At 38.3% G+C, this 57671-nt stretch carries 55 protein-coding genes and 1 pseudogene (2 of these 56 running past the window's edge); 27 read left to right on the top strand and 29 right to left on the bottom strand.

The genetic code is table 11. From position 1 onward, the window contains the following. The 9 genes from MS6x_RS11140 to MS6x_RS11180 all read right to left on the bottom strand — a co-directional run. Positions 1–532, bottom strand: the 5' portion of a protein-coding gene (locus MS6x_RS11140) for a carbonic anhydrase (protein ID WP_482601999.1). 101 nt of this gene lie to the left of the window's left edge; 532 of the gene's 633 nt are visible here — the first part of the coding sequence; it begins with the start codon at positions 530–532; its stop codon lies beyond the left edge, outside the window. A 65-nt stretch (positions 533–597) separates the two neighbouring features. Further along, on the bottom strand, positions 598–1356 hold the full coding sequence (locus tag MS6x_RS11145) for an SH3 domain-containing protein (protein WP_482602001.1): 759 nt from the start codon (positions 1354–1356) through the stop codon (positions 598–600). 4 nt (positions 1357–1360) lie between these two features. Further along, positions 1361–3139, bottom strand: coding sequence for a BatD family protein (locus MS6x_RS11150; protein ID WP_482602003.1), 1779 nt, complete (start codon positions 3137–3139; stop codon positions 1361–1363). Positions 3140–3147: 8 nt separating this feature from the next. Beyond that, positions 3148–4005, bottom strand: coding sequence for a tetratricopeptide repeat protein (locus tag MS6x_RS11155; protein ID WP_482602005.1), 858 nt, complete (start codon positions 4003–4005; stop codon positions 3148–3150). Positions 4006–4011: 6 nt separating this feature from the next. Then, complete coding sequence (locus MS6x_RS11160; protein ID WP_482602007.1) at positions 4012–5052, bottom strand: VWA domain-containing protein; 1041 nt, start codon at positions 5050–5052, stop codon at positions 4012–4014. 3 nt (positions 5053–5055) lie between these two features. After that, entirely contained in the window at positions 5056–6054 is a 999-nt protein-coding gene (locus tag MS6x_RS11165; protein WP_482602009.1) for a vWA domain-containing protein, read from the bottom strand. After that, positions 6055–7680, bottom strand: a complete 1626-nt coding sequence (locus tag MS6x_RS11170) for a hypothetical protein (RefSeq protein ID WP_482602011.1) — start codon at positions 7678–7680, stop codon at positions 6055–6057. A gap of 56 nt (positions 7681–7736) precedes the next feature. Then, entirely contained in the window at positions 7737–8600 is an 864-nt protein-coding gene (locus tag MS6x_RS11175) for a DUF58 domain-containing protein (protein WP_482602013.1), read from the bottom strand. A gap of 89 nt (positions 8601–8689) precedes the next feature. Continuing rightward, a complete protein-coding gene (locus tag MS6x_RS11180; protein ID WP_482602015.1) occupies positions 8690–9691 on the bottom strand; it encodes an AAA family ATPase in 1002 nt (333 codons plus the stop codon). Between the two features lie 250 nt (positions 9692–9941). On the opposite strand from MS6x_RS11180, the gene MS6x_RS11185 reads away from it, so the two are divergent. The 4 genes from MS6x_RS11185 (at position 9942) to MS6x_RS11200 (ending at position 13575) form a co-directional block, all read left to right on the top strand. Continuing rightward, complete coding sequence (locus tag MS6x_RS11185; RefSeq protein ID WP_482602017.1) at positions 9942–10817, top strand: aldo/keto reductase; 876 nt, start codon at positions 9942–9944, stop codon at positions 10815–10817. A gap of 20 nt (positions 10818–10837) precedes the next feature. After that, positions 10838–11638, top strand: a complete 801-nt coding sequence (locus tag MS6x_RS11190) for an SDR family NAD(P)-dependent oxidoreductase (RefSeq protein WP_482602019.1) — start codon at positions 10838–10840, stop codon at positions 11636–11638. Further along, the gene (locus MS6x_RS11195) at positions 11635–12771 is read left to right on the top strand and encodes a DUF5929 domain-containing protein (protein WP_482602021.1); all 1137 of its coding nucleotides are present in this window, start codon (positions 11635–11637) and stop codon (positions 12769–12771) included. Before MS6x_RS11190 ends, MS6x_RS11195 begins: the two co-directional genes overlap by 4 nt. 336 nt (positions 12772–13107) lie before the next feature. Beyond that, entirely contained in the window at positions 13108–13575 is a 468-nt protein-coding gene (locus MS6x_RS11200) for a Fur family transcriptional regulator (RefSeq protein ID WP_482602023.1), read from the top strand. A gap of 24 nt (positions 13576–13599) precedes the next feature. Here MS6x_RS11200 and MS6x_RS11205 read toward each other — a convergent pair whose 3' ends face one another. Together MS6x_RS11205 and MS6x_RS11210 are read right to left on the bottom strand one after the other, a co-directional pair. Next, positions 13600–15534 (bottom strand): alpha-amylase family protein, encoded by a 1935-nt coding sequence (locus MS6x_RS11205; protein WP_482602025.1) that lies wholly within the window; start codon positions 15532–15534, stop codon positions 13600–13602. A gap of 4 nt (positions 15535–15538) precedes the next feature. Then, positions 15539–16480 carry a carbohydrate kinase family protein gene (locus MS6x_RS11210; RefSeq protein ID WP_482602027.1) on the bottom strand — a complete coding sequence of 314 codons (942 nt, stop codon included), beginning with the start codon at positions 16478–16480 and terminating at the stop codon, positions 15539–15541. Positions 16481–16700: 220 nt separating this feature from the next. On the opposite strand from MS6x_RS11210, the gene MS6x_RS11215 reads away from it, so the two are divergent. The 4 genes from MS6x_RS11215 to MS6x_RS11230 all read left to right on the top strand — a co-directional run bounded on the left by MS6x_RS11215 (position 16701) and on the right by MS6x_RS11230 (position 20779). Next, positions 16701–17840: an SPFH domain-containing protein gene (locus MS6x_RS11215; RefSeq protein WP_482602029.1), complete on the top strand. Its 1140-nt coding sequence runs from the start codon at positions 16701–16703 to the stop codon at positions 17838–17840. Between the two features lie 63 nt (positions 17841–17903). Continuing rightward, positions 17904–18986, top strand: a complete 1083-nt coding sequence (locus MS6x_RS11220) for a TFIIB-type zinc ribbon-containing protein (RefSeq protein ID WP_482602031.1) — start codon at positions 17904–17906, stop codon at positions 18984–18986. Continuing rightward, on the top strand, positions 18983–19717 hold the full coding sequence (locus MS6x_RS11225; RefSeq protein WP_482602033.1) for a metallophosphoesterase family protein: 735 nt from the start codon (positions 18983–18985) through the stop codon (positions 19715–19717). The genes MS6x_RS11220 and MS6x_RS11225 overlap by 4 nt, the downstream gene beginning before the upstream one ends. A 63-nt stretch (positions 19718–19780) precedes the next feature. Further along, positions 19781–20779 carry an acyl-ACP desaturase gene (locus MS6x_RS11230; protein ID WP_482602035.1) on the top strand — a complete coding sequence of 333 codons (999 nt, stop codon included), beginning with the start codon at positions 19781–19783 and terminating at the stop codon, positions 20777–20779. A gap of 74 nt (positions 20780–20853) precedes the next feature. Here the strand turns inward: MS6x_RS11230 and MS6x_RS11235 are convergent, their stop codons facing one another. Beyond that, positions 20854–21408 (bottom strand): hypothetical protein, encoded by a 555-nt coding sequence (locus MS6x_RS11235; RefSeq protein WP_482602037.1) that lies wholly within the window; start codon positions 21406–21408, stop codon positions 20854–20856. A gap of 30 nt (positions 21409–21438) precedes the next feature. Next, positions 21439–22344, bottom strand: a complete 906-nt coding sequence (locus tag MS6x_RS11240) for an OmpA family protein (RefSeq protein ID WP_482602039.1) — start codon at positions 22342–22344, stop codon at positions 21439–21441. Between the two features lie 424 nt (positions 22345–22768). Here MS6x_RS11240 and MS6x_RS11245 point away from each other — a divergent pair, with 424 nt between their 5' ends. Further along, positions 22769–22894: a hypothetical protein gene (locus MS6x_RS11245; RefSeq protein ID WP_482602041.1), complete on the top strand. Its 126-nt coding sequence runs from the start codon at positions 22769–22771 to the stop codon at positions 22892–22894. 24 nt (positions 22895–22918) lie between these two features. On the opposite strand, the pseudogene amaB reads toward MS6x_RS11245, so the two are convergent. The 6 genes and pseudogenes from amaB to MS6x_RS11275 all read right to left on the bottom strand — a co-directional run bounded on the left by amaB (position 22919) and on the right by MS6x_RS11275 (position 27186). Further along, a pseudogene (gene amaB / locus MS6x_RS11250) lies at positions 22919–24471 on the bottom strand (L-piperidine-6-carboxylate dehydrogenase). Positions 24472–24537: 66 nt separating this feature from the next. Further along, on the bottom strand, positions 24538–24954 hold the full coding sequence (locus tag MS6x_RS11255) for a nuclear transport factor 2 family protein (RefSeq protein WP_482602043.1): 417 nt from the start codon (positions 24952–24954) through the stop codon (positions 24538–24540). Continuing rightward, positions 24951–25313: a DUF1304 domain-containing protein gene (locus MS6x_RS11260; RefSeq protein WP_482602045.1), complete on the bottom strand. Its 363-nt coding sequence runs from the start codon at positions 25311–25313 to the stop codon at positions 24951–24953. Before MS6x_RS11260 ends, MS6x_RS11255 begins: the two co-directional genes overlap by 4 nt. Continuing rightward, positions 25314–25853 carry a 3-hydroxyanthranilate 3,4-dioxygenase gene (locus MS6x_RS11265; protein WP_482602047.1) on the bottom strand — a complete coding sequence of 180 codons (540 nt, stop codon included), beginning with the start codon at positions 25851–25853 and terminating at the stop codon, positions 25314–25316. 134 nt (positions 25854–25987) lie between these two features. Beyond that, complete coding sequence (locus MS6x_RS11270; protein WP_482602049.1) at positions 25988–26467, bottom strand: CAP domain-containing protein; 480 nt, start codon at positions 26465–26467, stop codon at positions 25988–25990. Positions 26468–26676: 209 nt separating this feature from the next. Beyond that, complete coding sequence (locus MS6x_RS11275) at positions 26677–27186, bottom strand: CvpA family protein (RefSeq protein ID WP_482602051.1); 510 nt, start codon at positions 27184–27186, stop codon at positions 26677–26679. A gap of 81 nt (positions 27187–27267) precedes the next feature. On the opposite strand from MS6x_RS11275, the gene MS6x_RS11280 reads away from it, so the two are divergent. The 4 genes from MS6x_RS11280 (at position 27268) to MS6x_RS11295 (ending at position 31256) form a co-directional block, all read left to right on the top strand. Continuing rightward, a complete protein-coding gene (locus MS6x_RS11280; protein ID WP_482602053.1) occupies positions 27268–27624 on the top strand; it encodes a hypothetical protein in 357 nt (118 codons plus the stop codon). Between the two features lie 4 nt (positions 27625–27628). Beyond that, positions 27629–27934: an antibiotic biosynthesis monooxygenase family protein gene (locus MS6x_RS11285; RefSeq protein ID WP_482602055.1), complete on the top strand. Its 306-nt coding sequence runs from the start codon at positions 27629–27631 to the stop codon at positions 27932–27934. Positions 27935–28032: 98 nt separating this feature from the next. Next, positions 28033–29520 carry a glycerol kinase GlpK gene (gene glpK / locus MS6x_RS11290; RefSeq protein WP_482602057.1) on the top strand — a complete coding sequence of 496 codons (1488 nt, stop codon included), beginning with the start codon at positions 28033–28035 and terminating at the stop codon, positions 29518–29520. 71 nt (positions 29521–29591) lie between these two features. Beyond that, complete coding sequence (locus MS6x_RS11295) at positions 29592–31256, top strand: glycerol-3-phosphate dehydrogenase/oxidase (RefSeq protein WP_482602059.1); 1665 nt, start codon at positions 29592–29594, stop codon at positions 31254–31256. Here the strand turns inward: MS6x_RS11295 and MS6x_RS11300 are convergent. After that, positions 31253–32254 (bottom strand): NAD(P)H-dependent glycerol-3-phosphate dehydrogenase, encoded by a 1002-nt coding sequence (locus MS6x_RS11300; protein ID WP_482602061.1) that lies wholly within the window; start codon positions 32252–32254, stop codon positions 31253–31255. The genes MS6x_RS11295 and MS6x_RS11300 overlap by 4 nt on opposite strands. A gap of 125 nt (positions 32255–32379) precedes the next feature. Between MS6x_RS11300 and MS6x_RS11305 the strand changes: the two genes are divergently transcribed. Continuing rightward, complete coding sequence (locus tag MS6x_RS11305; protein ID WP_482602063.1) at positions 32380–33291, top strand: nicotinic acid mononucleotide adenyltransferase; 912 nt, start codon at positions 32380–32382, stop codon at positions 33289–33291. Between the two features lie 70 nt (positions 33292–33361). On the opposite strand, the gene MS6x_RS11310 is transcribed toward MS6x_RS11305, so the two are convergent. Further along, complete coding sequence (locus MS6x_RS11310) at positions 33362–33880, bottom strand: hypothetical protein (RefSeq protein ID WP_482602065.1); 519 nt, start codon at positions 33878–33880, stop codon at positions 33362–33364. 256 nt (positions 33881–34136) lie between these two features. On the opposite strand from MS6x_RS11310, the gene MS6x_RS11315 reads away from it, so the two are divergent. After that, positions 34137–35207: a hypothetical protein gene (locus MS6x_RS11315; RefSeq protein WP_482602067.1), complete on the top strand. Its 1071-nt coding sequence runs from the start codon at positions 34137–34139 to the stop codon at positions 35205–35207. 6 nt (positions 35208–35213) lie between these two features. Here MS6x_RS11315 and pafA read toward each other — a convergent pair whose 3' ends face one another. Then, a complete protein-coding gene (gene pafA, locus MS6x_RS11320) occupies positions 35214–36842 on the bottom strand; it encodes an alkaline phosphatase PafA (RefSeq protein WP_482602069.1) in 1629 nt (542 codons plus the stop codon). 308 nt (positions 36843–37150) lie between these two features. Between pafA and MS6x_RS11325 the strand changes: the two genes are divergently transcribed. Further along, a complete protein-coding gene (locus MS6x_RS11325) occupies positions 37151–37507 on the top strand; it encodes a DUF7079 family protein (RefSeq protein WP_482602071.1) in 357 nt (118 codons plus the stop codon). A 91-nt stretch (positions 37508–37598) separates the two neighbouring features. On the opposite strand, the gene MS6x_RS11330 is transcribed toward MS6x_RS11325, so the two are convergent. Next, positions 37599–38450, bottom strand: coding sequence for a helix-turn-helix transcriptional regulator (locus MS6x_RS11330; RefSeq protein ID WP_482602073.1), 852 nt, complete (start codon positions 38448–38450; stop codon positions 37599–37601). Positions 38451–38635: 185 nt separating this feature from the next. Between MS6x_RS11330 and MS6x_RS11335 the strand changes: the two genes are divergently transcribed. From MS6x_RS11335 to MS6x_RS11345, 3 genes are all read left to right on the top strand, one after another. Continuing rightward, positions 38636–39610 carry a phytanoyl-CoA dioxygenase family protein gene (locus MS6x_RS11335; RefSeq protein ID WP_482602075.1) on the top strand — a complete coding sequence of 325 codons (975 nt, stop codon included), beginning with the start codon at positions 38636–38638 and terminating at the stop codon, positions 39608–39610. An 82-nt stretch (positions 39611–39692) separates the two neighbouring features. After that, positions 39693–41270, top strand: coding sequence for a SulP family inorganic anion transporter (locus MS6x_RS11340; RefSeq protein WP_482602077.1), 1578 nt, complete (start codon positions 39693–39695; stop codon positions 41268–41270). Positions 41271–41424: 154 nt separating this feature from the next. Further along, positions 41425–42534, top strand: coding sequence for a lactonase family protein (locus MS6x_RS11345; RefSeq protein ID WP_482602079.1), 1110 nt, complete (start codon positions 41425–41427; stop codon positions 42532–42534). A gap of 43 nt (positions 42535–42577) precedes the next feature. On the opposite strand, the gene MS6x_RS11350 is transcribed toward MS6x_RS11345, so the two are convergent. Together MS6x_RS11350 and MS6x_RS11355 are read right to left on the bottom strand one after the other, a co-directional pair. Then, positions 42578–43540, bottom strand: a complete 963-nt coding sequence (locus tag MS6x_RS11350; RefSeq protein WP_482602081.1) for a YheT family hydrolase — start codon at positions 43538–43540, stop codon at positions 42578–42580. A 94-nt stretch (positions 43541–43634) separates the two neighbouring features. Next, positions 43635–44612, bottom strand: coding sequence for an NAD(P)H-dependent flavin oxidoreductase (locus MS6x_RS11355; RefSeq protein ID WP_482602083.1), 978 nt, complete (start codon positions 44610–44612; stop codon positions 43635–43637). A gap of 117 nt (positions 44613–44729) precedes the next feature. Between MS6x_RS11355 and MS6x_RS11360 the strand changes: the two genes are divergently transcribed. Both MS6x_RS11360 and MS6x_RS11365 read left to right on the top strand, forming a co-directional pair. Next, a complete protein-coding gene (locus tag MS6x_RS11360; RefSeq protein ID WP_482602085.1) occupies positions 44730–45203 on the top strand; it encodes an acyl-CoA thioesterase in 474 nt (157 codons plus the stop codon). A 39-nt stretch (positions 45204–45242) separates the two neighbouring features. Beyond that, positions 45243–45863, top strand: a complete 621-nt coding sequence (locus MS6x_RS11365; protein WP_482602087.1) for a GntR family transcriptional regulator — start codon at positions 45243–45245, stop codon at positions 45861–45863. Between the two features lies 1 nt (position 45864). Here the strand turns inward: MS6x_RS11365 and MS6x_RS11370 are convergent, their stop codons facing one another. Next, positions 45865–46761, bottom strand: coding sequence for a DMT family transporter (locus MS6x_RS11370; protein ID WP_482602089.1), 897 nt, complete (start codon positions 46759–46761; stop codon positions 45865–45867). After that, positions 46758–47111, bottom strand: coding sequence for an arsenate reductase family protein (locus tag MS6x_RS11375; protein WP_482602091.1), 354 nt, complete (start codon positions 47109–47111; stop codon positions 46758–46760). Before MS6x_RS11375 ends, MS6x_RS11370 begins: the two co-directional genes overlap by 4 nt. An 86-nt stretch (positions 47112–47197) precedes the next feature. On the opposite strand from MS6x_RS11375, the gene MS6x_RS11380 reads away from it, so the two are divergent. Then, positions 47198–47653: a DinB family protein gene (locus MS6x_RS11380; protein WP_482602093.1), complete on the top strand. Its 456-nt coding sequence runs from the start codon at positions 47198–47200 to the stop codon at positions 47651–47653. Positions 47654–47655: 2 nt separating this feature from the next. On the opposite strand, the gene MS6x_RS11385 is transcribed toward MS6x_RS11380, so the two are convergent. Next, entirely contained in the window at positions 47656–48402 is a 747-nt protein-coding gene (locus tag MS6x_RS11385) for a DUF3298 and DUF4163 domain-containing protein (RefSeq protein WP_482602095.1), read from the bottom strand. An 82-nt stretch (positions 48403–48484) separates the two neighbouring features. Here MS6x_RS11385 and MS6x_RS11390 point away from each other — a divergent pair, with 82 nt between their 5' ends. The 4 genes from MS6x_RS11390 to MS6x_RS11405 all read left to right on the top strand — a co-directional run bounded on the left by MS6x_RS11390 (position 48485) and on the right by MS6x_RS11405 (position 54548). After that, positions 48485–49639: a cystathionine gamma-synthase gene (locus tag MS6x_RS11390; RefSeq protein WP_482607163.1), complete on the top strand. Its 1155-nt coding sequence runs from the start codon at positions 48485–48487 to the stop codon at positions 49637–49639. 187 nt (positions 49640–49826) lie between these two features. Then, positions 49827–51170 carry an NADP-specific glutamate dehydrogenase gene (gene gdhA / locus MS6x_RS11395; RefSeq protein WP_482602097.1) on the top strand — a complete coding sequence of 448 codons (1344 nt, stop codon included), beginning with the start codon at positions 49827–49829 and terminating at the stop codon, positions 51168–51170. 245 nt (positions 51171–51415) lie between these two features. Next, entirely contained in the window at positions 51416–52135 is a 720-nt protein-coding gene (gene recO, locus MS6x_RS11400) for a DNA repair protein RecO (RefSeq protein ID WP_482602099.1), read from the top strand. Between the two features lies 1 nt (position 52136). Next, on the top strand, positions 52137–54548 hold the full coding sequence (locus MS6x_RS11405) for a TonB-dependent receptor (RefSeq protein ID WP_482602101.1): 2412 nt from the start codon (positions 52137–52139) through the stop codon (positions 54546–54548). Positions 54549–54600: 52 nt separating this feature from the next. Here the strand turns inward: MS6x_RS11405 and MS6x_RS11410 are convergent, their stop codons facing one another. Then, positions 54601–54987, bottom strand: coding sequence for a hypothetical protein (locus tag MS6x_RS11410; protein WP_482602103.1), 387 nt, complete (start codon positions 54985–54987; stop codon positions 54601–54603). Positions 54988–55464: 477 nt separating this feature from the next. Between MS6x_RS11410 and ileS the strand changes: the two genes are divergently transcribed. After that, a protein-coding gene (gene ileS / locus MS6x_RS11415; protein ID WP_482602105.1) for an isoleucine--tRNA ligase crosses the window boundary here: on the top strand, positions 55465–57671 show its 5' portion. It continues 1192 nt past the right edge of the window; 2207 of the gene's 3399 nt are visible here — the first part of the coding sequence; the start codon lies at positions 55465–55467; the stop codon falls past the right edge of the window.

Genomic DNA, 57671 nt, shown 5'->3' on the forward strand with positions numbered 1-57671 from the left:
GTATGTGCAGGAATTGGCCTTCTTCCCAAGCGCTTTGCACAATGGAGGTTTTTGCTAAATCGGCAACTTGTTCCTGAACGTTTAATTCCACCAACCTGTCCCATTTATCATTTTCATCGGTTATGGTGTCCAGTTGATTTTTATACTTGCTGTATATGTCCTTGATGTGTCTAATCCATTTTCCAACAAATCCCACGGTGCTATGACCCATTGCTGCTTTAACCCCCCCACAACCATAATGACCACAAACAATAATATGTCTAACTTTTAAAGCATCTACTGCATACTCTAATACACTTAACATGTTTATGTCCGTATGAATAGCCATATTTGCGATATTTCGATGTGTAAAAACCTCACCAGGTTCTGCCCCAATTATTTCAGAGGCAGGCACCCGACTATCTGCACAGCCTAGCCATAATAAAGGAGGGTGTTGCCCTTTGGCCATTTCGTCAAAATAGGCCGGATTCTGCTTTAATTTTTTGGAAGCCCATTGTTTATTCTTCTCAAGAATATCTTTGTAGTATAGCATCGTTGAAGTATTAAGACTTGAAGTTAGGTATAAAAGTAACACTATTAAAAGAAAAGTGTAATATACTAAAATTCTTTAACCGACTTTAAATGTTTAGATGCTATCCAACCGGTTTTGCCATCAGGGAGTTGTATTTTTTTCCAGTCATTAAGCTTTTCCAGCTCTTGAACTTTTGTGCCTGCATGAAGTATAAATACTTCAGTACTGCCCGCGTTGGGCTCGGATTGTATTCCGATTTCGTCTGCAAAAATAATCGCAGGTCGGTTGGCTTTATAAGCGCTATATTGAATATAAGCAAATAGTACAGCAATAACTGCTATGGCTAAGGAAACAAGACTTCCTATAAATGCCCATCTTTTTTTGGAGGAATACTGTGCGTAATAAAATACGATATAAAGAAGTACAAATAGCATCATGAAGGCAACTCCTAAGTATGCCCATTGGTCAAACGTAAGTACACTCGTAACGTTCTTGTATAGTTTGGACAACCCCGTTTCTGGTAGTACGTCAATAGCATCTAGCGTCATTTTTTGTGCATAACCTAAATTGTTTTGTATTTCTAGGTCGTTTGGCGCCAAGAGAAGTGCTTTCTCGTAGAAATAGATACTATTTGCTACATCGTTTAATTTGTAATAGGAGTTTCCTAAATTATAATAAAGTTCCGCCGAGTGCTGGCCATTGTCTAAGATAGTTTTATAAAGAGCAATACACTTTTCATACGACCCCTCGTTGTAGGCAACCGTGGCTTGATCAAAAATAGATTCGTTTTGAGCCGTTCCCGTGATACCTAACAAAAGTAAAACTATAATGATACTGTTTCTCACGATATTATAATTGCTTGTCTATTAATGAAATAACTTCGCTTGCTTTCTCATAATCCTGTTGCATCTGTACATTGGAAAAAGGACTATATCTTGCTGCCTCACAATTTTTTAGTAATGCTAAAAAGCCATCCACGGTTTCTTCGTTTATCTGTTTTTTTAGTAGTAGTTCTGAAATTTTGTCTTTACTAAATTCTGAGGTCTCTATTTTTAATTTGGCTTTTAAATAATTATGTAATGCTTTTTCCAATGCTACATAAAAAGATTCCTTGTTGCCCAATTCTTTTTTGGCCTTAGAAAGGTATTTTCTTGCAAGTCTATTGGCTTTTTTTACCTTGTTACCAACTACGTCGTTGGCTATCTCATCTCTTTTTTTGCGGAACAGAATAGCAATCGGAATCAGTAATAACGGTGCAAAAAATAAAAGATAAAAACGATTGGATGTAAAGAAATAGGTAGTACCAACCCTTTTTAAGTTGGCGTTCAACTTTATGAAATTAAATTGATTGTTAGCGGCAACTACACTTTGTTTGTTTGGGGCGTTGGGGTTAGCCGCCATATTGGACCCGCTATTAGGCCCTTCTAAAACATTAATGACGATTTCTTCTGAATTTAGGGTGGTATAGGTCTCGGTCTTGGGGTTAAAAAAGCTAAACGAGACAGAAGGCATAGGGTATTTGCCCCTGAACGCTGGCACCACTGTATAACTATTACTTACTTTACCCTGCATGCCACCAAGTGTTGTGCGCACGCTTTCGGTAAATTCTGGCTCGTAGACTTCTAAGGAGCTCGGAAGGTCTAGTTCTGGAAGCTTAAATAGTTTTAGGTTTCCTTTTCCCGTAACCTCAACGATGGCCTGTAAGGATTCGGAAGCGTTTAGGCTTGTTTTACTTGTTGTGACCGAAAAATCAAAATCGCCAACAGCACCATTAAAATTTTCAGGTTGGTTTGTAACCGGCAGTGGCTTCACATTAATTGTTCTGTTTCCTGCAGAAACGGTTTTATTGGTCTGTGCATAAACCCTGCCCCCAAAAAAATCTCGTTTGTTTGTGGGAACATCTACAGTAACATCTAACGAAAGTGGTTCTATTTCCAACTTGCCCGATTTCTGAGGATAAAGAACGACTCGCTTTAAAATTACATAACGGTATGGTTTTCCTTTATAGGTTCCGTTTTTCGCATTTAGGCTGGTAACCTTAATATCCTGACTCCAAAAATTATTGTATTTGGGATTATCCAAAGGCTGATAGTTGGACACACTGATAGATGGACTCACATACAATTTGTAAACAACCGTAATGGCTTCGTTCATGTAGGGATTGCCCTTTGAGACCTCCGCAACCAAATGAAGGTTTTCATCTGCAATATCGTCGGCGGTCATTTGGTCGCTGGGCTTATCTACAGCAGCTGTAACTTCAACAATTTCAGGGAGCGACTTATATGTCTGTCCAGCGATGACTATGGTGGCCTGTTTTATAGTGAACTTGCCCTTGGCCGTTGGAGCCAAGGTATAAGAGTAGGACTTGGAATAACTACGTACTCCATTTATCCAAGAAGAACTTATAGACTGTGATGGGCCCATGAGCACCTTGAAACCAACGAAGTCTGGCGGGTTAAAATTATCCCCATCCTTGTTCATGGTAAAATCTACGCGTAAACGTTCGTTGAGTCCGAGCTTGGATTTGCTCAATTTCATTTCAAACGTAACGGCATCGGCATCCTGTGCCTGTAAGCAAAAGGTAAACAGGAATACGCTAAAAAATATAATACCTTTCTTAAAATCCATCTTTGCTATTACCAGTCCTTTTCTGTTTTTACTTTCGCTCCCTGTACTTTCTTTGCATCAATTTTTTCTTGTACTTTCTTTTCTGCATTTTGCATGGCGCGCAACAGATTTTCTATTTGTTGCTTGGACAGTTGATTTGGTCTAGGTGCGGGTTGTTCTTTTGGATTGTCTCCTTGTTCTGGTTTTTTGTTTTGTTCTTTTTTCTCGTCGCCATCTCCTTCTTTATTTTCATCTTCCTTTTGGTCTCCCTTATCCTCTTTGTCACCCTCATCACCTTTATCGCCATCGTCTTTTTGATCTTTGTCCTGCTCTTTGTCGTTCTCTCCCTCTTTATCTTGGTCCTTTTTGTCGTCCTTGTTTTCCTCGTCTTTATTATCCTCGTTTTGGTCTTTGTTTTCCTCGTCGTTTTTTAGGAGTTCCTTTGCAAGTGCCAGATTATAGCGCGTTTCCTCGTCAGTAGGATCGTTTCTTAATGCCTCTTTGTATGCTTCAACTGCTTTGGCATAATCTTTACGTTTCATAAATACATTACCCATATTATGGTAAGCGTTGTGCTTTTCTGTTTTGGCCGTCGCAGTTTCGCCAGCTTCCTTAAATCTTCCAAAAGCTTCGCTGTACGTTTCATTGTTATAATAGGCGTTGCCCAGGTTAAATGGGGCTGCTGCGTTTTCAGGACTTTCAGAAATAGCTACCCTATAGTCTGCCTCTGCAGCTATGAAATTATCCTCGGATAGTTTTTTGTTTCCTTCCCAGGTATAGTTTTTGGATTCTCTTAGGCTTTTTTCTTTTGCCTTTAGGTCATCGTCTTGCGCAGCTAATGGTATTGCCGCAAAAAACACTAGAAGTAGACACACTATTTTTCTCATCTTAATCTATCTATTTTCGTTGAACAAATTCAATTTTTTCAACCATTTGGTTTTTCGGTCCAGAACAAAAATTTCTAAGAAAAGAAATAAAAGTCCAGCACCAAGAAACCATTGAAATTGGTCTTTATATTCAGCAAATTGTTTGGCCTCAAATTCTTTTTTGTCCATTTGAAGCAATTCTTCTTTAATTACTTCCACGGCAGCTTCGGTATTGGAACCATCAATATATTTACCATTGCCTTCATCTGAAATATCAACAAGTATTTCTTCGTTTAATTTGGTAATGACAACTTCTCCTTGTGAATCTTTTTTTAAGCTCTCTACAACTCCCCGTCGTTTTAGCGGTATTGGAGCTCCTTTTGATTTGCCTACTCCTATAGTGTAAATGCGTATTCCTTCGTCAACAGCGTCTTCTACCGAGTTTAGGGTTGTACCTTCCGAATGGTCTTCCCCGTCCGAAATAATAAAAAGCACCCTATTGGTCTGTTCCTCATCATCATAAAAGGTGGTCGCTAACTCAATAGCCTCATTTATGGCCGTGCCTTGGGAACTCAGCATATCCGTGTTCATGCTCTGTAAGAACATTTTCGCTGCCCCATAATCGGTGGTAATCGGTAATTGCGGAAATGCCTGTCCTGCGTATGCAATAATTCCAATCCGGTCACTTGCTAATTGATTAATGATTTCCGATACTAGGCGTTTTGCCTTTTCGATTCTGTTGGGTGCAATGTCTTCCGCGAGCATACTTTTAGACACGTCTATGGCAAAAACGATATCGACGCCCTCTCTTTTTACCGTTTCTAGCTTGGTTCCGATTTTGGGATTTACAAGGCCTATTATTAATCCGCTTAGCCCTAAGGTAAAAAGGACAAGTTTTAATGTGCCTTTGTACATAGAACGGTTTGGCGTTAGCCTTTTTAATAGTAAGGAATCTGCGAATTTTCTTTGTGTCTTTTTTTTCCAGACAAGTAAAAGTAAAAACAACACGATGATCACCGGGATGATGAACAGTAAATAAAAATATATTTTCTCGTCTAACTGTATCATGTCTTATACAAAACTTCTAAAAATAGTGTTTCTTAAAAACCATTCAAAAAGAAGTAAAATACCAGCAATCCATATCCAAGGTCTAAATTTTTCCTCGTAACGGTAGTATTTGAATTCTTCTATTTCCGTTTTTTCCAATTTGTTTATTTCCTCATAAATTGCTTCTAAGGTTTCGTTATTGGTAGCCCTAAAATAGGTGCCCCCCGTAGCGCTTGCTATATCTTTTAATAATTCCTCATCAATTTCTACCTGTCGCATACCATATCTAAACGAACCGTCCGCATTATAGCTAACGGGCGTAAGGGCATTGCCATTAGTACCTAAGCCTATAGTATAGGTCTTAATTCCGAATTCTACGGCTAAATCTGCAGCGGTCTGTGGTTCAATAAAGCCAGAATTATTGACACCGTCCGTTAAAAGAATTATAATTTTACTTTTCGCCTTACTTTCTTTTAGCCTATTTACTGAGGTTGCCAGTCCCATTCCTATGGCAGTGCCGTCTTCTAACTGGCCGTAGGTAATATCTTTTAATGAATTAAGTACAATAGACTTGTCTGTGGTAATCGGTGTTTTGGTATATGCCTCTGCGGCGTAGGCCACCAATCCAATACGATCGTTGGGTCTTTGTTTAATAAAATCTGCCGCTACTTCTTTAAGTGCTACCAACCTATTTGGTTTAAGGTCTCTGGCCAACATACTTGAGGAGACATCTATGGCCATTATAATATCGATTCCTTTCGTGGTTTTTGTTCTGGTAGAAATATCCTCTGTCTGAGGTCTTGCCATAGCTATGATAATAGCGCTCAACGCTAAGAGCCGAAAAACAAAAAGTAAAGGTTTAAGTTTTGGCAACCAACTATTGTAACTGAAACCTTCTAGACTGGATATGCGAACCGCTGCGGTTTCTTCTTTCCGCTTAAAGAAATACCATGCAATTGCGAATGGCAGTAACAGAAAAAGCCAAAAGAAATCTGGATTTGCGAATGTGATATTCTCTAACATCTAAATTTCTGTTTTTACCTCAACAGTGGTTAATATTCTTTCTACCATTTCTTCGGCATATGAATCATCATCCAACCAAGTTAGAATAACATATTGCTGAAATCCTTTTCCCCCAAATAGTAACACCGCATACTTTCCTTTCGTTAATTCCTGGGATTCCGGCACGGAAAACTTACCGCTCCCATATACTTTTAAGCCTTTTACGCCGCTAACGGTATTAAATTCTTCCTGCTTCGTAATGATGTTTTTTGCACCTTGGTCTTCAAAATTCTTTAAGATCTGTTCTATGGTTTGATTAAAATCCGGTTCTACCTGTTCGGTAAATGTAATCGAAGTCGTGCCTATCGTAAAAAGACCCGCCGTGTTTCTATAGGCAAAGGATTGCATCTCGTTAATCGCAGCTTTCGCCTCTGGCGGAAGTTTAACTTCTTGTCGTATCAAAACCTTAGGCGATTCTACCAGTATTGGAGGAAATCCATATTGGCTAGATACCCAATCTCCCTCTAGCAATTCCATAGTAGGATTGCCAAACAAGGAATCTTTAAGGTAGGTGAAACCATATTTGAATCCAGCACTAGTAACACCAATAATCAATAAAGCTGCAAGGGACACTGCACCTAATATCAATTTTTTCTTTTGATTCTTACGTTCTAGTTCCTCTTGGTATTCCGCTAACTGCATCAACTCTTCCTCAGTAGGTTCCGGGATTGCTTCATGCGTTTTTTCTACAATTTGTGCTACCACTTTACGGTCTTGCTCCGCTACAGACATAGAGGGTTTAGACTTTGCAAACTTTACTAAATCTGCCGTCTGTAGAATATTCTTAAACTGATCAATTGTATCTTTTTCTAACTCTAAAGCTCCAGAATCACTTAAGAGCTCTAGTTTTTCTATCAATTGCCCTGTAGTGCTTTCCATTGCAGAAATCTTGGCGTCTTCTTCTAAATAAGAACGCACAATATCAGTTAGTTCGGAGTAGTATTCCTTAAATTCATCCTGAATTAAATATTTGGAGTTCTCCAGTTTTTTTAATTCCAAAAGGGCCCGGTCATAAGGCGGTAAAAGGGCTACTTTTTCTTCTTCGGTCATCGGTTTCTTACGCAGTACGAACCAATAAAATAGTCCGCCCAAGATTACCAAGATTAATATTCCGCCAAGAAGATACTTCCACCAATCGGAATTTGTTTTTTCAACCGCAATTAAAGGTTTTATATCGTACATCTTCTGAGCCAATGTATCCACTGGAATTGTTTCTACATCGATTCGTAGCGAATCGGTAAAATAACCTATGCCGTTTATTTCTATTCGCTGCGTGGGAAGTTTATAGGAGCCAGAATCAAATTGTGTGAGGGCATAAATTTTTTGTAACGTAATTCGGTCTTTTTTTCTGGTAGTGTCCGTAGCATAGGCTTCTACCGTTTCTAAAGGTGAAAAGGTCTGCCCTTCTGGAAAAATGACTTGATCAGTAGAATCTACCTCCACGGATATCTTCCATTGTACCTGTTCGCCAATTCGAATATAGGTGGTATCAATTTGGGTGGTAATATTTGGCTTAGATTGCGAAAACCCTTGAAAACCAAACATTAGAAGTGCAATAAGAATACCAACCGATAATTTTATGGTCATCGGCACGTAACTAAGGCCAACTAGCCTTATGTATGTATGGTTTTTGCGCTCTAGCATCATCTTCGTTTAAAATACCCCAATAGTTTTTTAACGTAACTCTCGTCTACACGACAATCTAGCACGCCACAACCAGATTTTTTAAACGTCTCTTTAAAATAGGCAATGCTTTCTCTGTGGGATTCTGCGTAGGCATTTCGTACTTTTTTGGAACCAGTATCTACTAATTTTAAAGCACCGGTTTCTGCATCCATCATTTGTACCATTCCTAAATTCGGAATACTTTCTTCTCGTTCATCATAAACACGTATACCTGTTACATCATGCTTATTTCCGGTAATCTTTAGACTGCGTTCGTAATCGGAATCTATAAAATCTGAAAGCACAAAAACTATGGCCTTCTTCTTCATTACATTGGTCAAGTATTTTAAGGCCTGGGCTATATCTGTTTTGTTACTTTTTGGTTTAAACTCCAGTAATTCGCGAATGATGCGCAGCACGTGGGTCTTTCCTTTTTTTGGGGGAATGAAAAGTTCTACTTGATCGGAAAACAGAATAAGACCTACTTTGTCGTTGTTTTGAAGTGCACTAAATGCCAACGTAGCTGAGATTTCCGTAATTATTTCATTTTTAAATTGATTAGCCGTTCCAAAAACTTCGGAACCACTAATATCTGCCACCAGCATCATGGTAAGTTCACGTTCTTCCTCAAAGATTTTAACATAGGGCTCGTTGTACCTTGCAGTAACATTCCAGTCTATGCTGCGTACATCGTCTCCAAATTGGTACTGCCTAACTTCACTAAAGGTCATACCCCTGCCCTTGAACGTAGAGTGATATTCCCCACCAAAAATATGGTCGGAAAGACGCCTTGTCTTTATCTCTATTTTACGAACTTTTTTGAGTAATTCTTTAGTATCCATGCTATTAGTTGGCGGTATTCAGTATCGGTTGGCAGAAGTTATAAACAGTACGATACTGCTTACTGCTTTTGCCAAATGAGAGCTGATCTCTAGGGTACTTCGATTTCGTTTACGATTTTATTAATGATTTCCTCCGAAGTAATATTTTCTGCCTCGGCTTCATACGTAATCCCTACTCTATGTCTAAGCACATCGAGGACTACGGCCCTGACATCCTCTGGCACAACATATCCTCTTCGTTTTATAAAGGCATAGCATTTTGCCGCTACCCCAAGATTGATGCTTCCTCTTGGGGAAGCTCCAAAGCTAATCAGGGGTTTTAGATTTTCGAGATTGTATTTCTCAGGATATCGCGTGGCAAAAACGATATCCAAAATGTATTTTTCTATTTTTTCGTCCATGTACACTTCTCGAACTGCTTGTTGAGCACTTAGGATTTGCTTTACGGACACCACTGGGTTGACGGTTTCATATTTGCCCAGAAGATTCTGGCGCATCACCATTTGTTCCTCGTTCATCTTTGGGTAATCTATTACCGTTTTTAACATAAAACGATCCACCTGTGCTTCCGGTAAGGGATAGGTTCCTTCCTGTTCTACAGGGTTTTGTGTGGCCATAACCAAGAAAGGTTTGTCCAAAACAAAGGTTTCATCGCCTATAGTGACCTGTTTTTCTTGCATCGCCTCCAAAAGTGCGGATTGTACCTTAGCGGGAGCCCGATTAATTTCATCTGCTAATACGAAATTTGCAAAAATCGGACCTTTTTTAATAGAGAAATCATTTTCCTTCATGTTGTAGATCATGGTACCTACAACATCGGCAGGTAAAAGATCCGGAGTAAATTGTATTCTACTAAAACTCCCTTTTACCGCTTTTGATAAGGTGTTGATGGCCAAGGTTTTTGCCAATCCGGGAACACCTTCCAATAAAATATGTCCTTGCCCCAGTAATCCAATAAGCAACCTTTCGACCATGTGTTTTTGACCTACGATTACTTTGTTCATTTCAAGGATAAGCAAATCTATAAAAGCGCTCTCCTGAGCTATTTTCTCATTTACGGCACTAATGTCTACTGGTGTATTTTCTTCCATGTACGGGCTTGTGTTTTTTGGTAATGACAGGTTACTATTTTAACAGTTGTGCAAATTGAAAATTTATTAGCTGAGTAGCTGTTAACGATTGGTTAAAAAATCTGAAAAGCCCCTATTTTTATGAAGTATTTAAGGGATTTCTTTTTAATTTCACTTGCCTATAAAATTCAGTGCCGGCAATATAGGTAACAATCACCTTTCCTGCACTCATAATGATAGAAATATTAATGGTAAGTCAAATTTTATTAAGATGAAAAACGCCATCGATTATTCTAGAATAATAGCAGGAACCATGACTTGGGGCAATTGGGGCAAACAGCTTTCCGAAAAGGGAATGCAGCAACTTATGTACGATTGCTTGGAGCAAAATATCAGCACTTTTGACCATGCGGATATTTACGGGGGGTACACCAATGAGGAAAAGTTCGGTGCGGCTTTTGCCAATAGTGGCATCAAACGGGAAGACATACAGCTGATAAGTAAATGTGGGATACAGTTCAATGCAAAAGGCAGAAACAATAAAGTAAAACACTATGCCTACGGAAAAGACTATATCATCTGGTCCGTGGAGCGTTCCCTTACTGCATTGCAGACCGGATATTTAGATTTACTATTGTTGCATAGACCTAGTCCGCTCATGGATGCTAATGAAATTGCCGAGGCAATTTTACAGTTAAAAAAAGAGGGTAAAATAAGGCAATTTGGGGTTTCTAATTTCAATTCTTCCCAGGTTGAACTCATAGAAACGAAAATACATGTAGAGGCCAACCAAGTAGAATTTTCGCTTACTTCCAATAAGGCAATGGAAGACGGTACGTTTGATGATTGTATAATAAATAGTAGAATGGCCATGTCTTGGAGTCCCTTGGGCACTTATTTTAAAGAAAACACAGTACAGACCCAACGAATCCAAAAGGTGATGAAATCACTGTGTAGAAAGTATGCAGTTACACAGGATCAGGTACTATTAAGTTGGGTGTTGAAACATCCTGCCAAGATACATCCTGTTCTGGGCACTACAACACCGGAGAGGCTGGCATTGGCAATGAAAGCGTTGGAGGTAGAAATGGAATTGGAAGATTGGTTTCTGCTTTTAGAAGCCAGTAAAGGACATGAAGTGGCATAGTAATTAAAAAGATAATAGTTATGACAAAAGATACAAGTAAATCTTCTCTCCAAGGGGGAGACCGAGAGCAGCCTACAGTATTTATAACTGGAGCTACAAGTGGAATCGGAAAAGCAACTGCAGAACTTTTTGCAAAACATAGGTATGGTTTGGTACTCTGCGGACGCAGGCAGGAACGGTTAGACGAACTGAAGAAGAATTTAGAAACCAACACCAAGGTACACTTACTTAATTTTGACGTTAGGGATAAATCTGCGGTGCAAAACGCAATTACCTCGCTTCCCGAAGCTTTTTCAGATATTTCTATTTTAGTCAATAATGCGGGTAACGCGCATGGGATGGATACCATCCAAGAAGGTAGCATTGAGGATTGGGACGCCATGTTGGATATTAACGTTAAAGGTTTGCTTTATGTATCCAAGGCCATTTTACCCGGTATGATTGCAAATAAAAACGGCCACATCATTAACATAGGATCCACTGCGGGCAAGGAAGTATATCCTAAAGGAAACGTATACTGCGCCAGTAAACATGCCGTAGATGCCATAAACCAAGGCATGCGGATGGATTTGAACCAACATGGTATCCGAGTGGGCGCGGTTAACCCAGGATTGGTAGAAACCGAGTTTAGTAACGTACGTTTTAAAGGCGATGAGCAACGAGCAGAAAATGTGTACAAAGGCTACCAGGCATTAAAGCCCGAAGATATTGCGGAAATCATCCATTTTGTGGTTACAAGGCCTTATCATGTAAATATTGCCGATTTGGTGGTAATGCCAACGGCACAGGCTTCATCAACCATCATCAATAAGAATTTATGATCAATAAACGCTTGTTGGTCAAAAACTTGCTCGCCCATAACGACGAGAACAGTTTCTATGACAAAAAGCGATTTATTGCCATTAACCATAAAGAAGGAAAGGCAAAATTCTTAAAACATGTCTGTGCCTTGGCGAACAGTAATCCCAAGAACAATTCCTTTATTGTTGTTGGCGTTGAGGATGAAGACAATAAAATCGTTGGCGTCGATTTTTTTGACGATAGCAAAATCCAAAACCTAGTTAATGCCTATTTAGACAATCCGCCCTTAATTGCGTATGAAAACATTCCTTTTCCGCACCTGCCAGAAGGCAAAGTAGTAGGGTTGGTTACTATAACATCCAATGGTAAGGTTTGTTCCCTTCGTAAGAATATATGGAAGTACTACGGAGGCTCCGTTTTTTTTAGGGACGGGAGCATCAGTATGCCAAAGGCTTATGGGGTTGAGCTCCAAGATATCAATTCCCAAACGGTAGCTACCATAAAACAACACGCCCGTAATAATATAGAATTGACTTTAGATGGGGTTATCGATTTTATAAACCATCGTCATAAAGACTTGGAAAGCGACTATAAAGTATTTAAAGAACAGTTTGTAGTTTGCTGGGCCGGTAATAAAAAGGTAGTAAAAGGACAAACCTATTACAATAGGGTAGATATTGAATTGATCAATGAGCAGGTAAAGCTGTTCTATTCTAATTTAGATGAGGTAACGATACAGTACAGCAATGATTCTTTTACCACTATGGAATATGTAAAATTGGGGCTGATCGGGAAACAGCGCTTTTATCCATTGGAAGAATTAACCATCACTTTTCAAGAAAACGGCACTTACCAAATACAGACCAACCTTGTTTTTAATCCGCCACAATACGATAAAAAGGTATTGCACCATACCTATAATAGCAACAATAGTATATTAGCGAAAGTTAAAAGTAGGATTGGTTTAAACACCAATGAGAAAGAGGATTTAAAATATTTGCCGGATACATATTTGATATGCTACCTCAACGGATTTGAGGAGGCAAGGGAACAAATGGAACTTGCCCGAGCACTCGTAAAAGAGGATTTTCCCAAGGTATACTTAGCGCTTAAAGCGGCTTTACGTATTTTGAGGAAGGTAGATTATAATTGAATTTTCAAGTCTTAAATTTATTGACAGCAAGGTGGTTTTTATATTTCAAATGAAGCATTTGAAAGTGAAAAAACGTATGATTTTATGTTAAAGGGTAACCAACGAAAATTTTATCTTGTTTCTGAAATATTCCTAGTGAAGGTTTTATAATACAGAAACAAAAAGATAATTGTGTATTATTGTGATGCGTAATCCTTGCTTTTAAAGCTAAACGGTATTATTAGTAAGTACTAATAATAAGGCTTAAAATTGCATCGAATATAATTTTTGTTCGTGTTTTTACTTTCTTTATCTTATATGCGTACATAAATATTATACTTAAAAAAACAGAATATCATGGCTTGCGAGAGTAGTTATAGTATAATAAAAGGCGTGTTTACTGCTTTTTTAGAAAATAATGGACATCGGAAAACACCCGAACGCTATGCTATTCTAGAGGAAATGTACAGTTTAGATGAGCACATGGATGTAGATTCGCTTTATGTGCACATGAAGAACAAAGGCTTTAGGGTCAGTAGGGCTACATTGTACAACACCATGGAACTTTTATTGGAGGCGGGTCTTGCTCGAAAACATCAATTTGGCGATAAGCAGGCACATTACGAAAAATCTTTTTTTGATGGAGGACACGACCATATTATTTTGACCGATACGAACGAAGTGGTAGAGTTTTCTGACCCTCGCATACAAGCTATCAAAAAAAGCATAGAAGAAATCTTCGATATCAAAATCGAGAAGCACTCCCTTTATTTTTATGGAACTCGTAACACTAAAAACCTGGTAACGAACGAATCGGTGAAATAAGCCTTTTTTTGATTTCAGCAATACTTAACTGGCAGTTATCCATAAATGCTGATATGCACCCAATTTCAAACGATTATTCTGTATCACTACGTTCTTATCAGCGATAAGATCTACTAGGTCATTTTCAACTGTCATTCCTATAGAAAATAACCAAGAACTATCTAAAAACTGAGTGTTTTCATCAAAATTAGAAAGTACCCAAAGTTTAGTTTTACCGTTATTTCGTTCAAAAACGAATAAATGAGTATTTGGACTTGGATGTATAACAATCGAGTGGCTATCGGCAAAAATTGGCAGCTTTTTACGCAGTTGAATCATGTGTTTTAATCCATTAAAAATTGCCGTGCTATGGTTGGAGGTTTTGTGGAGTTTGGCAACGGTTTTCCAATCTTGCATAGGCCTGTTCACCCAACGGTTGTCGTTTTTGTGATCTATGTGTTTCGTAAACGAATAGTCGTTTAATGTACCAATTTCGTCTCCAGCATAAATCAAGGGTATTCCGCCATAGCTAAAAATAACTCCGTGCATTAACAGAATTTTGTCAACGGCTTTGTCAATTTGTTGTTGGTTGCCTTGTTTTAAAGCACTTTCTAGCCCCAGTAAAGACGCTGCACTCCCTGTTATTCTACCGTCCCCATTTTTTGGATTGTACATAAACAATAGTCCCTTGGCAGGTGACCATTCCAAACCTCTTGCATAATAGTCCAGTAGAAAGTTTCGATGATCTCTAGGAGACCAACCTATTTCCCTGATAAAATCGTCATCGTACCCAAGACCAATATCATCATGGCATCTAATGTAATTTATCCAGGTACCGTCTTCAGGTTTAGGCGGAATTTCTAGCAAGCTCTTGTGAAGTAAAGCGGTCTGCTTAGTGGCAATAGAGTTCCACAGTAAGGCCATTAGTGACGCATTATAAGCAATTTCACATTCGTTTCCCTCCAAAATTCCCTCACCAAAATATTTTATAATATTTCTTGGGGCCACTATCGCTTCGGCCAATAGAATTACACCAGGAGCAATAACTTGTAAGCACATTCGGAACAAAGCAATTAATTGATGCGCTTCTGGAAGATTTTGTGATATAGTACCAATTTTTTTCCATAAAAATGCTAGGGCATCAAAACGGATAACATCTACGCCCATGTTGGCTAATTTTACCAGATGGTCCAACATTTCTATGAATACTTCTGGATTTGTATAGTTTAAATCCCATTGGTAGGTGTTAAAGCAGGTCATAACCCATTTGTTCATTTCCTTGTCATAGGTAAAGCTTCCTGGGGCCGACTCTGGGAATACTTCCGGTAAGGTTTTTTCAAATTCATCTGGTACTTGCCTATCCGGATAGGTGTAATAATAATTTTGATATTTTTTGTCTCCCGCTTTGGCTTTTAATGCCCATTCAAATTCGTCTGAAGTATGATTTACCACAAAATCGAGCATAAGGATGATATTTTTCTCCCTTCCTGTTTTTGTAAAGGCTAAAAACTCATCTTTAGTTCCGTATTTCGAATCTATTTCGTGATAATTATTTACCGCATACCCACCGTCGTTTTCTCCCGAGGGTCTTGTGGTAATGGGCATAAGATGTAAAAAATTCACCCCAAGTTCTTCAAAATAAGGCAGTTTTTCCTGTAGTCCCTTTATGTCATTGTTAAACCTATCTACATACAACTGCATACCCACCAGTTCTTGATTTTGATACCAGTTTCCTGCCTCTAAACGGCTTAAGTCTATCGTTTTTAGTTCTGCTGTCCTTTCAGCGAACAACTTTTCTATACGGTCTAACAGTCTATGAAAGAAAACCTCATTTTCTTTCCGTGGATATAATGAAAAAAAAAGGGAGCTAATGAGAGATAGATTTGTGGTTAGCCGTAACCGAAATAAATCTTCGGGACTGTCTGCCTCTTGTGTTAACCTTCTGGAGTGCAATAAGCGATGCAAAGCTGCTTGATTCATACTACTAAACTAATTGGTGTAGATAAGGAAGTGCTTCAATGGCGCCGAAATTTGTTGTGGTAATAGCACCTGCCTTATTGGCCATGGTAACCATTTGGGCTAATTCAGCTTCATGTTTTAAAAGATTTTTAATATTTGGGTGGGCCGCTATTTGCTGTAATAAACAGCCAATAAAGGCATCTCCCGCTCCTGTGGTATCAATTGGTTTTACTTCTATACTTGGAATTATTTTGTTGTATTCTTTAGTGCTTAACAAGGTTCCTTTTGCACCAAGCGTAATGACTATAGTTTCAGTGCCTATAGTATGTAGTACCTCACAAGCTTCTGTTAAACCTGTTTTTCCAGAAAGTAATTGAGCTTCCTCTAAGCTGAATTTGCAGAGATGAGCCTTTTGCACAAACGGCATACATTTTTTTATAAATTGTTCTTCCTTGTTTTTCCAAAGGTCTACTCTGTAATTAGGATCAAAACTAATAAAGGATTCTTGGGTAAGGGCATCGAAAAAATAGCGTCCGTATGCATCTTCCAAGTTTCCTCCCAACAAAGCGGTGGCAGCACCAAAATGGACTAAATTTCCGTTAAAGTCTTTTTTTAGGGAAGAGTTGTATTTTAAATCACGGTCTGCCCCACGACTAAATACAAAATCGCGTTCTCCATCGCTATCAATAGAAACAAAAGCAAGTGTTGTAAAGATTTCGGATTGTTGTGTTTGTGAGATATCCACGTTTGCATTGTCCAAAATATTTAATAGAAACCTACCAAAGGGATCGTTGCCAACACAACCAACAAAGGTACTTTTGCCTTCCAATTTACTTATTGCACAAGCTACGTTTGCTGGCGCACCACCAGCTTTTTTTGTGAATTCTTTGGCTATGGATAAATCACTTCCTTGATTTTCAGCAACAAAATCAATCAATAATTCACCGATACAAAATACTTTTTTCATTCGTTTTTATTTTTATGCACCCGAATATATTTCCTTGTGGTTCTAAGGTAAATAGAAAAAGTAGGGCGGTCTATATTTTGTTGAGAATTGTTCGTTTATAGAGGTTTTTATTCCAACGAAAACGATATAATAGATGACCATTACCAATCTAAGCTTCCATATCCTTGTTGGACGTTTGCAAATTCCCTACCTTTTTGCTTCAATTTTAACACACCATATTATGAGCTTATTTGATGAAATAAAGAAAAAACTTAGCCATGAGTTTATAGATATCGTAGAATGGTTGGATGCCTCTAACGATACTATTGTTCATAGGTTTGAGCGTTATCAAAATGAAATAAAGAACAACGCTAAGTTAATCGTACGTGAAGGGCAAACCGCTGTATTTATAAATGAAGGCCAATTGGCAGACGTTTTTACCGCGGGAACTTATACTTTAAACACTCAAAACCTACCTATTTTAACTACGCTGAAAGGCTGGAAATACGGTTTTGATAGTCCCTTTAAAGCAGAGGTTTATTTTGTGAATACAAGACTATTTACCGATGAAAAATGGGGAACAAAAAATCCGTTCATGCTTAGCGATGAACGTTTTGGGCTTGTAGAAATCCGTGCCTTTGGCACGTACAGTTTCAGGATAAATGATCCAGGAAAATTTGTAGTCGATGTTGTAGGTACCGATGGTAATTTTACCAACTATGAGATCAATGAACATTTAAAAAGTTTGATTGTTACCCGGTTTACCGATACGGTAGGGGAGGCTAACCTTCCTATAGAATTGTACGCTGCAAATACCACGGAACTCTCGGAAACTTGTCAAACGGTAATGCAACCGGAATTTGACCGTGTGGGTATTGAGCTAGAAAAATTCTACATTGAGAATGTCTCCATGCCCGAAGAGCTGAAAAAAGAAATTTTCGAATACAGCCGATTAGACAAGTTGGATATGACCAAACTTACCCAGTTTAAGGCAGCCAAAGCGATGGAATTAGCGGCCGCCAATGAAGGCGGTACGGCCGGTGCAGGTATGGGCATGGGTATGGGCTTTGTTTTGGCACAGCAAATGGGCGGACTAATGGGCCAACCAACTGGGCAGCCTTTTGGAGCACAGCCCCAACAAACACAGCAGCCCGCACCGCCACCTATTCCGGTTCAAGTGAGTTATTTTTATGCCGCTAACGGTCAACAAACCGGGCCGGTTCCTTTTGATAGGCTAAAGGAGTTGTTTGCCAATCGTACCATCAACAGAGATTCTTTAATATGGAAGCAGGGAATGGCCAATTGGAGCCCCTTGAAAGATATTGATGAGTTAAAGTCCTTTTTGGGAGGTAATACACCACCACCATTACCTACGGCCTAATTTATATAGTACCCTTATAAGGCGAAAAACTGGGATATTAGACCCAGCTTTAGCATATTTTCTATGGAAGAAATCCAAGCATCCGAACATAAAAAAGCATGCGCCAGCTGTGGTGCTGAACTAAAGTTTAAACCAGGTTCCCATCAGCTCAATTGTGAGTATTGTGGTTATGAGGAGTTTATTGCTGCCTCCAAGAGTAGTTTTGAGGAGTTGGAACTGGACCATTATTTAAAAATAGTTGGTGAAAATGCCTATACGGAAACCATTGAGCTTTTACATTGTAAAAGCTGTGGTGCCAACCAGCATGTGGAGGAGCACTATAAATCTTTAGCCTGTGTTTATTGTGGCGAACCCCTGATCCGAGAGGATATTGAGCAAGAAGGCTGGATATTGCCCGGTGCCTTGGTTCCTTTTCAGTTAGATGTGAAAAAAGCAAGAGGTATTTTCAAAGGTTGGGTTAGCAGTTTGTGGTTTGCTCCAAATAATTTAAAACGAGCAGCCTTAGACCCTGAAGGTCTTCACGGGCTGTATGTGCCTTATTGGACCTTTGATGCGAATTTACTTGCAACATATCAAGGACAAAGGGGAGACTATTATTATGAAACTCAAACGTACAAGACTAGTAAAGGAAAGCAAACACGCCAGGTGCGTAAAACTAAATGGTCCTACGCGTCAGGTAGTGTAGACGGCTTTATAGATGACATACTTATAAATGCCTCGCAGAAAAAGAGAAGGGATATCCCTGCATCGGTTGCCTTTTGGAACTTAAAGGAACTAGTAGTATTTAATTCTAAATACTTATCGGGTTTTGTTACAGAAAAGTATACCGTATCGCTTAAGGAAGGACATCATAAATCTTTTCAAGAAGCCAAACATAGGGCCTATAATTGGATCCGTAGGGATATTGGAGGTGATACTCAGCGCATATCCAATGCAGACATAAAGCTATCCAAAGAGACTTTTAAGCACATACTGCTTCCAATATACATTAGTTCATATCGATACAACGGAAAAGAATATCAGTTCTATGTGAACGGACAAACTGGGGTGTTGAGTGGCACTAGACCTTATTCTTTTTGGAAAATTTTCTTTTTGGTCCTATTTATCCTTCTTGTCATTGGTGTAATTACGATTTTTGCAAAATGAGAAACACAAGAACTTTGGTCATAGGAGATATTCATTCTGGACTAAAAGGATTACAACAAGTCTTGGAAAAAGCAAAGGTTTCTACTAACGACACGCTAATTTTTTTAGGCGATTATGTAGACGGTTGGAGTCAGGCGGTGGAAACGATCAACTTTTTGTTGGAATTGGACAAGACCCATAATTGTGTATTCCTTAGAGGAAACCATGACGCCTTGTGTTATGAATGGTTGGTTGGCCAAGCAGATAATCCTATGTGGTTTAAACACGGAGGTGAGGCTACGGTTAATTCCTATAAAAACTTGGATAAAGCAACAGCGGATAAACATATCCAATTCTATGAAAGCCTAAAAAATTACTATCTTGATGATACAAATCGACTTTTTCTGCATGCTGGGTTCACCAATTTAAAGGGAGTGGAATTTGAATATTCCGAGGTTACTTTTTATTGGGATCGTACCTTGTGGGAGTTGGTACTTTCGCTAAACCCTAAGTTAGTTAAAGATGATGCGCTTTTCCCCAAACGCTTGTCCCATTATAAGGAGATTTACATTGGGCATACCCCAGTTACACGAATTGGGGAAACAACACCGCAATGCGCGGCCAATGTTTGGAATATTGATACGGGAGCAGCCTTTAAAGGTCCTCTAACGCTTATAGATGTCGAATCAAAAAAGTACTGGCAAAGCAGTCCTGTACATACTTTGTATCCTAACGAGCGGGGTAGAAATTGAAAATTGATAAAGATTTAATTACAATTTGGTTAATAATAACGAACTTTGATAAAAAAGGGATAGATGTCAGAAAAGAATATACGATTAGAAGTAATGCAGGCGATAGAACCAGAGGTAGAAGGTTTTATGGAGAATTTCCTAATTCAGCCCGAGGATATTTGGCAGCCTACCGATTTTTTGCCAGACCCTCAAAGTGATGGATTTTTAGATCATGTAGAGCAGTTGCGCGAGGAATCTAAGGAGTTGGGGTACGATTTCTGGGTAACTATGGTAGCTGATACTATTACAGAGGAAGCTTTGCCTACCTACGAGTCTTGGTTAATGGATGTCGTAGGTATAGACCAACACGGAGAAAATAAAACCAACGGATGGGCAAAATGGGTACGGGCCTGGACGGCAGAAGAGAACAGACATGGTGATGTCCTTAATAAATATTTGTACTTATCCGGAAGGGTAAACATGCGAGAAATTGAAATTACCACGCAACATTTGATTTCTGATGGATTTGATATAGGAACGGACAGAGATCCTTATAAAAACTTTGTATACACCTCTTTTCAAGAATTGGCAACTAATATTTCACATAAACGTGTGGGACAAATGGCAAAGAAAAAAGGTAATGTGCTGTTAGGGAAAATGTGTACTATTATAGCTGGTGATGAAATGCGTCATCATTTGGCCTATCGGGAGTTTGTAAAAACAATTCTTGGGCACGATCCTAGCGGAATGATGTTGGCTTTTGCCGATATGATGAAACAGAAAATTGTAATGCCTGCACATTTCCTAAGAGAATCTGGAGGGACCATCGGAACGGCATTTGAGAATTTTTCAAACTGTGCGCAACGACTGGGTGTGTATACTGCACAAGATTATATAGAAATCTTAAAAAAACTAAATACCTTTTGGGAAATAGATGCTGTTAGGGGTCTCAATGATGATGCTCAGAAGGCACGCGATTACCTGATGAAGTTACCAGAACGATTAGAGCGTATTGCTACAAGAATGAAGTTTCCGGAGGATCAGTATCATTTTAAATGGGTAGAAGCTAACGGTAGGTTATAACCTGATAAAAAATAGATAATTAAAAACCCCGATTCTTGTTGAATCGGGGTTTTTGGTTTAGGTTGATTAGTGTACTATAATTTTCCGTGATCGTGCTCGTCTTGCCATTTCAAGAGTTCTTTCCACTTCCCTTCATAAGCCATTTTTGATTGCATTGGCCATGAGGCGGGATCATGAACTTGATATCGTCTTCCACCTGTGTCGAGTACTTTTTGACAGTCGGCTACCGATGAGTCGGAAAGCGCTTTCCATGTTTTGATACCGGCATCTTTAAGCATGCCCTCTATCTTGGGACCTATACCCTCTACAACTTTTAGATCATCCTGCTTGATTGTTTTGCCAAATATCGCTTTCGCTGCAGAAGCATCAAAAGGAATAGAAGCTATCGCTGTACTAGCGGTAACAGATGCGGCTGATGCTCCTAAGTTAGCACTAGCACTTAGCTTTTTGTTACAGGCATCTAAATCTGCCTGTAATGTCGCATTTCTATCTTGTAATAATTTTAAATCCGCAGAGTTGTCTATAACCGTTTCACCACCTTTACCAAGGAGGTAGCCAACAATTCCGCAAATCACTCCTACTAACAGGGGAATTAGCCAGCACCAAATATTCATATTTTCAAAATCCATATTTTATCTTCTTTAAAAGTTAGTGTTTATTTAATTTAAGGTTACTACGGTCCGTCGGTTTTTAGATTTGCCCTCTTCGGTTGCATTGCTTTCTATAGGGTCGGTTTGTCCTTTGGAAAAAGTATTTATTTTCGCTTCGGAAATACCATTTCTAATAAAATAGGCCTTCGCAAAATCTGCTCTATTTTGTCCAAGTCTCATATTCGTTGCTGCAACTCCGGTGTTATCGGTATGTCCTACGATATTTACTTTGGCACCTTCTACTTTATCCAAATATCTAGAGATATCGGCAACTTTTTGGCGTTGTACCGAAGATAGATTTATCGAAGCTTCCGCTGAGTCAAAATACAGCACAAGAGGGTCTGCCTTAATTTCCTCATACAATGCTTTAAGGTCATCGCCAGCTGTTTCTGATTCTCCAGAAATACCGTAAGCTATAGGTCCAAGGTAAACACCTTCATTAGGAACCATAGTATCCATAAGTTGCCCCATGGTATTAGTTCTTGTTGATGGGATCCCGTTTTCTACCAAATGATTTTTAACGGCGTTGGCACGGGCCAGCCCTAAATTAGGAAATGCGGAATCGTTTGTTTCATCACTTTTGTAGTAGCCAGTTACATTTAGAACCTTACCGGTATTTTCGGATAAAAAGTTTTTCAAGCTGCTTATCCCAACATCCATACTTGTAGCTAAAGGCATCAAAATAGCCGATGACGATACGTTAAAATTATAGTTGTCATTTTCATTGTAAGTATAATCTCCATCACTAAAGGCAAAGGGGTAAGAAGTTGGCTCAGGTGCTATGGGAATTGCTACTTCTTCTGGGGGCTCCTCTTGTGTACTGGCTCCACACTCGCTGCAATAGGAAATATACAGGTAAGTCCCAAGCAGAATGGTTAGGAGCATCAGTAGTAGATACTTTGTTGTTCTTGTCATTGTGGTTAGTGGTTTTGGTGTTTGCCTACAATGTATTAAAAAAATCTTAAAATTGTTAAGATTCTAAGCGTTAATTACTAGTAATCAGTGTGTAGGGAATTTCACAATCATACAGAATTTATTTCCATTGGTACATAGTAGGGTGTGAACTATGTAAACTTCAATCTAAATAAAAGGTATTCTTAGTAACTTTAAATATATTGATAGATACCTATATCACTCCCGACAATGATTCGGCATTGTGATATGGTACTATCAAATATTTGAGTTAGTTGGTTTACTAAAAAGCCCTTTTGCGGATTAGCAAAAGGGCTTCGTTTTTTTGTAATGGTTTCCATTTATACAAAAACAATATCCAAGTGTACAGAAATAATAATAATCCGCTGAAGGTTCCTGTATCTTCATCTTGAATAGAAAAAATGAAATGAAACAGGTAGTAAAACAACTTTTAGGCTTGTTTACCCTTTTATTGATGATTGTGATATTGGGAACACAAGCGTTATTAAAAGGTAGTTGGACCTCAGAAAATAGAGATCAAACTACCGTTTAATTTACTTATTGTAAAAATGTCGATTTACAAGTCGAACTTAATCCCTTGTGCTAGAGGCAATTCATCAGAGTAATTAACGGTATTTGTTTGTCTTCTCATATAGACTTTCCAAGCGTCGGAACCTGATTCACGTCCGCCACCAGTTTCTTTTTCACCTCCAAAAGCACCGCCAATTTCTGCACCAGAAGTTCCGATGTTAACGTTAGCTATTCCACAATCTGAACCCGCATAAGACAAAAATTTCTCAGCTTCCTTAAGGTCGTTGGTCATTATTGATGACGACAAACCTTGTGCAACCCCATTTTGTGTTTCAATAGCATTTTCTACTTCACCAGAGTATTTTAAAAGGTATAAGATTGGAGCAAAGGTTTCGTGCTGTACGATTTCAAAATGATTTTCTGCCTCAATAATTGCTGGTTTCACGTAGCAGCCACTTTCGTAACCATCACCTTTTAGAACACCACCTTCAACTAAAACGTTTCCACCTTCAGCTTTTGCTTTAGTAATAGCCGCTAAATATGTTTTAACGGAGTCTTTGTCGATTAAAGGGCCAATATGATTTTTTCATCCAAAGGGTTGCCAATAGTTAATTGTCCGTAAGCACCAACTATAGCATCCCGTACCTTATCATAAACCGATTCATGTATAATCAAGCGACGTGTTGATGTGCAACGTTGCCCGCATGTTCCTACAGCACCAAATACAGCACCAGGAACAACAACTTTTAAATCGGCCGTTGGTGTAATAATAATTGCGTTGTTCCCACCTAATTCCAATAAAGATTTACCAAAACGCTCCGCAACTGTTTTTCCAACAATACGCCCCATTCGTGTTGAACCTGTAGCAGATACTAACGCAACTCTAGTATCGGTTGTCATCATTTCGCCAACTTTATAATCTCCATTGATGATACAAGAAATACCTTCTGGTAAATTATTATCTTTTAAAATTTCTGAAATAATATTTTGACAGGCAATGGTACATAAAGGTGCTTTTTCAGAACCTTTCCAAACACAAACATCACCACAAATCCAAGCTAAAGCCGTATTCCAAGCCCATACAGCAACCGGAAAATTAAACGCTGAAATAATACCGACAACGCCTATGGGGTGCCATTGTTCCCTCATAACGTGGAATGGACGTTCCGATGGAATTACTTTTCCGTTTAATTGTCTTGATAAACCAACAGCAAAATCACAGATATCAATCATTTCTTGCACTTCGCCATAACCTTCTTGTAAAGACTTCCCCATTTCATAGGAGACTAATTTCCCTAAAGGTTCTTTTAAATCTCTTAGTTTATTTCCAAACTGGCGCACAATTTCACCACGTTGTGGAGCTGGCATTTCTCTCCAAGATAAAAATGCATTAGTGGCCGCATCCATTACTTTGTCGTAATCTGCGCGCGTCGTAGATTTTACTTTACCTATTAATCGACCATCGACTGGCGAATAACTCTCAATTATTGCTCCGTTAGAAAAGTTAGTTGATCCCGTTGAGGTCCCCTCATTTATATCTTTAATCCCAAGTACTTTCAAGGCATCAATAATTCCAAATTCTGTAGCTATTTTTGACATTTTATAACTTTTTAAATATGTATTGTTAGATTTTTACAAAGTTACGAATAATCCTTTTGATCAGGATTATTTCCGAAGAACGGTAACCTTTACTATTTTTTCATTTTCTACTTCGTAAATAAGTACTAGTTCTATAGCTTCCTTACTACCGTTTCTACCAACTATATATTCGTGGTCTATGATTTTGTTCCCGAAAACGGTACGGGTTAGAACCGTAGAATTGAGTTTCGGAGAAGCATCGAATAGGGCACTATAGAATTCCATGCATGCCGCTGCACCTTGCATGGTGATGTTACCATCGGAAAAATTATGGAAGGTCACATTCGAATCCATAACCGACATAAATGCTACTATATTTCTACTATTATAGCTTTCCATTGATTTTTGAACAACTTGTTCTGGTGTCATTTCTTGTGCATTTAATGTAGGTGTGAAAAATAATAAGGATAGAAAAAAAAGAGCAGGGAATGAAATTGCTTTCATGTTAGAAGTATTAGGATAATGGCAAGGATAGCCGGGAGCGCTTGTACATAAAATATCTTTTTACTCACCGTAAATGCCCCATATATTCCTGCAATAGAAACACACCCCAAAAAGAATAACGAGATGTTCGTAATCCAATCCGTGTTATCTAAAAAAAATGTCCAAAGTAATCCTGCGGCTAAAAACCCATTATACAAACCTTGATTCGCAGCCATAGCTTTAGTTTGCGCAAAAAGCTCCTTAGGAAATTTTCTAAAAATTTTAGGCCCTCTACTAGTCCATGCGAACATTTCGAACCAAAGAAAGTAGATATGGAGTAGCGAGATAAACGCTATGGTAATTTTAATAGTAATTCCCATCTAGCCTTCTTTGGTAAAACGTTCATCAATTGGCATTACCGTTCCACAGTTGTCGCATGTTCTAAGGTCTTTTGAACCGTAGAAATGTTTAAAGTGCGCTAAAAAATCTTTCTCGATGTCGTTAAGTGTAAAATAAGCCTCGTATAGTTTGTGATTGCAGTTGTCACAAAACCACAGCAGACCATCATCCACATTGATGTGGTTTCGCTTACGTTCTATCACTAAACCTATCGAGTTTTCACGCCTAACCGGGGAATGGGGAATTTTTGCGGGATGCAGGTACATATCTCCAGGTCCTAATGTCATGGTTTTTTTTTGTCCATCTTCTTGTATATGCACTTCAATCGTACCTTCTAACTGATAGAATAACTCTTCGGTTTCGTTATAATGATAATCTTTCCTAGCATTGGGCCCTGCAACGACCATGACTATATAATCCCCTGCATCCTTGTAAAGATTTTTATTACCCACAGGTGGTTTTAGGGTATGTCGGTTCTCGGCTACCCATTTGGTTAAGTTAAACGGTGGTCTGATAGACATAAGGTATATATTTTACCGTAAGGTAAAAAATCGCATCAATTGTACCTAGAAACAAAGCGATAAAAATCCCATAGGGATTATCTAAGCCTTTTTAACTTGGCTACATTGTGCTGTTAGCTAAAAAGATGGTTTAATTACTCCTTATAAAAAAGTTGTGTATAGTAAAATTGGCCATTCTCATCTTTTTTTACACTTACGGCAGTATGTGTAAAATCACCTTCCATTGTTTTTTTGTGACTAGAACTGTCATACCAACCCAAAAAGGCTTCTTGGGCCGTGTTATAGTCTTTTGCTACATTTTCTGCCACCATTTGCACTTCTACTTTTGAAGCTATGCTTGAAGCACGTGCGCTAAAGTTATCATGGCTAAGACTTCCTTTTGCAATCATGTAATCTGTATGCTTATTGGCATATTCGTATGCAATAGGACTAAATTCAAGTGTAGCGGCACCAAGATCGGACCTATGCGAATTTACAATATCCAATACCTCATTTTCTAAGGCTACTGCATTTACAGCTTCAATGTTTGGTGTATCATTAATAGATTCTTTTGAACAGGATCCTAAAATAAATACAAACAAAACAAGGAAAGCGTATTGCGCTCTCATTTTCATATAATGTTCTATTTGTAAGCAGGTCGCTCAATGCAGGGAAGTAGGTCTATAAGAAATGGGTACTCGTTGTTCTCGTGCCGATAGGGGATAACGACTTTGTAATGATAATTAAAATTTAGATGGCTACGTTCAAAATTATTTTTTATTCGATGAAAGGACATGATTTTGGGTGAATATACCGATTAACGCTGTTTTATGTATTTTATCGACTACGGTATTTCCTCTGTATCCGAAACTTCTTCTCGCAATATAGTATTGAAAATGACTGCACCAATTTCCTTTATAGGGTTAAAAAGAATAGATTCATTTTGTGCTTCCTCGGAAATGAATCTAAGGTTTTTGTTTGCGCGACTTAGAAATATAAGTATAGCACCTACAATTACAGCTACCTTCAGCGCTCCAAAAGCCGCCCCCGCTATTTTGTTCAAAAGTCCCAATAGGGCAACATTGGCTATTTTGGTAAGTAACTTACCCGCGAAATGAACGGCTATTACGATAATAAGAAATGTGACAACGAATGCCATAATTGTAACATAACGTTCCTCCCAATTCAATTGCGCTGTAAGATATTCTCCAGCGATGTAGGAGAAATGGATTGCACCATAGATACCTGCAATGAGTGCCACTATAGAGGCAAGCTCTATTAGAAGTCCGTTATTGAATCCTTTCCACAGTCCTAAGAGAAGGAGAATTCCTAAAATGATATCTAAAAGTGCCATTTGAAAACAGTTTGCAACAAATATAGAACATTGATTAGTACCTTTACTTTTAAAAATTAGTATCAGTTTCAAACGTATAAAATGGCTAGAGATACACAATTAAGGGATAGGTGGAAGATTTTGGTTGGTAAACTATCCGCTCAATTTGCGGATGGTGATTCGTTAGAACTCGATGCCATAATCTATTTAGTAGGTATACAGGAGTTAGGGCAGTATCATAGGAAATATAAGAAAGATGATAAGTTAGATCTAATGCATATTGCCATTTGCAGATTGTTGGAACCCTACGGCTATTATGAATTTGATTTTTTTGACGAAGATGGATGGCCGCATTATTCCATAAAAGAAGAGTTGCCCACGTTAAAAGCTGGTGAACAATCTGTTTTAATGAAACAAGCTATTGTAGATTATTTTTTAGAACGGGAATTCATCAGCTAAACCTATGAATAAGCCCTACTACGCCGTAATTTTCACTTCTACAAAGAAGACAAAAAACCAAGGGTATGCCCAAATGGCCAAAACGATGGAAACCTTAGCAGCGCAACAACCCGGTTTTTTGGGTTTGGAAACCGCTAGGGAAAAAATTGGAATTACCATAAGTTATTGGGAGAGTTTGGAGGCCATTGCCAATTGGAAGCAAAACACGGATCATTTAGTAGCTCAAACAAAAGGAAAAGAGAAATGGTATAAGACGTATAGTGTTCGTATTTGCAAAGTAGAACGAGAGTATCATTTTTCTAAAGAGTAATCTACTTTTATTTTTATGCTACGCTATCGTTTGCGTAAAATTTCTCTTTTGAATTCGGGTTTTTTAAGGGTATATTTAAGTTCTTATCCTTAAAAGTTATGTCAAAAAAATACATTGTTTCTTTAGATCAAGGCACCACGAGTTCCCGAGCACTTCTTGTAGATGAAGCTGGGAACATTCAAGGAATGGTACAGCAAGAGTTTCAACAGATTTTTCCGAAACCAGGTTGGGTAGAGCATGATGCTAATGAAATAGTAGCGTCCCAATTGGGTGTTTTAAAAGAATTATTGTCCGAACAAAAGGTAAATGCTTCGGAAATTAAAGCTATTGGCATCACCAACCAGCGCGAGACTGCCGTCGTTTGGAACAAACATACCGGTGAACCAATATACAACGCCATAGTGTGGCAGGATAAACGTACGGCAGATATCTGTGAGCATTTAAAAAGCGAAGGTCTCACGGAGCATGTAAGACAAACAACAGGATTGGTCATTGACTCCTATTTTTCAGCTACTAAGGTGAAATGGATTTTAGACAATGTTTCCGGTGCAAGGGCTAAGGCCAAAAACGGAGACCTATTAATGGGTACCATAGATTGTTGGCTGGTATGGAATATGACCAAGGGAGAAAAACATGTTACGGATTATACCAACGCCTCGCGTACTATGATTTATGATATAGTAGACTTGGAATGGGACCAACGCTTATTAAAAGAACTTGAAATTCCAGAACGGATGCTACCAGAGGTGAAACCTTCTGCCTATCATTTTGGAGATTACGAAATAGATGGTGTAAAAATACCTATTACAGGAATTGCAGGAGATCAGCAGGCCGCTTTATTCGGTCAAGCTTGTTTTAAAAAAGGTATGGCGAAGAATACCTATGGTACCGGTTGTTTTATGTTAATGAACACAGGAGAAGAACCTCAATTTTCCAAAAATGGATTGTTGACGACCATTGCCTACGGATTGGATGGTAAGGTCCACTATGCGCTGGAAGGCAGTGTTTTTATTGCTGGCGCTGCGATACAATGGCTTAGGGACGGACTAGAAATAATTAAGGATGCGAAAGAAACCGAAGCTTTGGCTGATTCTGTTCATGGTGAAAGTTCTGTTTATGTGGTCCCGGCTTTTGCAGGTCTTGGAGCACCGCATTGGGATATGTATGCCCGTGGGGCTATTTTTGGACTTACCCGCGATACAGGAAAGGCACATTTGGCAAAGGCGACCCTCGAATCCTTGGCCTATCAGACAAAGGATATTTTAAAGGCAATGGAAGATGATTCGGGACTTCCCTTACAAAACCTGAGGGTAGATGGTGGTGCCTGCGCAAACAACCACTTAATGCAGTTTCAGGCCGATATTTTGGATACTGAAGTACACCGCCCAGAAGTGATTGAATCCACCGCTATGGGGGCTGCATTTTTAGCAGGTATTCAGGTGGGTTTATGGAAACAGGAAGACATTGATCAAACTAGACCCATGAACAAAATCTTCAAACCTACTTTTGACCGGGTAAAAAGAAAACGCTTGTATAAGAAATGGAAGAAAGCCGTAGAACGGTGCAAAGGCTGGGAAGAGAACTAATCGGAAGAAGAGTAAATTAAGGGGGAAGAAAGGGTAGATGAAGAATCGCCCAGAGAATGAACAAAAAAGCTATGAAGAATATTGAATTTACAAATCTAAAAAGAACAAAAGCAATCACGAACCTCTCTAAAGAGGAGTTTGATTTGGTGGTCATTGGCGGCGGAATAACCGGTGGAGGCATTGCTTTGGACGCAGCATCGAGAGGACTCAAAGTAGCGTTGGTAGAAAAGAATGATTTTGCTTCGGGTACCAGTAGTAAATCTACCAAACTCATACATGGTGGATTGCGCTATTTAAAACAGTTTGATTTTTGGTTGGTAAAAGAGGTGGGTTCAGAGCGTGCCATTGTCCACAAATTAGCACCACACTTGGTACTGCCGGAAAAAATGTTGTTGCCCCTCATAGAAAATGGTTCCTATGGGAAATGGCTAACTTCAGTAGGACTCAAGGTATACGATATTTTGGCTCAGGTAACTGGAGATGACAAACGTCAAATGTTGGAAAAAAAGGAGGCATTAAAACTGGAGCCCTTATTACCAAAAAAGATTCTAAAGGGCGCCGGCTATTATGCGGAATATAGAACAGATGATGCACGGCTTACCATAGAAAATATTAAAACCAGCCTTCAATTTGGAGCAACAGCGTTAAATTATGCCTCGGTTACGGATTTTTTATATACTGATAAAAAAATATCTGGGGTCGTCGTGAAGGATGAACTTTCCGGAGATGACTTTAAAATCAAAACTAAATATGTCATCAGTGCTGCGGGACCTTGGGTAGATGAACTGAGAACAGTAAACAACTCTAAAAAAGGAAAACGTTTACATTTGACAAAAGGCGTTCACTTAGTATTCCCGTATGAAAAACTGCCTGTAAAGCAATCTGTTTATTTTGATGTTCCTGACGGTAGAATGATGTTCGCCATTCCTCGTGGAAAAGTAACTTATGTAGGCACAACGGATACCAATTACAATAATGATAAGGATAAGGTGCAGACCGATTTGGCCGATGCTATCTACCTGCTTTCTGCGGTAAATAATATGTTTCCAAAAATCAATTTGGAAATGGAGGATATTGTCTCCTCTTGGGCTGGCCTGCGACCCTTGATTCATGAAGAGGGTAAATCTGCCTCAGAGCTTTCACGAAAAGACGAGATTTTTACTTCAGATACAGGCTTAATTAGTATTGCGGGCGGCAAGCTCACGGGTTATCGTAAGATGGCAGAGCGCGTAGTAGACCGTATAGCCAAAAAAATGGATGAGGAATATGAGACTAAGTTAAAACCCTGTGCCACCGAGGCTATTCCACTATGCGGTAATGAATTTAAAAAATACAAACACGTTAAAAAGTACATAACTGAGGTATTTGACCGCATTAAAAATGACGGTTTTACAGAACACGATGCTTGGTTTTTGGTTACGAATTATGGAAAGCAGACAGAAACAATTTTAGAGCTTTATCAAAATAGAAAAGAAGGCGATAAACCTACAAAGCTTCTTTTGGCAGAACTACAGTTTGGTGTCGCACATGAAATGGTGCAGGACCCTATGGATTTCTTTATCCGAAGAACGGGTAGATTATATTTTGATATTGAAAGTGTACGCACCTATATGGAACCCGTATTAAAAGAATTCAAGACTATTTTTAAAACCGACGATGCGCAAATTTTAAAATGGAAAGAAGCCTTAGAAACAGAGCTAATAGAACATTCAGATTTTTCTATGGAACGGGTTTAATCTAATTTATCCGTCAATTCCTTAAAAAGCTGTTTGGCATTTCCATTTTTATAGAGAATCTGGTATACGGTATTTATAATTGGTGTTTTAGATTTTTTCTTGAGTTTCGCCATGAGGTCATGGGCGCTTTTAGTGGCGTAATACCCTTCGGCTACCATACTCATTTCCATTTGGGCGCTTTTAACGGTGTAGCCTTTTCCTATCATGTTTCCAAACATGCGATTACGGCTAAAGGTAGAATAACCAGTAACCAAAAGATCTCCTAAATAGGCTGAATTGTTTATATTACGCTTCATTTTATGCACTTTCTTTATAAAGCGTTTCATCTCGCGTATAGCGTTGCTCATCAATACACTTTGGAAGTTGTCACCATATCCTAATCCATGTGCAATGCCGGCGGCAATCGCATAAATATTTTTGAGCATGGCGGCATACTCGGTGCCAATAATGTCGTCTGAAATTTTAGTTTTGATATAATCACTATTTAAGGCGTTGGCTACCAGTTCTGCCTTTTTAGGATCGGCACATGCCAAAGTCAAATAAGAAAGTCGTTCCAAGGCTACTTCCTCTGCGTGACAAGGCCCTGTAAGTACGCCAATAGAATCAAAAGGTACGTCATAGGTTCTATGAAAGTGTTCACCTACAATAAGTCCAGATTCTGGAACAATACCCTTAATAGCAGAAAAGATGATTTTACCATCAAAGGAAGCCGTCAACTTTTCAAGTTCAGTATTCAAAAAAGCGGAAGGAATAGCAAAAATGAGCACGTCGTAAGATGTTATGGTACTATTGATATCCGAGGACAAATCTAAAAGTGAACTAGGAAATTCTACCGAGCTAAGGTAGTTGGGATTATGTCTTTGGGTCTTAATGTGCTGAATAGCATCGGTATTACGCATATACCAACCAACTTTATGTCCGTTGCCAGTCAACATTTTTACAATAGCGGTTGCCCAACTTCCTCCTCCTAAAACGGCAAATGTCTTTTCGTTATCCATAGGATAAAAGTAAGTATTCAAAAGCATAGGTAAAACAAAAGAATATGAACTATTGAAAATCAGCAATATACATAATTTGGCATGGTGCTTGTTTTATGTTTAACATAATACTAAAACCAAATATCATGAAAACAATAAAACTACTTTTTGGATATGTTCTAATGGCGACCTTGTTAGTTTCATGCTACTCGGAGGTCATTATAGAAGATCAATTTATAGAACAATCTGCTTTTAATACCGATCAAGTATTGCAATCTTTTGACCTATGGTATGTAGATATTAATGAGACCCGTGGAAACGGAGAAGTTCCTTTTTTACAACGAGCATTTACCGTTTCTTTTGATAGGGGTGTGTTAATTGCTAATAACAACATTGTAGGTATTGGAAAAACAGGAAATGGCTTAGGGATAGATGTTGGTTTTTATAGTACACTTAGGGGAGTTGTGGAAATAGACCATGATGCAGACGGACTATGGTTATTAGAGGTATATGCCTTAAACAATAACACGATCGAATTATTAGACGTTCGTTCCAATACATCGTATGTTTTACGTGGATTTCAACGGAACAGATTTGATTACGATATGGTGTTTTATGATAATATCAATTACTTTATGCAGGAATACGATGCATGGGAAAAATCCTATACGAGCGAGGAAGGAGCTTTGAACGATTTTGACGAAGAGAATTTTTTACAGTTTTTACCTTCATTTTTTCGTTCTTCTATAGATCCTTCTGGGACTGCCCTAGGAGCGATACGTTGGGATTTTGAAGGTGACTACCAAGTGTACGATGTTGCAGGAGATGCTAGTTTAAAAACCTTGACTCTGGACTATGATTTTATGGGGAGCGATTATTTTGAACTCTATGTAATTAATGATAGCACAATAGAATTATTTCATCCTGATAGCGGAACAGTCTATGAGTTTAAAGGAAGGGGATACCAGCAATATCTTAAATCTGGTAAAGGCACTGTCGCTAAGAAAAGAACAAAATCGGCGAATCCGATTATGGACGTTAAGCGAAAAAGAAAATAGAATTAGTTTTTAGGTTGGTTGAAAAATGTCTTTGTTCTTTGAATAAAGGCATTTTTATTTTAAAAGATCATTATCGCAATACTTTAAAATGATCCAGCTTTATATCATCTAAGCCTTTGTCATCAAAAGGATATTCTAAATCATCTTGTATGTTATACAATGAAATAAGTATAAATTCAGTAAGTACCACTATAAAATAAACAGTTAAATGATTATAGTTTTCCCCGATATTGAATATAATGGTAGGCGTGTATATAAGAGGAAAAATGTAGATAAATACCTTGCAATAGGCTTTTAAACTTGCCGGAGTTCGATGCACATGAATTCCGTTTAAATTATCAATGGCCTCATGAAGATCACACATATATTTAAACAGTTTATCCTTTAGGTTTTTTGGAATAGTTTCTCTCCTATCAAATATAAATTCGTAAATTTTATCAATTTCATCATCAAGATATCTAATATTCCCGCTGTGGCTTTTAAGATGGGTCAAGGTTTTGTCTTCAATGTTTTGCAATAGTTTTTTCAAAGTAATTTCTTCTTCGGGCAATAATTTGCTCGTGGTAACAAAATAAAAGATTGTTTTCATAGCACTCCGGTACTGGCTCAAATGTTCTAATGCTTTTTCTCTTCTTCTAAATGATCCTCTAATGGTAAAAACCAATGGAAAAATTATTGCAATACTCAATAGGGTTAAATCTACTTTGAAATAAATTTTATAGCGATAACAAACAAAAACTGATAGCAATGAAATCACCGCCACTATAAGGGTACGATGATTTAAAGATGAGAGATAGAGTTTAATAGTTTTATTTTTAATACTTTACGAGTAAAGTTAAACGAATATGGGAAATATACAAACTTATGTAAGTCTTCTAGTAATATCCGTTTTTATATCTACATATGGCTTCGGTCAAAAGAACAAGACGAACAAAAAACTTGGTAAAGTTTCAAAATTGTTTAGAACTTCAACGGCATTGCCAATTCAGATGTCTTATAGTAACAAAGACCTTAAAAAACTCACTAATGACAGTACGTATCTTAATCTTGTTGTTACTTATTCTGATATTGAGGAAAACGACACCCTTAAAACCTTACCGGTACGGGTGCGGGCACGTGGAAATTTTAGACGTAAAAATTGCTATTTTACTCCTATTAAGATTAGGGTCAAAAAAGATGATGCCAAAGGAACCTTGTTTAAGGGGAATAAAGAGCTAAAACTTGTTGTCCCGTGTTTGAAGGAAAACAGTGCCAACGATAATATTGTTAAAGAATTATTAGCTTATAAGCTTTTTGAAATTATTTCCCCATACCATTTTAAAACAAGGCAATTGGATTTAACATTGAAAGAGCAGAAAGGGAAAAAGGTAATAGAACATAAACTAAAAGCATTTTTCATAGAGGATATTGACGAACTGGAAGACAGGTTCGGGGGCAAAGAACAAAAGAGAGATATACATCCTTTACAGCAAGATTCTTTAAGTTCTGTTCGTAATGCATTTTTTCAGTTCATGATAGGTAACACTGACTTTTCTACAGGATACCAGCATAACCAAAAAATTTTGTTCGTAGATGGGTTTTCCATACCAATTCCCTATGATTTTGATATGTCCGGATTATGTGATGTAAGTTATGCCGTTGTTTCTCAAATAGAAGGAGAGGTGTTGCATGTAGAAAAAATTACAGATCGCTTGTATCGAGGATTCAAGAGATCCGATGAAACTATGCAATTGATAAGGGAGGAGTTTTTGAATAATCAATCTGAAATGATGTCTTTATTGGAAGACTATAAAACGTATTTTGAAAACCCGAAAGAATTTCAAACATGTAAAAACTATCTATTGAGTTTCTTTACGGTTATTGGAAATGAAAGCACTTTCAAATCTGAAATTTTGGATAAGAGAAGAGTCAAGTAATTGTAATTACTTCTCGAATAATTCGAACAGTGGTTTGCCTTGAGAAGCACTTGTTAACGGTATATTCAGCAGCATAGACAGACTTGGTGCTATGTCTATAGGATGTACTTCCCTTACTGATTCTCCCTTAGGAATTCCTGCGCCCATCCAGAGCATGGGGACCTGCGTGTCGTACGTATAACCGGATCCATGTACGGTGCCGTTTACGTCCATTAAATCAATATATGGATTGGGGTGTATAATGGTGCCAGAGGTGTAACTTACGATTACATCCCCTGACCTTGTTACATGATAACCGTTCTGTATGGTTTTTCGCAATCCTTCTTCATACACTTGGGTTTTAAGGTCATCTGCCGTAAGCGCAAGGAATACTTCAGGAGAGCTCATTAGAAAATCAGCAGCCTCTTTTTCTACCATAGGCATACTAAGTTTTTTTTCATCAACGGTCTCTTTTTTAAGGTATAGGTTATTTCCATTTACCGCACGTATCCATGACCCATCTCCAAATTTGCTGTCCAGAAAAACTTCTAGTTTCCTAGCATCCCCAGTGGTCCTTGCAACGGCAGCATGAAGTTTATGGTCCTTTAAATAAGCTACATTTTGAATAGCACCGTGGTCTGAGGTGAGAAACAAGGTATAGTTGTCATTACCAATAAAGGCATCTAACTGGGCAAATAGTGTCGCCAAATCTTTATCCAGTCTTAAGTAAATATCTTCCATTTCTACAGACTGCGGCCCAAAAGTATGACCAACTACATCTGGTACGGAATAACTAATACTGAGAAAATCGGTATGTTCATCCTTTCCTAAATTTTCTTCTTTTAAAGCGGTAATTGCAAATTCGGTCAGCAGCTTATTTCCTTTTGGCGAAATCCATAAAAGTTGGTATTCCTTGCCTTTTGATTGTAATCTCATGTCCTTAAAATTATAAGGAAATGTAGGACTTGTTTTACCGCTTAAAGCAGGTTCATAAGTACTATCGTCCGCATTGCTTTCGGTATATGTTTCTATTGGATATAAGGTGTTCCAAGTTTCGTTTAGATAGTTATCAGATTTCTCTTCTTTGTTAAATTCTTTTACCCAATTCGGTAGACTTTTCATATAGTAGGAACTACTTACGAAATAGCCGGGGCTAGATTCCCAGTCGTGCCAATACGCGGCATCCGCAGCCTTACCCCCAGGTAGAATAGCACCCCTGTCCTTTATAGAGACACTTATGACCTTGGATTTAAAATTACTTGTTTGTTTTAGTTCATCCGTAATTGTTGAGGTCATTAAATTTTTTGGAGAACTACCCAGAAGGTTTTCTTTTACGGAACCTATCAGTTTTTGCTGAGTATCGGAGACACTTCCGGTAATTGATTTTGTTGTTGGATCGTACCAACTATTGCCTATAATACCATGATAGGAAGGTGTTGTTCCTGTATATATTGATGCATGGCCTGGAGCCGTTTCTGAAGGTATGTAGTTTACATTGGTATTTTTGAAATTATACCCTTCCTTTAGCAATCTTTTGAATCCATCTTCCCCAAATCTGTTTTGATATTTATATAGATAGTCAGAGCGCATTTGATCAACTATAATACCTACTACTAGTTTTGGTTTCTTGTTGGTTTGTGCAGAAGTAGTGAACACAGAACAGTTTAGAAAAAAAAGAAATGGGCAAAGTAGTTTATACATTAATTTATTTAAATTTAGAAGGCGTATCATTTAATATATCCGTCAGATAAAATAGGTTAATAAGTAGTAAGATAGTGAAAGAAAAGAACAATAGCGGATTACATATATGTGATGGCAAATTGAAAACGACCTACTTTTTTTGAGGCAGTTGAAAGGGCAGTTAAGCTAGTTTTACCAAAGTTTCTAACTTTATAAAAAACTGGAGAGTAACTAAGATTTTAGTATCCTGGAAAGTAAGCACATAAACAATAATTAAAGAATAAGTGGATATAGAGCAACGCAGACCCGTTTGGATTGCCTTATCAAGCTTTTATTTGGATACGGAATTGCAATCCTACGAGTTTAGACACATAGCAAGGGTAATTAAAGAAAGCCCATATACACTTGAACAAATAAAAAAAATTAATAGTTATGAGGTATTTCCTGTGCTAGGCCTCAACCTAATAAGCGTTGCTGGGGTATGGTCCGGTTTTGACGAGGAATGGATGATTGAGAAAATGATTCACTCCTTAAAAAGGCGAACTAAATTAAAGGACCTAAGATTAAAATTGACATTTAGACTGTTCAAAGGTGGGTTTAATAGCTACTGGGATGCTGTGGAAGCTTATTTAAACGAATAGTGCTTCGTTAAATGAGAGTTACCAATATAGCTTTGCCCGCCGCCAAAATATTGGCGATCAATGATATATTTTTGTGATAAAACATTTATGTTCATTTTCCGGAATGTTTACTCCTAAAGTAAGACGGGTTTTCACCAACTATCTTTTTAAAACTTCTATTAAAGTAAGACAAGCTTTCAAATCCGCAGGAGAAACAAGTTTCGGTTACGTTTTTACCCAAAAGCAAATAACGTTTGGCCTGGCTTACACGGTATTGGTTTAAAAACTGGACAAAGGTACTGCCTGTATTCTTTTTAAAATAACGACAAAAAGCAGGTTTGGTGAGATTACAAAGGCTTGCCACTTCATCTAGGGTGATTTTGCTTTCATAACGCTCGTCTATAAATGCATAAATACTACGTAAGCGTTTTTGCTCCTTTTCATTGTGCTTATTTACAAAAGGTGTTTTGTGAAGTAATGTAAATTCATTGCTTGCAGACAATCGTTTTAGAATATTTAGTACCGCCATAAAAAAGGCAAATGGCTCCAAAGTATGAAGTTCTTTTAAGAGTAAACCTACTTCGGTCTTTGTTGTACCCGAGAATGCAATACCATATCTGGAGAGTTCTAACAAACGGTCTATTTGTTTCAATTCTGGAAGTGCATTAAGGATGTCTTCCTTGAAATTTGGTTTTATGTGTAGCACTTCTTTTCTGTAGGTGGTGTTAATACCATGATCAAAATTGAGATGGGGGATGTTAGGGCCGATTAGTACCAAGTCACTTCCTTCAAATTGTGAAATATGATTGCCTACATGTCTTTTTGCGCTTGCGCCTTCAATATAAACAAGCTCCAGTTCGGGATGAAAATGCCAATAAAAAAGATGACTAAGTTTTGGGTCGTGGAGTAACCTAAATGGACTTTTTGTAACCTGTGAAATGGTCTCTAGGGCAATCTTCATCATAGGTTACTTTAGATATTTTATTTTCGATTTATACTAAAATAAAACAAAATTGACTTAAAAATAGGCATTTAATACCTTATAATGATAATATTGTTCAAATATATATCAATATCAAGGAAGTATCGAGTTTTGCTTCATACTAGTTTTGCTTTGTTGATAAGAACGATACCTTTAAATTACATACCATGAAGCAAAAAGAAACGAAGATTGAAATGGCCAATAAAGGTCATGAAGAAATTCCTGGAAATCCGTCAACTGCCACTAGCAGTAAACAGAAATTAAACGACCGGTCAAACCAAAAACCATTACGTGTTTTAAGTGAGGAAGATTGGGAATTTTGGATTCATAATGGATACATTGTAATTAAAAACGCAGTTCCTAAGGCACAAGTAAAACGAACTGCAGATTTTTTATGGGAGTTTGATGAAAAGGACCCTAAGGATAAAACTACTTGGTATGCGCCGCCAAGGGCAGAAATGCAAATGAAAGAACTGACCGGTACCGGAATGGTAGAAGTATATAACCATCAATATTTATGGGATAATAGACAAACCCAACGTGTTTATGATGCTTTTGTAGATGTATGGGGTACGGAGAAATTATGGGTCACCATAGACAGGGCCAACCTAAATTTCCCCTTACCGCCCGGGGTGGATAAAAAAGGATTTATTCACTGGGATTACGATCCAGAAACACGTCCACAAAATGTACAAGGGGTTTTGGCATTGGCGGATCAGGATGATGAAAATATGGGTGGATTTCAATGTATTCCCTGGCTTTATCGAAACTATGATTCTTGGAAATTAACGCAACCGGAAGATAGAGATCGTTTTCAACCGGACATATCGGATTTGGAAGATAAAATAGTCAAGGTTAAAATGAACGCAGGAGATCTATTGATTTTTAATAGCACAGAACCCCACGGTATACGTCCAAATAAATCTGAAGATAAAGTACGTATTGCACAATATATTTCCATGATGCCAGCGGAAGAAGACAATAAAGCTTTGAAAGAATGGCGCATTAATTCTTGGAAAAATAGAATTGCACCGGAAGGTTACGCTTTTCCTGGCGATCCAAGAAAATGGGAACAGAACAAATATAATACTGCAAAATTATCGCCTTTGGGAGAGCAATTATTGGGATTAAAGCCATGGTAAAAATGCTAAATCGTTAATAATCATCAGCTTTCTGTCAGTCTCAACAAATAATACTATTTTTGCGCCCTTAAATTCATAAGGCGTGCGTAAGTATTTTAATTTGTTCGATTTCAAACAAAAAGTAGATTATAAGACCGAAATTCTTTCCGGTCTTACGGTAGCTCTGGCTTTGGTTCCAGAAGCGATTGCCTTTGCCTTAATACCGGGTTTCTCTCCGTTAACAGGATTGTACGCTGCATTTATTTTAGCATTGGTTACCTCTATTCTTGGAGGTAGACCAGGAATGATTTCTGGGGCAACAGGAGCTGTGGCTGTTATTTTTGTTGGATTGATTTTAGAATTGAAACGAAATTTCCCCGGAATAGAACCGGAAACTATTCTGAACTATGTTTTTGCAACCGTAATTTTAGCGGGGGTACTTCAAATTATAGCGGGTGTTTTGCGCTTAGGAAAATTCATCCGTTTGGTACCGCATCCGGTAATGTTCGGCTTTGTAAACGGATTGGCGATTATCATTTTTATGGCGCAGTTTCCTAATTTTTATCAAAAAGGAACAGAAGAGTTGTTGAGCGGTAGCGCCATGTACGTGATGCTTGGGCTTACATTATTAACGATGTTGATTATTTGGGGACTTCCCAAACTTACCAAGGCCGTACCTTCTTCGTTAGTGGCTATTGTCGTGGTTTCTGCTATCGTAATTGGTTTTAGTGTAGATACACTTACTGTTGCAGACACCATGCGCGAAGGTGAAACGATTAAAGGCGGTTTCCCACCACTTTCTATTCCACAATTACCGTTTACCTGGGAGACCTTTAAAATTATCGTTCCTTATGCGGGAATTGTTGCTGGAGTTGGCCTCATAGAAAGTCTTCTGACCCTAAATATAATAGATGAAATTACAGATACCCGTGGTAGAAGCAACAAAGAGTGCGTAGCGCAAGGAACTGCTAATATCCTTTCTGGATTTTTATCCGGTATGGGTGGTTGCGCTATGATTGGTCAAAGTTTGATCAATACGTCTTCGGGAGCCAGGGCTCGTTTGTCAGGAATTACGGCAGCCATAATGCTTTTGGTATTTATCATGTTCGGTTCCAGCCTTATTGAGCAATTGCCAATGGCGGCCTTAGTGGGATTAATGTTCATGGTAGCTATTGGCACTTTCGAATGGGCGAGCTTTAAAACCTTCGGTAAAATGCCTAAATCTGACGTAGTGGTCATGGTCTTGGTTACCTTGATTACTGCAATCACTCATAATTTAGCCGTAGCTGTTTTATTGGGTGTTATTATTTCTGCCTTGGCCTATTCTTGGGAAAATGCAAAACGGATTCGGGCAAGAAAATATATAGACGATAATGGAGTAAAGCACTATGAAATATATGGCCCGTTGTTTTTTGGCTCTACCACGTTGTTCACAGAAAAATTTGATATTCCCAATGACCCGGATGAGGTAATTATAGATTTTAAGGAAAGCCGTGTGGCGGACATGTCTGGCATAGAAGCCTTGAACAAGATTACGGAGCGTTATGCTAAAGTGGGCAAAAAGGTACATTTACGCCATTTGAGTAAGGATTGTATTCGATTACTGGCAAGTGCTGAAGATATTATAGATGTAAATGTTATCGAAGATCCAACCTATAAGGTAATGGTAGACAAGATTTAGCAAGCAACTTTTTTATTTTCGATTGTGCTCGTTTTCGCTTTTATAAATTTTAGGCATTATAGTTTTTTCGTTCAATCCAATCACTATTTATCTTGGATAAATTACTTCAAAGAATTGAAATAGACTTATTTTTAGTTGCTGAAAGTTGAAAATTATGAACAAACTAAAATGGATATGGGTAGTTGTAAGTGGTCTATTTTTAATTGGACTTAGCAGCTGTAAAAAAGAAAAAATGGATATAACATACCGCTTATTTGTAGGCACCTATACCGATAAGGGTGGTGAAGGTATATATAGCTATAGTTTTAATGCAGAGACAGGGAAATTGACGCAAAAGACTTTAGCCGCTGCTATTGGCAATCCGTCCTTTGTAAAAATTTCACCAGATAAGAAATATCTGTATGCCGTAAATGAAACCGACACCGTTGATGGCAATAGTGGCGCGGTGACCTCTTTCAAGATTAATGATGGACAGTTAACACAGCTGAATACCCAATCTAGTTTTGGCGCTCATCCATGTCATATCGGTATTTCGGAAGATGGGGCTATGGTAGCCGTTTCAAATTACACTGGTGGAACAGTTTCTATTTTTAAGACCGATGAAAATGGTAGTTTGGGAGAGCCGGAAGTCATTGATCACACAAAATTGGATACCACCAAAACCTCCCATGCGCACTCTGCGTTATTTTCAAATGGTACCCTTTTTGTCGCCGATTTGGGTTTGGATGTGGTCAATGCATACCCCTTTTTGGATAGTGGGATAGCTGCTTCCAAAAAAGAAACACTCCAATTACCAGAAAAAGCTGGCCCTAGACATTTTGTGTTTAGCAAGGACGCTACTTTTTTATATGTAATCAATGAACTGAATTCCACAATCTCTGTTTTCAAACGAACGGACGAGGGTACTTTTAGTTTGTTGGAAACCAAATCTACCCTAGCAGAGGGCTTTAGTGGGGAAAGTTATTGTGCGGATATTCGCTTGTCGCCAGATGGCAAGTTTTTATACGGTTCTAATAGGGGAGAGAATACGATTGTTATTTTTGGTATTGATAAAGATACAGGCGACATATCTTTAATAGGGAGAGAAGACGTTAGGGGCGATTGGCCTCGTAATTTTAATATAGACCCAAGTGGTAACTTTTTGTTGGTTGCCAACCAGCGTAGTAACAATATTACCATCTATAAAAGAAACAAGGAAAACGGGACGTTAGTTTATGTCCATGAGCAAGAACTATCTACACCTTCTTGCTTGGAGTTTTTGTAGAAGTCAGACTAGTTTATAATTTGTTGTTGACTTCAAATCGGGATCAATCTATCTCATCAAAAAAAGAGACCGCCCTACGTTCCGAATACGTAGAATTATCGGTACCATAGAAACCAACATGGCCACCATATTTGGGAACCTCTAAATAAACATTTTTATTTTCTTCTGCTTCCTTTGTCGGATAACATGCTAGGCCCAAAAAAGAATCATTTTGGGCGTTAATAATTAAGGAAGGCACAGAAATACCCGTTAAAAATTGGCGAGAGCTACATTGGGTGTAATAGTCCATCGCATCTTTAAAACCATGAGCCTTGCTGGTATAAACGTCATCAAAATCCTTAAGGGTTTTAATATTCTTGATGTCGTTATCGCTTATTTTCGTTGGGAATAATTCTTGTTTGGCTCTTAGTTTTTCAATCAGATTTTTTTTGAATCGTGCTGCATAAGCTATATTTTTAAAAGAGAGCAATTGACGTAAAGAATCATCCAATCGGCAAGGTACGGAAATTGCCACGGCACCTTTAAGTGCTGTTGGGATGGAATTACCTTCGCCTAAATATTTTAATAATAGATTCCCTCCAAGACTAAAACCCTTAAGATAAATTTTGTTGTATTCTTTATTTTTTACAATATGCTCCAATACCACCTTCAGATCTTCAGTAGCTCCCGAATGATAGGAGCGGTAGGTAGTATTGGGTTCCCCACTACATCCTCTAAAGTTTACTGCACAAACATCATAGCCACTTTCTGTTAAAGCTTTTGCACTGCCCTGTATATAGGCACGCTGTGCATTTCCTTCTAGGCCATGTAGAAGGATTGTTACTTTTTTAGAGGCTTGTTTAGCATAGCTCCAATCCAAATCCATAAAATCGCCATCAGGTAAATGTATTCTTTCCCGTGATTGAACAAGACCGTTTATTTCTCTTAAAAGTCCAGCGTACATTGTTGACAAATGGCCATTTTTAAAAAAGAAAGGTGGCTTATAATTGGAGGGCACAAGTGGCATTAATAGGCTAATTTTAAATTACAAAATGGATAAAAGTACCTAATTTCTGTTTTGAAGTGGATTTTTGACAAGTTAAAAACTTTGAACCTTGAACTTAATTTTTCGGATAGGTTGCTAGAAGTTTCGCTTGCTCTTCTACGGCAGTTTTAAACTCAGTTTTTAAGCTGGCTACAAGATTAGCTACCGGGAGGCTGTTGTTTATTAGCGCTGAACCTTGGCCTGCAGACCATATTGTTTTCCATGCTTTTGCCTCGGTATCCAATTCTTTTCCAAAATCTATTTTCACATCCTTTTTTAGGTCCTCTTTCGTGATGCCGGCAGCCTGTAAACTTGCTCCCAAAAAGTTGGCGTGTACACCCGATATGGATGCCGTATAGACCACATCACTGGCACCGGCATCGATGATCATCTTTCTATATTCAGGGGATGCTTTGCTTTCTTCGGTGTTAATGAAACGAGTCCCCATATAAGCCAGATCAGCTCCCATTTGCATTGCGGAGGCAATATCGCGCCCGGTACTTATGCATCCGGAAAGGATAATCGTCTTGTGAAATATTTTTTTGATTTCGGCAACTAGCGTCATTGGGTTTATGGTCCCTGCATGTCCGCCAGCTCCTGCCGCCACTAATATGAGTCCGTCTACTCCGGCTTCTGCTGCTTTTTCCGCATGTCTTTTTTTAATAATGTCGTGAAATACGAGTCCACCGTAACTATGTATGGCATCAACAACGGTTGATACTGCGCCCAAGGAAGTTATGATAACTGGAACTTTGTGCTTTATACAAAGTTTTACATCGGCTTCCAATCTGGGATTGGTGGCATGCACGATAAGGTTTACACCAAATGGAGCAGCCTTTTTACCTGTTTCCTGCTCAAATTTCCGAAGGGCCGTTTTTATTTCTATCAACCATTCCTCAAAACCTTCGCTAGTACGTTGGTTTAATGCGGGGAAGGTACCAACGATTCCGTTTTTGCAACATTCAATAACCAGTTTGGGCCCCGATATTAAAAACATGGGAGCTGCGATAGCTGGTAAGGAAAGTTCCTGGATAAAAGCCGGTTTTGTGGACATAAAATTATGGTTTAACTTGAAATTTCAAAAAGCAGATTTTAAGAGAATTCTCTCCTGTTCTTTCAAAACTATACTATTTTTACCAACTATTATGCGTGCATAGCAAAAAAATATAAAATGTACTTTAAGGAATTTGAAATTAGATGGAGTGATGTTGATGCGAACCGTCATTTGGCAAACTCTGCCTATGTGAACTTTATGGGCCATACGCGAATGGCATTTTTAATGGAAATGGGTTTTGATGAAAAAGCGTTGGCCAGATATAATATTGGTCCTGTAGTATTTTATGAGCACATCTATTATTTCAAGGAAGTATTTCTTGGTCAACCTGTAAGGCTATCCCTGGAGGTTGTAGGTTTGAGCGAGGATGCAAAGTTTTTTGAATTTCATCATAATTTTTATACTGTAAAAGGAGATAATTTTGCGCGTGGCGAAATGATGGGCTCTTGGATCGATTTAAAAACAAGAAAATTGACGGGATTGAATTCAACTTTTTTGAAACGTTTTGATGCGGTAGAAAAGGCTAATGGGTATAGAATACTATCAAAAGCGGATACACGTAGGTTTGCCAAAAACCCAAAGCACCTTTAAGGAGTATAAAAGCTATAATATAATTTCTATATTTAGGGAATGAATGTAATGCCTAGCTTATCTGTGCAGTCTGCATATCTTGAGATAAAAAATATGATTGCCTCCAAAGTGCTAATTGGTGGAGAAAAGATAGATCATGCCAGTTTAATCGAAAAGCTTCAAACAGACGCTAAAGTGGTGAAGAAGGCTTTAAAACTATTACAGGTAAATGGTTTGCTTATAGCAGTACCTGGAGAAGGTTTTGTGATTCGGAATTTTTGTTATCAGGATGTTTTAGACATTTTTGATTGTAGGATAGCTTTGGAGACCATGGCAATTAAATCCTTTGCCAAACATGCAGACCAGGCAAGAATTGATGATTTACGTAATTTATTGGTTCCTTTTGAGAAAGGGCCTTTGAGTGCTAAGGTTTTTCAGAAAATAAACTTTCATTTCCATGACATTATTTTGGCAAATTGTGGAAATACATTTGCTTATGAACTGTTTAATCAGGCCCATATTTGGGTATGTATGGAAGTTATTGGACTTAAAAGACCGTTAAAAGAAATTCTAAACGAACATCTGGATATGATATCTGCCATTCATAATAGAGATTCGGCAAAAGCAGTGCTATTGATGCGAAACCATTTAGAAAACTCCAAACAGGCGTTTTTGCCCTAAGTTAGACCTTCTTAATTTTAGGCTTTTTACTTGCCAAATAAACACCCAATAATACGAAACAGGCAGCGATTATTTTAACCGTCGTTAAGCGATCTTGTCCGGTACCAATAGCATAGCTTATACCTATTAATGGCTGAACGTAAACAAAAGCACTTAAAGTAGATGCTTTTAATTGGGTTAATGCAAAGATGTTAAAGAGGTAGGTGCAGAATGTAGTTCCTATGATTACGAACGCTATGCGCCAAAGTGCCTCGATTGGAAGCTCCACCCATTTTATTTCCGTAAATTCTTGGTAGCCAAATGGCAAACAAATAAGTATACCCAAAGTAAATAGCCATTTCATGAAAGTAAACGGATGGTATTTTGTAATCAAGGTTTTGGCTACGATCAAATAGGAACCATAAAAAACTGAATTACACAAAATTAGAAAATTACCTAAAGGAATATTGGGTGCGTCTTGGCGTAATTCCGAACCAAAAAGAATAAGTCCCAAAGCACCAACAAGCCCTATTCCAATTCCAAATACTTTACGCCCTATAATCTTTTCCTTTATCACAAGTGCCGATAAAATAAGCACAATAATTGGTGTGGTCGTAATCAGAACCGCACTATTGATAGGTGTAGAAAGCGATAGACCTTTAAAGAACACCAACATGTTTAATCCCATACCCAACAAGGCACAAAGCCCCATTCGTAGATAGTCTTTTTTATCTATTTTTTCCTTAGGGCCCCAAAAAGAAATAAACCAAAACAAAATTGAGGCTCCTAAAACCCTAAGGATAATAAAACCTAAGGGCTGCACATAAGTGGGCATAACCTCTTTTGCAATAGTATGGTTTACCCCATAAATGGTAGTGGCACCAATGGCTGCAAAAATTGCAAGTGTTCTTTTGTTCACGAATGAATGGCTTCTTTGGCGAGCGCAGTCGTTTTTTTGCTATTCCCTATAAAAATAGATTCTTCAAAGAGAATTACAGGTCGCTTTAAAAAAGTATAATGATCTAGAATCAGGTTTTTATAATCTTCCTCACCCAAGGTTTGCTCATGAAGTCCCCGTTGTCTAAAAAGCATGGCCCTTTTACTAAATAATGAAAGATAACTATCCGTGCGTTTTCGCATTTCTTTTAGTTGCGCTTGGGTAATGGGCTCTGTCTTGATATCCTGTAACGTAAAGTCTTCTAAAGGTTGCAGTTCTTTTAGGATGCGTTGGCATGTAGTGCAACTACTAAGGTGATATATTTTTTTCATTTCAATCTTTAAAACTATCAGCAATACAAAGAAACTTAAATATCATTAATTGTACTATTTTTAGCGTTCATTTAAATTGATGTCCATTGAAGAACGAACTGGCGATTACCCTACAGAATAGAAAAAACCTATTGGAAATTTTAGAAAATACCCCTAGAGAGGATTTATTGCGTATACCACCACAGTTTCGTAACAATATATGGTGGAATATTGCCCACGTTGTGGTAACGCAGCAACTATTGGTCTATAAGTTCAGTGGGGTGCCAATGCTTGTTTCGGGCGAACTAGTAGCCAAGTATATGAAAGGAACCGTCCCGGATGGTACCGCTACCGCTACCGAGATAAAAGAGATTTCAGATGTGCTGGTGTCAAGCATAGAAGGTACAATGGAAGATTATGAATCAGGTCTTTTTAAAGAATTTAAACCCTATACGACGAGTGCCAAGGTTACCTTGAGCAATGTAGAGGATGCCATATGTTTCAATAATTTTCATGAAGGCATTCACCTTGGGGCAATTTTTGCTTTAAGAAAAATGCTATAGCATTACTTTTGCTTGGGATGATGTACCAAGTACGTTTGGAGTTCCGAGTAGGGAAACGTGAGTACAATAGGGCCATCTGCATACGAGGCTATTTCGTACTGCTCATAAAAAAGTTGTATACCTTTTTGGGTATACCCTATATTTTGCGGCAAATAAAAAGACCCTGTTTCGAACATAAAGCCAGTACTGTTGATATCGCCTTTTTTAGGAATACCTTCTTGCGCTCTGAACTTGGTTTCGGCATATTCCTCAAAAGTGGTTACATTTTTAAAAAGTTTCTCCGTATCTAGTTCTATTGCCTTCACTTTATCAAAATTTAAGTAGTGCGTTGTGTTATAGCCATGTGCTCCTCCTGTAAAAAGATAGGAATCTAGCTTTATGGTTAATATTTCCTTATCCTCGTAGGATATTAATGCGCTAACACTAGCCTCCCAAGGGGTAGCTTCTTCTGTAAATTGGTTTTTCAGATTATTGTAACCAGTGGTAAAAGAATCTATGGCGCTTTTAATATCTGTAGCATTAACGTCTTCGTCAAAGTTGAGCAGATAAATAATCTCCTCTTGTATGGCAGTATTAATTACCTTATTAATCTTGGTATTGCCCAAAGCTTTTGGAACTGTGATTTGTATCTTGGGGCAATCTCCACATTCATCTCCAGAATAGGTGATAGGCTCAAACGTAAGCGTATTGTCTTTTTTACAACTAAAAGAGAGTAATAAAACAAAGAGATAGATTAAACGGATTTTCATAGGACATTTTGTATCCGACAAAAATACACCTTCATTGTATTCCTCAAAAGATAACAATACATTTGAAGGAAGAATAATAGATGTGAACGATAAAAAATTACGATTCAATAGTAAAACCATACATGGAGGTCAACAACCTGATAAAGGATACGGCGCTGTAATGCCTCCAATTTACCAAACTTCTACCTATGCGCAATCTACACCTGGCGGTCATAAGGGATATGCCTACTCCAGAAGTGCCAATCCTACGCGAACTGCACTGGAGAATTCCTTGGCCAGTATAGAAAATGGCACATACGGACTCGCATTTGGCAGCGGTCTTGCTGCCATCGATGCTGTGTTGAAGTTGTTAAATTCAGGAGATGAAGTGGTTTCTACTAACGATTTATATGGTGGTAGTTACCGGTTGTTTAAGCAGCTGTTTGAAAATTTTGGTATCAACTTTCGTTTTGTGGACATGCAAAATGCAGCTACTATTGAGGAAACTATTACGGTAAATACAAAGCTCATTTGGGTAGAAACACCTACCAATCCAATGATGAACATTATTGATATTGAAGCGGTTGCTAAAATTGCAAAAAAACATGGCGTGCTTTTGGCCGTAGATAATACGTTTGCAACCCCTTATTTGCAGTTGCCACTTGATTTGGGAGCTGATATTGTAATGCACTCTGCTACAAAATACTTAGGCGGACATTCAGATGTTGTACTAGGAGGCTTGGTGGTAAAAAACAAGGAATTAGCGAACAAACTGTATTTTATACAAAATGCAAGTGGTGCAATTTGTGGTCCTATGGACAGCTTTTTGGTGTTACGGGGTATTAAAACCTTACATGTTCGAATGCAGCGCCATTGCGAGAATGGCAGCGCCATTGCAGAATACCTTAGAAATCACCCTAAGATAGACAAGGTGTATTGGCCAGGTTTCGAGGACCATCCAAACCATACTATAGCCAAACGTCAGATGAAGGATTTTGGGGGTATGATTTCTTTTGTACCGAAAGGAAGTAGTTATGAGTCCGCCATTAGTTTGGTGCAGAAACTTACCATTTTTACTTTGGCCGAATCTTTAGGAGGTGTAGAAAGTTTAGCAGGCCATCCGGCGAGTATGACCCACGGTAGTATCCCAAAAGAAGAACGTGAAAAAGTTGGTGTCGTAGATGCCTTGATCCGTTTAAGTGTAGGTATTGAAGATAAGGCAGATCTTATTGCCGATTTGGAACAGGCCATAGGCTAATACAACGTGGAACCCATCAAATAAGGGAGCAGAACACCTGATAATTTTTAGAAACAAGGTAGGCTTGGTTAATAAAAAAATATTAATTTATCAATTTGTAAAATAATCAGTAGATAAATTATAATAATATCATAATTTTGCCGATATATTTGGAATTCACTAACATCAACAGATATCTAATAGTTCTATGGAAGCAAAAATAAATCAGTTTATGGATGAGGTAAGGACCCGTAACGGTCACGAGCCAGAGTTCATACAAGCGGTGCAGGAAGTGGCCGAAACGGTAATTCCTTACATCGCAAAACATGAAATCTATAACGGTAAGAACATCCTTCTTAGAATGGTAGAGCCAGAACGGCTTATCTCTTTTAGGGTTGCCTGGGTCGACGATGACGGTGAGATTCATGTAAACCGTGGGTACCGTATACAAATGAATTCTGCCATAGGCCCGTACAAAGGTGGTCTTCGTTTTCACCCAACGGTAAACGCGAGTATTTTAAAGTTCTTGGCATTTGAGCAGGTGTTCAAAAATAGCTTAACTACCCTTCCCATGGGTGGTGGTAAGGGAGGTTCGGATTTTGACCCTAAAGGAAAATCAGATGATGAGGTCATGCGTTTTTGCCACGCCTTTATGTTGGAACTGAACCGGCATATTGGTCCAAATACAGATGTACCTGCAGGAGATATCGGTGTGGGTGCAAGAGAAATTGGCTTTCTTTTTGGAATGTACAAGAAAATCAGAAATGAGTTTACTGGTGTACTTACCGGTAAAGGAAGGTCCTGGGGAGGGTCTTTAATTCGCCCGGAAGCAACTGGTTATGGCACCGTTTATTTTGCCCAGAGTATGATGAAGACCAATGGAATGGATTTTAAAGGTAAAAATGTGACTATATCCGGATCAGGGAACGTTGCACAGTTTGCCGCGGAAAAGGCCTTGCATCTCGGAGCTAAAGTATTGACCTTATCCGATTCCCAAGGTTATATTTATGACAAAGAGGGTATTGACGAGGAGAAGTTGGCCTATGTAATGGATCTTAAAAATAACAAACGTGGGCGTATCTCAGAATACACGGATAAATATAGCTCTGCTACCTTCCATAAAGGTGAAACACCATGGGATGTAAAATGTGATATCGCTTTACCATGTGCCACCCAGAATGAATTAGATGGAGAGCATGCGAAAGCCTTGATTAAAAATGGTTGTACCTGTGTTGCCGAAGGCGCAAATATGCCTTCTACGCCAGAAGCGATTCATGAATTCCATAAAGCGAAAATTCTTTTTGCTCCTGGTAAGGCATCTAATGCAGGTGGTGTTGCTACCTCTGGTCTCGAAATGTCACAAAACTCCTTGCGTATAAGTTGGAGCCGTGAAGAAGTAGATGATAGATTGCGCAATATTATGGAAGATATACACGATTCCTGTATTGAGTACGGAAAAGATGAAGATGGGTATTGCAACTATGTAAAAGGTGCAAATATTGCAGGGTTCGTTAAAGTTGCCGATGCAATGTTGGCGCAAGGCGTTATTTAATTTAGAATTAGACAATAGTTTAAGACCCATCAAGTTTTTGAAACTTGATGGGTCTTTTGCGTTTTACTGCTGTAATCTTTGATATCTTAGAGTACCGGGTTTAGTTTTGAGAAGTAATCTATGGTAATCTGGAAGTTTAAAAGTTTAGATAGCTTCTGTGATTTTGCTTGTACGCTCTATGGTTAATTTGACTTATCGCTACTAATTCCTCCTATATTTGCAGTTGTTCAAAACAACTGTTTAAAATGCAAGTGACCACCAACGCCATTATTCTTACCTCCCTTAAATATGGCGATACTAGTCTTATAGTAAAAGCTTTTACGTTGTCCGATGGGCTTAAATCCTATTTGTTGAAAGGTGTTTTGTCGGTTAAAAAGGGAAAATTGAAAGCTGCCTATTTTCAGCCGTTGACCCAATTAGAAATAGTAGCCAGTCATAGGAATAAAGGCACTTTAGAAAGTATTCGCGAAGCAAAGGTTAATTACCACTATCAAACGCTCCATACTCAAGTCTTGAAAAATGCACTTACCTTGTTCTTAGCTGAAGTGTTGAGCAACGCAATTTATGAGGAAGAGGTGAACATACCTCTTTTTAATTATCTGGAAACGACCTTACAATGGTTGGATATACATGACGATGTCGCTAATTTTCATCTATACTTTTTGGTTGTGCTTACGAAGTATTTGGGCTTCTATCCAGATACGCAAAACCAGGATGCCGGTTACTTTGATCTTGTGGAGGGAGAATTTGTCTCTATGCCTGGGTTAAACCCAATGATTCAAGGACAGAATCTAGTTTTTTTTAAGAAAATTTTAGGCACAAATTTTGATGAGTTAGGGAGTATTAAAATGGGTAAGAATAATCGTCAAGAGTTATTGAAATCTATGGTTCTTTTTTACGAGTTACACTTACAGGGGTTTAGGATGCCCAAGTCGCTCGCTATTTTAAACGAAGTTTTTAATTAGCATGTATAAAAGTAGTCTTTTTTTATTTTTTCTTTTTGTTGTGGTCGTTAGATCTCAACAAGTAACCGTTTTAGATGCTGATAATGGAGATGCTATTTCTAATGTAGCGATTTATAATGCTGACAAATCCAAAGTTGCGCTTACAGATTTTGATGGCTTTTTCGACATATCCATATTCTCTAAAAATGAGCGTATAGTTCTCAGACATTTAAGTTATGAACTACTAAAAACATCAAAGTCGCAATTACGTAAACAAGGCAATAAGGTATTTTTGATTATGCGGCCGGAGCAATTGGACGAAGTGGTAATGTCGGTATCCAAATGGGAGCAGCAAAAAAAGGATATACCTAATAAAATAGCCACAATAGCGGCTAGGGATATTGTCTTCACCGCACCACAAACCTCGGCTGATGTCCTGCAAAGCACTGGGAAGGTATTTGTTCAAAAAAGTCAATTAGGTGGCGGGAGCCCCATGATTAGGGGTTTTTCAACTAATAGGCTGGTATTGTCTGTTGACGGGGTTCGAATGAACAATGCTATTTTTAGAGGAGGTAATTTACAGAATGTAATTTCTATAGACCCCTTTTCATTAAAAAACACCGAAATTATTTTTGGTCCTGGATCTGTTATTTATGGGAGTGATGCCATAGGTGGCGTCATGAATTTTTATACGCAAATACCGGAGTTAAGTGATACGGACAGTCTTAGGATAAACGGAGGTGCAAATTATAGGTTTTCGTCCGCTAATTCTGAAAATACAGTGCATGCCAAAGTGGGGTTGGGTAAAAAGGAATGGGCCGCATTAACTAGCTTTACTTTTAATAGTTTTCAGGATTTGGTGATGGGAAGTCACGGTCCAGATTCTTACTTAAGAAATTCTTTCGTTAGAACAGTTAATGGAGTAGATGAATTGGTCGCTAACGAAAATCCTAGAAAGCAGGTTTCTACTGGTTATGACCAGGTAAATTTCATGCAAAAAGTACGGTTTAAGCCTAATACAAAATGGGATGTTCGTACCGGAATCTTTTATTCGGAAACTACCGATTATTCAAGGTACGACAGATTAATTCGTCCTTCTAGTGATGAATCAGGTCTGCGATCTGCGGAATGGTTTTACGGTCCCCAAAAGTGGTTTATGGGTAATGTACAGGTAAATAAAAAAGGAAGTGGTAAAGGCTATGATGGACTAAAACTAACAACGGCTTATCAGCGTTTTGAAGAAAGCCGGAATAATCGTGATTTTCAAGATGTCAGCTTGAATACTACCAAAGAAAAAGTAGACGCTTTTAACTTTAATATTGATTTTGAAAACAAAAAGAAAGGAGATTTTAGATTGTATTACGGAGCGGAATACATATTTAATAGGGTACATTCAGAAGCTACAAATAAGAATATTGTCACTGATATGATTTCGGATGCACCAACAAGATATCCAGATGGCTCTTCGTGGCAGAGTTTAGCGGGTTATGCAAATAGTGAATATAGGGCCAAGCCAAATTTTACGCTAATGTCAGGATTACGATATAGCCATGTGTGGATAGATGCTATTTTTGATCAAACCTTTTATTCTTTTCCTTTCGATGATGCCAACTTAAGTACGGGAGCCCTAACAGGAAGCATAGGTTTTAGTTGGTTTCCAAAGTCAGATGTGCAGGTTACCTTCAATGGTTCTACCGGATTTAGAGCACCTAATATAGATGATGTTGGAAAAATATTCGATTCAGAACCAGGGTCTATTGTTGTACCTAACCCAAACTTAGAACCTGAATATGCTTATAATGTGGAGTTGGGCATACAAAAGAATTTTGGTGATAAACTAGTTTTAAAAGGGGCTACCTATTATACATATCTAGTAGACGCATTAGTTAGAAGGGATTTCTCGTTTAACGGCAATGATGAACTTCGCTACCAAGGAGAACTTAGTAGGGTACAGGCCATACAAAACGCGGCTAAAGCATACGTGTACGGCTTTGAATTTGGAATGGAGGCTTTTCTCTCCGATCACTGGTCCTTCTCTTCAAATCTTACAATAACCGAGGGTATAGAAGAGGAAGCAAATGGTACAGACACACCAGCAAGACATGCAGCACCTACTTTCGGTGATTTTCATGTGATATGGAAAAATCAGAAACTTAGAGCGAACGTGTTTTTAAACTATAACGGTGAAATAGCTTTCAACGATTTAGCGGTTACAGAAATCTCCAAGGATTTTATGTACGCAGCAGATAGCAACGGGAATCCGTATTCACCTTCTTGGTACACGTTAAATTTCCGATCTCAGTATACTTTTGGTAAGAACCTTATTACCTCCTTAAACCTTGAAAATATCACCAATCAGCGTTACAGAACTTATTCTTCTGGTATTTCGGCTCCTGGCATTAATCTCATTTTAGGGTTTGCATATAGCTTCTAAACAATAAAGGCCCGATATAATCGGGCCTCTTAAACATTTAAATAGGTTTAGGTTAATTTTTGACCGCTTCCTTTACTTCTTTTGCTTTGTCAGAAACCTTGTCAGCAGCTTCTTTAGCCGCATCCTTTACATCCGCACCAGCTTCTTTTGCTTTGTCCATAGCATCGGAACCAGCTTCTTTCGCCTTGTCCATAGCATCTGTCCCAGCTTCTTTTGCACCATCAATGGCTTCAGAACCAGCCTCTGCCGCACTGTCTACAGCTTCACCAGCAGCATCCATTGCGCTTTCGCCAACTTCTTTTAAATCTTCTCCGGCTGCTTCAACCGCATCGCCTGCTTGTTCCGCTGCATCTTTTGCCTTATCAGCAGTTTCTCTGCAAGAAACAAAAGAAACGCTTAGTGCTAACATCAAAACTGAACTTAAAATTACTTTTCTCATTTTTTTAATTTATTAGTGTTTGTTTAAATCGTATAGATATACGCACACAATCGTTTTTTAGATCTTAACCTTAAAAATTATAGGTTTAATTGAATTTATATTCTTGGTTTTGAGCATAATAAGAAAAACAATTGGTCGTAGTTTGTTTAAGTTAGAAGTGTTTGGTTGCCCCTGTTCATCTGTTTTTCCTGCAGATTTTTTTATAATGATGATTCTAGCTTGGGTGCGGTTGTGGTTTAAGATTATTATGCGTTAACCAAACTTCAACTTTTTTATGAACCAATTTCTTATGCCAACACAAAACGAAGTGATTAGAACCAACTCATTGGGTTTGGGTTCTTCCTTAGTTTTAACCATATACGCAGAGCCTAACGAATAAAACCTTTTGAAACTTCGTTGGTGGCATTAAAATGCATAATCCTACCGGCTTATTTACTAAATTTGCAACCTTAAATTAGTGACTTAGAAGCATTTCTTATGAAGTTTGCAGAATATAAAGGCTTGGATTTACCAAAAGTAGGAACAGAAGTACTAGCCTATTGGAAAGCCAATTCGATTTTTGATAAAAGTATTTCTTCGCGAGAAGGAAAGGAAAGCTATGTCTTTTTTGAAGGTCCACCTTCCGCTAATGGTATGCCCGGAATACACCATGTCATGGCACGTACCATAAAGGATATTTTCCCGAGGTATAAGACAATGAAAGGGTTTCAGGTAAAACGAAAGGCCGGATGGGATACACACGGACTTCCGATAGAACTTGGTGTTGAAAAAGAGTTGGGAATTACCAAAGAGGATATCGGAACTAAAATTTCTGTAGAGGAATATAATGCAGCTTGTAAAAAAGCGGTAATGCGATACACTGATGTTTGGAATGCAATGACCGAGCAAGTGGGCTATTGGGTAGATATGGACGATCCGTACATAACCTATAAGTCTAAATATATGGAGTCTGTTTGGTGGTTGTTAAAGGAGATTTATGATAAAGGGCTTATATATAAGGGTTATACCATACAACCCTATTCTCCTAAAGCAGGAACGGGATTGAGTTCGCACGAGCTTAACCAGCCTGGAACCTATCAAGATGTTACCGATACTACGGTTACCGCACAGTTCAAAGCTGTAGAAGAAACCCTACCTGTTTTTTTACAGAATGAAGGTACCATCTATTTCTTGGCTTGGACCACCACGCCTTGGACATTACCTTCGAATACAGCTCTTACGGTAGGTCCTAAAATAGACTATGTCCTTGTAGAAACGTATAACCAATATACGTTTGAGCCTATGAATGCCATTCTTGCCAAAAACTTGGTGGGGAAGCAATTTTCAGGTAGGTTTTTTGAGGTAGATGAGAAATCTGCCTTGTTGGAATATACTGCAGGAGATAAAAAAATTCCGTTTTATCAGGTAAAGGAGTTTAAAGGACAAGACCTAATCAATATTAAATACGAACAACTAATTGATTATGTATTGCCCTACGAAAATGCAGAAAACGCATTTAGAGTTATTGCTGGGGATTTTGTTACTACAGAAGATGGTACAGGTATTGTTCATACAGCCCCTACCTTTGGTGCAGACGATGCTTTGGTAGCTAAACAGGCCGTACCAGAAATACCACCTATGTTGGTGTTGGACGAAAACGGAAATACGGTTCCGTTGGTAGATTTACAAGGAAAATTTAGGCCCGAGCTAAAAGAGTTTGGAGGTAAGTATGTTAAAAATGAGTACTACGCAGAAGGAGAAGCTCCAGAAAGGTCAATAGACGTTGAAATTGCCATAAAATTAAAGGAAGAGAATAAGGCCTTTAAGGTAGAGAAGTATGTTCACAGTTATCCTAATTGCTGGCGTACGGACAAACCTATCTTATATTATCCATTGGATTCTTGGTTTATAAAGGTAACAGACGTAAAAGACCGTATGTTTCAATTGAACGAAACCATTAACTGGAAACCAAAATCTACGGGAGATGGCAGATTTGGTAATTGGTTGGCTAATGCGAACGATTGGAACTTATCCAGATCTAGATATTGGGGAATACCTTTGCCCATTTGGAGAACTGAAGATGGTACGGAGCAATTGATGATCGGTTCCGTTGCAGAATTAAAGGCGGAAATGCAAAAAGCAGTTACAGCTGGAGTTTTGGAAAAGGATATTTTTGAAGATTTTGTTGTAGGAGATATGTCCGAGGACAATTATGATAGAATCGATTTACATAAGAATATAGTTGACCAGATAACCTTGGTTTCCCCTTCAGGAAAACCTATGAAGCGAGAGGCAGATTTAATAGATGTTTGGTTCGATAGCGGTTCCATGCCCTATGCGCAATGGCATTATCCATTTGAAAATAAAAACTTAATTGATAATGGGGAAGCCTTTCCTGCAGACTTTATCGCAGAAGGCGTTGACCAAACACGAGGATGGTTCTACACACTGCACGCCATTGGTACTATGGTTTTTGATTCTGTAGCGTATAAAAACGTTGTTTCCAACGGGCTAGTTTTGGATAAGGAAGGTAAAAAAATGTCCAAACGTTTGGGAAATGCTGCCGATCCTTTCGAAACCATGGACCAGCACGGGGCAGATGCCACAAGATGGTATATGATAAGCAATGCGAACCCATGGGATAATCTAAAGTTCGACTCTGACGGTATCGTAGAAGTCAAGCGAAAGTTCTTTGGTACCCTTTA

The sequence above is a fragment of the Maribacter sp. MS6 genome (genome assembly GCF_056839185.1).

What these genes read in the sequence shown, in the direction of transcription:
- MS6x_RS11150 (WP_482602003.1), bottom strand. Translation starts at nt 3,139, where the DNA reads ATGGATTTTAAGAAAGGTATTATATTTTTTAGCGTATTCCTGTTTACC.
- MS6x_RS11235 (WP_482602037.1), bottom strand. Translation starts at nt 21,408, where the DNA reads ATGGATTTTGAAAATATGAATATTTGGTGCTGGCTAATTCCCCTGTTA.
- MS6x_RS11280 (WP_482602053.1), top strand. Translation starts at nt 27,268, where the DNA reads ATGGCTAGAGATACACAATTAAGGGATAGGTGGAAGATTTTGGTTGGT.
- gdhA (WP_482602097.1), top strand. Translation starts at nt 49,827, where the DNA reads ATGGAAGCAAAAATAAATCAGTTTATGGATGAGGTAAGGACCCGTAAC.
- MS6x_RS11185 (WP_482602017.1), top strand. Translation starts at nt 9,942, where the DNA reads ATGAAAAACGCCATCGATTATTCTAGAATAATAGCAGGAACCATGACT.
- MS6x_RS11155 (WP_482602005.1), bottom strand. Translation starts at nt 4,005, where the DNA reads ATGAGAAAAATAGTGTGTCTACTTCTAGTGTTTTTTGCGGCAATACCA.
- MS6x_RS11360 (WP_482602085.1), top strand. Translation starts at nt 44,730, where the DNA reads ATGTACTTTAAGGAATTTGAAATTAGATGGAGTGATGTTGATGCGAAC.
- MS6x_RS11285 (WP_482602055.1), top strand. Translation starts at nt 27,629, where the DNA reads ATGAATAAGCCCTACTACGCCGTAATTTTCACTTCTACAAAGAAGACA.
- MS6x_RS11385 (WP_482602095.1), bottom strand. Translation starts at nt 48,402, where the DNA reads ATGAAAATCCGTTTAATCTATCTCTTTGTTTTATTACTCTCTTTTAGT.
- MS6x_RS11195 (WP_482602021.1), top strand. Translation starts at nt 11,635, where the DNA reads ATGATCAATAAACGCTTGTTGGTCAAAAACTTGCTCGCCCATAACGAC.
- MS6x_RS11260 (WP_482602045.1), bottom strand. Translation starts at nt 25,313, where the DNA reads ATGGGAATTACTATTAAAATTACCATAGCGTTTATCTCGCTACTCCAT.
- MS6x_RS11170 (WP_482602011.1), bottom strand. Translation starts at nt 7,680, where the DNA reads ATGACCATAAAATTATCGGTTGGTATTCTTATTGCACTTCTAATGTTT.
- MS6x_RS11265 (WP_482602047.1), bottom strand. Translation starts at nt 25,853, where the DNA reads ATGTCTATCAGACCACCGTTTAACTTAACCAAATGGGTAGCCGAGAAC.
- MS6x_RS11270 (WP_482602049.1), bottom strand. Translation starts at nt 26,467, where the DNA reads ATGAAAATGAGAGCGCAATACGCTTTCCTTGTTTTGTTTGTATTTATT.
- MS6x_RS11230 (WP_482602035.1), top strand. Translation starts at nt 19,781, where the DNA reads ATGTCAGAAAAGAATATACGATTAGAAGTAATGCAGGCGATAGAACCA.
- MS6x_RS11165 (WP_482602009.1), bottom strand. Translation starts at nt 6,054, where the DNA reads ATGTTAGAGAATATCACATTCGCAAATCCAGATTTCTTTTGGCTTTTT.
- MS6x_RS11220 (WP_482602031.1), top strand. Translation starts at nt 17,904, where the DNA reads ATGGAAGAAATCCAAGCATCCGAACATAAAAAAGCATGCGCCAGCTGT.
- MS6x_RS11300 (WP_482602061.1), bottom strand. Translation starts at nt 32,254, where the DNA reads ATGGATAACGAAAAGACATTTGCCGTTTTAGGAGGAGGAAGTTGGGCA.
- MS6x_RS11315 (WP_482602067.1), top strand. Translation starts at nt 34,137, where the DNA reads ATGGGAAATATACAAACTTATGTAAGTCTTCTAGTAATATCCGTTTTT.
- MS6x_RS11355 (WP_482602083.1), bottom strand. Translation starts at nt 44,612, where the DNA reads ATGTCCACAAAACCGGCTTTTATCCAGGAACTTTCCTTACCAGCTATC.
- MS6x_RS11365 (WP_482602087.1), top strand. Translation starts at nt 45,243, where the DNA reads ATGAATGTAATGCCTAGCTTATCTGTGCAGTCTGCATATCTTGAGATA.
- MS6x_RS11215 (WP_482602029.1), top strand. Translation starts at nt 16,701, where the DNA reads ATGAGCTTATTTGATGAAATAAAGAAAAAACTTAGCCATGAGTTTATA.
- MS6x_RS11310 (WP_482602065.1), bottom strand. Translation starts at nt 33,880, where the DNA reads ATGAAAACAATCTTTTATTTTGTTACCACGAGCAAATTATTGCCCGAA.
- MS6x_RS11350 (WP_482602081.1), bottom strand. Translation starts at nt 43,540, where the DNA reads ATGCCACTTGTGCCCTCCAATTATAAGCCACCTTTCTTTTTTAAAAAT.
- MS6x_RS11335 (WP_482602075.1), top strand. Translation starts at nt 38,636, where the DNA reads ATGAAGCAAAAAGAAACGAAGATTGAAATGGCCAATAAAGGTCATGAA.
- MS6x_RS11180 (WP_482602015.1), bottom strand. Translation starts at nt 9,691, where the DNA reads ATGGAAGAAAATACACCAGTAGACATTAGTGCCGTAAATGAGAAAATA.
- recO (WP_482602099.1), top strand. Translation starts at nt 51,416, where the DNA reads ATGCAAGTGACCACCAACGCCATTATTCTTACCTCCCTTAAATATGGC.
- MS6x_RS11240 (WP_482602039.1), bottom strand. Translation starts at nt 22,344, where the DNA reads ATGACAAGAACAACAAAGTATCTACTACTGATGCTCCTAACCATTCTG.
- MS6x_RS11190 (WP_482602019.1), top strand. Translation starts at nt 10,838, where the DNA reads ATGACAAAAGATACAAGTAAATCTTCTCTCCAAGGGGGAGACCGAGAG.
- glpK (WP_482602057.1), top strand. Translation starts at nt 28,033, where the DNA reads ATGTCAAAAAAATACATTGTTTCTTTAGATCAAGGCACCACGAGTTCC.
- MS6x_RS11225 (WP_482602033.1), top strand. Translation starts at nt 18,983, where the DNA reads ATGAGAAACACAAGAACTTTGGTCATAGGAGATATTCATTCTGGACTA.
- MS6x_RS11175 (WP_482602013.1), bottom strand. Translation starts at nt 8,600, where the DNA reads ATGGATACTAAAGAATTACTCAAAAAAGTTCGTAAAATAGAGATAAAG.
- MS6x_RS11330 (WP_482602073.1), bottom strand. Translation starts at nt 38,450, where the DNA reads ATGATGAAGATTGCCCTAGAGACCATTTCACAGGTTACAAAAAGTCCA.
- MS6x_RS11255 (WP_482602043.1), bottom strand. Translation starts at nt 24,954, where the DNA reads ATGAAAGCAATTTCATTCCCTGCTCTTTTTTTTCTATCCTTATTATTT.
- MS6x_RS11410 (WP_482602103.1), bottom strand. Translation starts at nt 54,987, where the DNA reads ATGAGAAAAGTAATTTTAAGTTCAGTTTTGATGTTAGCACTAAGCGTT.
- MS6x_RS11245 (WP_482602041.1), top strand. Translation starts at nt 22,769, where the DNA reads ATGAAACAGGTAGTAAAACAACTTTTAGGCTTGTTTACCCTTTTATTG.
- MS6x_RS11305 (WP_482602063.1), top strand. Translation starts at nt 32,380, where the DNA reads ATGAAAACAATAAAACTACTTTTTGGATATGTTCTAATGGCGACCTTG.
- MS6x_RS11205 (WP_482602025.1), bottom strand. Translation starts at nt 15,534, where the DNA reads ATGAATCAAGCAGCTTTGCATCGCTTATTGCACTCCAGAAGGTTAACA.
- MS6x_RS11210 (WP_482602027.1), bottom strand. Translation starts at nt 16,480, where the DNA reads ATGAAAAAAGTATTTTGTATCGGTGAATTATTGATTGATTTTGTTGCT.
- MS6x_RS11405 (WP_482602101.1), top strand. Translation starts at nt 52,137, where the DNA reads ATGTATAAAAGTAGTCTTTTTTTATTTTTTCTTTTTGTTGTGGTCGTT.
- MS6x_RS11200 (WP_482602023.1), top strand. Translation starts at nt 13,108, where the DNA reads ATGGCTTGCGAGAGTAGTTATAGTATAATAAAAGGCGTGTTTACTGCT.
- MS6x_RS11375 (WP_482602091.1), bottom strand. Translation starts at nt 47,111, where the DNA reads ATGAAAAAAATATATCACCTTAGTAGTTGCACTACATGCCAACGCATC.
- MS6x_RS11160 (WP_482602007.1), bottom strand. Translation starts at nt 5,052, where the DNA reads ATGATACAGTTAGACGAGAAAATATATTTTTATTTACTGTTCATCATC.
- MS6x_RS11345 (WP_482602079.1), top strand. Translation starts at nt 41,425, where the DNA reads ATGAACAAACTAAAATGGATATGGGTAGTTGTAAGTGGTCTATTTTTA.
- MS6x_RS11295 (WP_482602059.1), top strand. Translation starts at nt 29,592, where the DNA reads ATGAAGAATATTGAATTTACAAATCTAAAAAGAACAAAAGCAATCACG.
- MS6x_RS11275 (WP_482602051.1), bottom strand. Translation starts at nt 27,186, where the DNA reads ATGGCACTTTTAGATATCATTTTAGGAATTCTCCTTCTCTTAGGACTG.